This is a genomic window from Streptomyces ziwulingensis (assembly GCF_039542605.1).
GTDB classification, from domain to species: Bacteria; Actinomycetota; Actinomycetes; order Streptomycetales; family Streptomycetaceae; genus Streptomyces; species Streptomyces ziwulingensis.
This window is the reverse complement of sequence record NZ_BAABIG010000022.1, coordinates 113,870-170,331: the sequence shown is the minus strand read 5'-3', so window position 1 is coordinate 170,331 and position 56,462 is coordinate 113,870. Positions and strand designations below refer to the sequence as shown.

52 protein-coding genes and 3 tRNA genes (2 of these 55 running past the window's edge) are annotated in these 56,462 nt (G+C 71.1%); 20 read left to right on the top strand and 35 right to left on the bottom strand.

The features are described 5' to 3' along the window. The 4 genes in view from ABEB00_RS11830 to pdhA are tightly spaced (at most 54 nt apart) and all read right to left on the bottom strand, a layout consistent with a single transcriptional unit that may run on beyond the window. Positions 1-887: the 5' portion of an NTP transferase domain-containing protein gene (locus ABEB00_RS11830; RefSeq protein ID WP_345619328.1), read on the bottom strand. 100 nt of this gene lie to the left of the window's left edge; only the first 887 of its 987 coding nucleotides appear in the window; it begins with the start codon at positions 885-887; its stop codon lies beyond the left edge, outside the window. 54 nt (positions 888-941) lie between these two features. Next, the gene (locus ABEB00_RS11825) at positions 942-2,471 is read right to left on the bottom strand and encodes a dihydrolipoamide acetyltransferase family protein (protein WP_345619326.1); all 1,530 of its coding nucleotides are present in this window, start codon (positions 2,469-2,471) and stop codon (positions 942-944) included. Beyond that, complete coding sequence (locus tag ABEB00_RS11820; RefSeq protein ID WP_345619325.1) at positions 2,471-3,475, bottom strand: alpha-ketoacid dehydrogenase subunit beta; 1,005 nt, start codon at positions 3,473-3,475, stop codon at positions 2,471-2,473. The genes ABEB00_RS11825 and ABEB00_RS11820 overlap by 1 nt, the downstream gene beginning before the upstream one ends. Next, positions 3,472-4,674, bottom strand: coding sequence for a pyruvate dehydrogenase (acetyl-transferring) E1 component subunit alpha (gene pdhA / locus ABEB00_RS11815; protein ID WP_345619324.1), 1,203 nt, complete (start codon positions 4,672-4,674; stop codon positions 3,472-3,474). The genes ABEB00_RS11820 and pdhA overlap by 4 nt, the downstream gene beginning before the upstream one ends. A 174-nt stretch (positions 4,675-4,848) precedes the next feature. Between pdhA and ABEB00_RS11810 the strand changes: the two genes are divergently transcribed. After that, positions 4,849-5,349 carry an Lrp/AsnC family transcriptional regulator gene (locus ABEB00_RS11810; protein WP_345619323.1) on the top strand — a complete coding sequence of 167 codons (501 nt, stop codon included), beginning with the start codon at positions 4,849-4,851 and terminating at the stop codon, positions 5,347-5,349. A gap of 75 nt (positions 5,350-5,424) precedes the next feature. Here the strand turns inward: ABEB00_RS11810 and ABEB00_RS11805 are convergent, their stop codons facing one another. Together ABEB00_RS11805 and ABEB00_RS11800 are read right to left on the bottom strand one after the other, a co-directional pair. Further along, positions 5,425-6,024 carry a TetR/AcrR family transcriptional regulator gene (locus ABEB00_RS11805; RefSeq protein ID WP_345619322.1) on the bottom strand — a complete coding sequence of 200 codons (600 nt, stop codon included), beginning with the start codon at positions 6,022-6,024 and terminating at the stop codon, positions 5,425-5,427. Next, a complete protein-coding gene (locus ABEB00_RS11800; protein WP_345619321.1) occupies positions 6,021-7,565 on the bottom strand; it encodes a 3-hydroxyacyl-CoA dehydrogenase in 1,545 nt (514 codons plus the stop codon). Before ABEB00_RS11800 ends, ABEB00_RS11805 begins: the two co-directional genes overlap by 4 nt. A 169-nt stretch (positions 7,566-7,734) precedes the next feature. Here ABEB00_RS11800 and paaN point away from each other — a divergent pair, with 169 nt between their 5' ends. Further along, positions 7,735-9,447: a phenylacetic acid degradation protein PaaN gene (paaN, locus tag ABEB00_RS11795; RefSeq protein ID WP_345619320.1), complete on the top strand. Its 1,713-nt coding sequence runs from the start codon at positions 7,735-7,737 to the stop codon at positions 9,445-9,447. A gap of 27 nt (positions 9,448-9,474) precedes the next feature. Here the strand turns inward: paaN and ABEB00_RS11790 are convergent, their stop codons facing one another. The 7 genes from ABEB00_RS11790 to ABEB00_RS11760 form a co-directional block, all read right to left on the bottom strand. After that, entirely contained in the window at positions 9,475-10,224 is a 750-nt protein-coding gene (locus ABEB00_RS11790) for a TrmH family RNA methyltransferase (RefSeq protein WP_345619319.1), read from the bottom strand. Further along, positions 10,221-11,444: an HTTM domain-containing protein gene (locus ABEB00_RS11785; protein ID WP_345619318.1), complete on the bottom strand. Its 1,224-nt coding sequence runs from the start codon at positions 11,442-11,444 to the stop codon at positions 10,221-10,223. Before ABEB00_RS11785 ends, ABEB00_RS11790 begins: the two co-directional genes overlap by 4 nt. Next, entirely contained in the window at positions 11,441-12,175 is a 735-nt protein-coding gene (locus ABEB00_RS11780; RefSeq protein WP_425586471.1) for a DUF5819 family protein, read from the bottom strand. Before ABEB00_RS11780 ends, ABEB00_RS11785 begins: the two co-directional genes overlap by 4 nt. A gap of 155 nt (positions 12,176-12,330) precedes the next feature. Beyond that, a complete protein-coding gene (locus ABEB00_RS11775) occupies positions 12,331-12,660 on the bottom strand; it encodes a rhodanese-like domain-containing protein (protein WP_345619670.1) in 330 nt (109 codons plus the stop codon). 14 nt (positions 12,661-12,674) lie between these two features. Then, positions 12,675-13,517, bottom strand: a complete 843-nt coding sequence (locus tag ABEB00_RS11770) for a hypothetical protein (protein WP_345619315.1) — start codon at positions 13,515-13,517, stop codon at positions 12,675-12,677. Between the two features lie 49 nt (positions 13,518-13,566). After that, complete coding sequence (locus tag ABEB00_RS11765) at positions 13,567-15,006, bottom strand: DUF2252 domain-containing protein (RefSeq protein ID WP_345619314.1); 1,440 nt, start codon at positions 15,004-15,006, stop codon at positions 13,567-13,569. A 218-nt stretch (positions 15,007-15,224) separates the two neighbouring features. Then, positions 15,225-15,311: transfer RNA gene (locus ABEB00_RS11760), tRNA-Leu, on the bottom strand. A 456-nt stretch (positions 15,312-15,767) separates the two neighbouring features. Here ABEB00_RS11760 and ABEB00_RS11755 point away from each other — a divergent pair. The 6 genes from ABEB00_RS11755 (at position 15,768) to pknB (ending at position 23,975) form a co-directional block, all read left to right on the top strand. Then, the gene (locus tag ABEB00_RS11755; protein WP_345619312.1) at positions 15,768-16,649 is read left to right on the top strand and encodes an FHA domain-containing protein; all 882 of its coding nucleotides are present in this window, start codon (positions 15,768-15,770) and stop codon (positions 16,647-16,649) included. Between the two features lie 10 nt (positions 16,650-16,659). After that, positions 16,660-17,172 carry an FHA domain-containing protein FhaB/FipA gene (locus ABEB00_RS11750; protein WP_345619311.1) on the top strand — a complete coding sequence of 171 codons (513 nt, stop codon included), beginning with the start codon at positions 16,660-16,662 and terminating at the stop codon, positions 17,170-17,172. Positions 17,173-17,312: 140 nt separating this feature from the next. Beyond that, a complete protein-coding gene (locus ABEB00_RS11745; protein ID WP_345619310.1) occupies positions 17,313-18,845 on the top strand; it encodes a Stp1/IreP family PP2C-type Ser/Thr phosphatase in 1,533 nt (510 codons plus the stop codon). A gap of 27 nt (positions 18,846-18,872) precedes the next feature. Next, positions 18,873-20,312, top strand: coding sequence for an FtsW/RodA/SpoVE family cell cycle protein (locus tag ABEB00_RS11740; RefSeq protein ID WP_345619309.1), 1,440 nt, complete (start codon positions 18,873-18,875; stop codon positions 20,310-20,312). Beyond that, positions 20,309-21,781: a peptidoglycan D,D-transpeptidase FtsI family protein gene (locus tag ABEB00_RS11735; RefSeq protein ID WP_345619308.1), complete on the top strand. Its 1,473-nt coding sequence runs from the start codon at positions 20,309-20,311 to the stop codon at positions 21,779-21,781. The genes ABEB00_RS11740 and ABEB00_RS11735 overlap by 4 nt, the downstream gene beginning before the upstream one ends. A gap of 190 nt (positions 21,782-21,971) precedes the next feature. Next, positions 21,972-23,975, top strand: coding sequence for a Stk1 family PASTA domain-containing Ser/Thr kinase (pknB, locus tag ABEB00_RS11730; RefSeq protein WP_345619307.1), 2,004 nt, complete (start codon positions 21,972-21,974; stop codon positions 23,973-23,975). A gap of 111 nt (positions 23,976-24,086) precedes the next feature. Here pknB and ABEB00_RS11725 read toward each other — a convergent pair whose 3' ends face one another. The 5 genes from ABEB00_RS11725 to ABEB00_RS11705 form a co-directional block, all read right to left on the bottom strand. After that, positions 24,087-24,848, bottom strand: coding sequence for a class E sortase (locus ABEB00_RS11725; protein ID WP_345619306.1), 762 nt, complete (start codon positions 24,846-24,848; stop codon positions 24,087-24,089). Between the two features lie 13 nt (positions 24,849-24,861). Next, on the bottom strand, positions 24,862-25,974 hold the full coding sequence (locus ABEB00_RS11720; protein ID WP_345619305.1) for a class E sortase: 1,113 nt from the start codon (positions 25,972-25,974) through the stop codon (positions 24,862-24,864). Continuing rightward, positions 25,971-26,609, bottom strand: coding sequence for an aminodeoxychorismate/anthranilate synthase component II (locus ABEB00_RS11715; RefSeq protein ID WP_345619304.1), 639 nt, complete (start codon positions 26,607-26,609; stop codon positions 25,971-25,973). Before ABEB00_RS11715 ends, ABEB00_RS11720 begins: the two co-directional genes overlap by 4 nt. Then, entirely contained in the window at positions 26,606-26,767 is a 162-nt protein-coding gene (locus ABEB00_RS11710; protein ID WP_345619302.1) for a hypothetical protein, read from the bottom strand. The genes ABEB00_RS11715 and ABEB00_RS11710 overlap by 4 nt, the downstream gene beginning before the upstream one ends. 160 nt (positions 26,768-26,927) lie before the next feature. Further along, positions 26,928-27,707 (bottom strand): DUF881 domain-containing protein, encoded by a 780-nt coding sequence (locus tag ABEB00_RS11705; protein ID WP_345619300.1) that lies wholly within the window; start codon positions 27,705-27,707, stop codon positions 26,928-26,930. Between the two features lie 140 nt (positions 27,708-27,847). Here ABEB00_RS11705 and crgA point away from each other — a divergent pair, with 140 nt between their 5' ends. After that, a complete protein-coding gene (crgA, locus tag ABEB00_RS11700; protein WP_345619298.1) occupies positions 27,848-28,102 on the top strand; it encodes a cell division protein CrgA in 255 nt (84 codons plus the stop codon). 258 nt (positions 28,103-28,360) lie between these two features. On the opposite strand, the gene ABEB00_RS11695 is transcribed toward crgA, so the two are convergent. After that, positions 28,361-29,257, bottom strand: coding sequence for a rhomboid family intramembrane serine protease (locus tag ABEB00_RS11695; protein ID WP_345619296.1), 897 nt, complete (start codon positions 29,255-29,257; stop codon positions 28,361-28,363). Positions 29,258-29,400: 143 nt separating this feature from the next. Then, positions 29,401-29,934 carry a peptidylprolyl isomerase gene (locus ABEB00_RS11690; RefSeq protein ID WP_345619295.1) on the bottom strand — a complete coding sequence of 178 codons (534 nt, stop codon included), beginning with the start codon at positions 29,932-29,934 and terminating at the stop codon, positions 29,401-29,403. 310 nt (positions 29,935-30,244) lie between these two features. Here ABEB00_RS11690 and ABEB00_RS11685 point away from each other — a divergent pair, with 310 nt between their 5' ends. Beyond that, positions 30,245-30,946, top strand: a complete 702-nt coding sequence (locus ABEB00_RS11685; protein WP_345619293.1) for a DUF5324 family protein — start codon at positions 30,245-30,247, stop codon at positions 30,944-30,946. Positions 30,947-31,079: 133 nt separating this feature from the next. On the opposite strand, the gene ABEB00_RS11680 is transcribed toward ABEB00_RS11685, so the two are convergent. Together ABEB00_RS11680 and ABEB00_RS11675 are read right to left on the bottom strand one after the other, a co-directional pair. Continuing rightward, positions 31,080-31,856 carry an isoprenyl transferase gene (locus ABEB00_RS11680; RefSeq protein ID WP_345619292.1) on the bottom strand — a complete coding sequence of 259 codons (777 nt, stop codon included), beginning with the start codon at positions 31,854-31,856 and terminating at the stop codon, positions 31,080-31,082. A 356-nt stretch (positions 31,857-32,212) separates the two neighbouring features. Then, positions 32,213-32,285, bottom strand: a tRNA-Ala gene (locus ABEB00_RS11675). A gap of 180 nt (positions 32,286-32,465) precedes the next feature. Here ABEB00_RS11675 and ABEB00_RS11670 point away from each other — a divergent pair. Both ABEB00_RS11670 and ABEB00_RS11665 read left to right on the top strand, forming a co-directional pair. Next, on the top strand, positions 32,466-33,014 hold the full coding sequence (locus ABEB00_RS11670) for a helix-turn-helix domain-containing protein (protein ID WP_345619291.1): 549 nt from the start codon (positions 32,466-32,468) through the stop codon (positions 33,012-33,014). Between the two features lie 183 nt (positions 33,015-33,197). Next, on the top strand, positions 33,198-34,664 hold the full coding sequence (locus ABEB00_RS11665) for a serine/threonine-protein kinase (RefSeq protein WP_345619290.1): 1,467 nt from the start codon (positions 33,198-33,200) through the stop codon (positions 34,662-34,664). Positions 34,665-34,754: 90 nt separating this feature from the next. Here ABEB00_RS11665 and ABEB00_RS11660 read toward each other — a convergent pair whose 3' ends face one another. Both ABEB00_RS11660 and ABEB00_RS11655 read right to left on the bottom strand, forming a co-directional pair. Further along, on the bottom strand, positions 34,755-36,125 hold the full coding sequence (locus ABEB00_RS11660; protein ID WP_425586479.1) for a hypothetical protein: 1,371 nt from the start codon (positions 36,123-36,125) through the stop codon (positions 34,755-34,757). Positions 36,126-36,333: 208 nt separating this feature from the next. Next, on the bottom strand, positions 36,334-36,462 hold the full coding sequence (locus tag ABEB00_RS11655; RefSeq protein WP_003999697.1) for a DLW-39 family protein: 129 nt from the start codon (positions 36,460-36,462) through the stop codon (positions 36,334-36,336). 338 nt (positions 36,463-36,800) lie between these two features. Here ABEB00_RS11655 and ABEB00_RS11650 point away from each other — a divergent pair, with 338 nt between their 5' ends. Next, positions 36,801-37,184, top strand: a complete 384-nt coding sequence (locus ABEB00_RS11650; RefSeq protein WP_345619286.1) for a DUF6344 domain-containing protein — start codon at positions 36,801-36,803, stop codon at positions 37,182-37,184. A gap of 96 nt (positions 37,185-37,280) precedes the next feature. Here ABEB00_RS11650 and ABEB00_RS11645 read toward each other — a convergent pair whose 3' ends face one another. The 11 genes from ABEB00_RS11645 to dnaA form a co-directional block, all read right to left on the bottom strand. After that, complete coding sequence (locus ABEB00_RS11645; RefSeq protein ID WP_345619284.1) at positions 37,281-37,634, bottom strand: VOC family protein; 354 nt, start codon at positions 37,632-37,634, stop codon at positions 37,281-37,283. A gap of 47 nt (positions 37,635-37,681) precedes the next feature. Continuing rightward, complete coding sequence (locus ABEB00_RS11640; RefSeq protein ID WP_345619282.1) at positions 37,682-38,092, bottom strand: 2'-5' RNA ligase family protein; 411 nt, start codon at positions 38,090-38,092, stop codon at positions 37,682-37,684. A 756-nt stretch (positions 38,093-38,848) separates the two neighbouring features. After that, a tRNA-Ile gene (locus tag ABEB00_RS11635) sits at positions 38,849-38,925 on the bottom strand. 130 nt (positions 38,926-39,055) lie between these two features. Further along, positions 39,056-39,838 (bottom strand): DUF3566 domain-containing protein, encoded by a 783-nt coding sequence (locus ABEB00_RS11630; protein WP_345619280.1) that lies wholly within the window; start codon positions 39,836-39,838, stop codon positions 39,056-39,058. Between the two features lie 18 nt (positions 39,839-39,856). After that, positions 39,857-42,448 carry a DNA gyrase subunit A gene (gene gyrA / locus ABEB00_RS11625; protein ID WP_345619279.1) on the bottom strand — a complete coding sequence of 864 codons (2,592 nt, stop codon included), beginning with the start codon at positions 42,446-42,448 and terminating at the stop codon, positions 39,857-39,859. A gap of 42 nt (positions 42,449-42,490) precedes the next feature. After that, entirely contained in the window at positions 42,491-44,551 is a 2,061-nt protein-coding gene (gene gyrB, locus ABEB00_RS11620; protein ID WP_345619278.1) for a DNA topoisomerase (ATP-hydrolyzing) subunit B, read from the bottom strand. A 465-nt stretch (positions 44,552-45,016) separates the two neighbouring features. After that, positions 45,017-45,616 carry a DciA family protein gene (locus tag ABEB00_RS11615; RefSeq protein ID WP_345619276.1) on the bottom strand — a complete coding sequence of 200 codons (600 nt, stop codon included), beginning with the start codon at positions 45,614-45,616 and terminating at the stop codon, positions 45,017-45,019. Continuing rightward, a complete protein-coding gene (gene recF / locus ABEB00_RS11610) occupies positions 45,613-46,734 on the bottom strand; it encodes a DNA replication/repair protein RecF (protein WP_345619275.1) in 1,122 nt (373 codons plus the stop codon). Before recF ends, ABEB00_RS11615 begins: the two co-directional genes overlap by 4 nt. Positions 46,735-46,768: 34 nt before the next feature. Next, the gene (gnd, locus tag ABEB00_RS11605; protein WP_345619274.1) at positions 46,769-47,644 is read right to left on the bottom strand and encodes a phosphogluconate dehydrogenase (NAD(+)-dependent, decarboxylating); all 876 of its coding nucleotides are present in this window, start codon (positions 47,642-47,644) and stop codon (positions 46,769-46,771) included. Between the two features lie 211 nt (positions 47,645-47,855). Then, positions 47,856-48,986 (bottom strand): DNA polymerase III subunit beta, encoded by a 1,131-nt coding sequence (dnaN, locus tag ABEB00_RS11600; protein ID WP_345619668.1) that lies wholly within the window; start codon positions 48,984-48,986, stop codon positions 47,856-47,858. Positions 48,987-50,008: 1,022 nt separating this feature from the next. After that, the gene (gene dnaA, locus ABEB00_RS11595) at positions 50,009-51,952 is read right to left on the bottom strand and encodes a chromosomal replication initiator protein DnaA (RefSeq protein WP_345619273.1); all 1,944 of its coding nucleotides are present in this window, start codon (positions 51,950-51,952) and stop codon (positions 50,009-50,011) included. 398 nt (positions 51,953-52,350) lie between these two features. On the opposite strand from dnaA, the gene rpmH reads away from it, so the two are divergent. The 7 genes from rpmH to ABEB00_RS11560 form a co-directional block, all read left to right on the top strand. Then, positions 52,351-52,488, top strand: coding sequence for a 50S ribosomal protein L34 (gene rpmH / locus ABEB00_RS11590; protein ID WP_003975051.1), 138 nt, complete (start codon positions 52,351-52,353; stop codon positions 52,486-52,488). Positions 52,489-52,509: 21 nt separating this feature from the next. Then, on the top strand, positions 52,510-52,881 hold the full coding sequence (gene rnpA, locus ABEB00_RS11585) for a ribonuclease P protein component (protein WP_345619271.1): 372 nt from the start codon (positions 52,510-52,512) through the stop codon (positions 52,879-52,881). After that, positions 52,878-53,252 (top strand): membrane protein insertion efficiency factor YidD, encoded by a 375-nt coding sequence (gene yidD / locus ABEB00_RS11580; protein ID WP_345619270.1) that lies wholly within the window; start codon positions 52,878-52,880, stop codon positions 53,250-53,252. The genes rnpA and yidD overlap by 4 nt, the downstream gene beginning before the upstream one ends. A 3-nt stretch (positions 53,253-53,255) precedes the next feature. Beyond that, entirely contained in the window at positions 53,256-54,560 is a 1,305-nt protein-coding gene (yidC, locus tag ABEB00_RS11575) for a membrane protein insertase YidC (protein WP_345619269.1), read from the top strand. A 15-nt stretch (positions 54,561-54,575) separates the two neighbouring features. Continuing rightward, the gene (locus tag ABEB00_RS11570) at positions 54,576-55,088 is read left to right on the top strand and encodes a Jag family protein (protein WP_345619268.1); all 513 of its coding nucleotides are present in this window, start codon (positions 54,576-54,578) and stop codon (positions 55,086-55,088) included. 127 nt (positions 55,089-55,215) lie between these two features. After that, positions 55,216-55,935 carry a 16S rRNA (guanine(527)-N(7))-methyltransferase RsmG gene (rsmG, locus tag ABEB00_RS11565; protein WP_345619267.1) on the top strand — a complete coding sequence of 240 codons (720 nt, stop codon included), beginning with the start codon at positions 55,216-55,218 and terminating at the stop codon, positions 55,933-55,935. Between the two features lie 315 nt (positions 55,936-56,250). Then, positions 56,251-56,462 carry the beginning of an AAA family ATPase gene (locus ABEB00_RS11560; RefSeq protein WP_345619266.1) on the top strand. The gene runs 862 nt beyond the window's last position, so 212 of the gene's 1,074 nt are visible here — the first part of the coding sequence; the start codon lies at positions 56,251-56,253; its stop codon lies off the right edge, out of view.

Here is a 56,462-nt window from a genome sequence, read left to right as displayed (position 1 = left end):
GCCCAGCGCTCCGCGAGGGCGACCGCCTTGCGGGCGGCCTCGGCGACGGCCTCGGGGCCGCCGCCGGCCCGGGCCGCCGCGTAACCGACGAGGAAGGTGGTCAGTGGGGCAGCGGGCCGGGCCACCCCGTGGGCGGCGTCGCGGGCCAGGTCGAGCAGGACGCCGGTGTCGACGTCGAGTTCGATGCCCAGTTCGTCCTTGGCGGCGGAAATCCATTCATCCAACACGTGCTCATGCTCCCTGATCCGTGCCCTTGCCGTGGCGATGTCGTCCCAGGTGTCGCAGTCGAACGAGGCGACGGGGTCGGGGACGCGAGCGAGAAGGAGACCGGCGGTCAGCCGGCGCAGTGGCAGCCCGGTGAGCCCCGCCGGTTCCCCGGCCCGCGCGGCCAGCTCCCGGCGCACGGCCTCGGCGCGGTACGCGGCGACGAGCGGCTGGTCACGCCCGTCGGCGTCGGTGAGCAGCACGCCTTCGGCCCGGCTCGCGGCCAGGACGCCCAACAGGTGCTCCACGGTGCGCGCGGGCAGGAACGGCAGATCGGCCGAGAGGACGACGACGTGCTCCGCGGTGGTGTGGCGCAGCCCCGCGGCGAGCGCGGCGACCGGTCCGGCACCCGCGGGCTCCTCGCGGGCCCAGCGGACCGGCCGGGCGGTGGGCCGGGGAGCGGCGACGACGACGGTGACCGCGGCGCCGGCGCAGGCGAGGAGCACCCGGTCGAGCAGCGCCCGCCCGCCCACCCGCACCCCGGGCTTGTCCGCGCCGCCGAGCCGCCGGGCGGCGCCCCCGGCGAGCACGACGGCGTCGTACCCGGCGGCGCGCGGGGCGGGTCCGCGCCCCGGCGGGGCGGCGGTGCCGCCGGGGTCGGCGGGTGGCTCGTACGCGGTCACCCCCCGAGTATGCGTGTCCGGGCGGGCGCGAGGAACGTGGGGGAGGCCGCGCGATCAGAGTGTGCGCAGCAGCACCGCGGGCTGTTCGACGCAGTCCGCCACGTACCGCAGGAAACCGCCCGCCGTACCGCCGTCGCAGACCCGGTGGTCGAAGGTGAGCGAGAGCTGGACGACCTGCCGCACCGCCAACTCGCCCTCGTGCACCCAGGGCTTGGCGGCGATCCGGCCGACGCCGAGCATGGCCGCCTCGGGGTGGTTGAGGATCGGAGTGGAGCCGTCGACGCCGAAGACGCCGTAGTTGTTCAGCGTGAAGGTGGAGCCGGTGAGTTCCGCCGGGGTCAGCGTGCCGGTGCGGGCCGCCTCGGTGAGCCGGGCGAACTCCGCCGTGAGGGACTCGGCGTCCCGCGCGTGCGCGTCCCGGACGGCCGGCACCATCAGGCCCCGGTCGGTCTGCGCGGCGAACCCGAGGTGGACGCGGTCGAGCAGGACGACCTCCCTCGCCTCGGTGTCGACCGTGGAGTTCAGCTCGGGGAAACGGGCCAGCGCGGCGGTGCAGACGCGGGCCAGCAGGGCGAGCAGGGAGATCTTCGGTCCGCCGGCCGCGTTCATCGCGGTCCGCGCCCGCATCAGCTCCGTGGCGTCCGCGTCCACCCAGGTCGTCGCGTCCGGTATCTCGCGGCGGGAGCGGGAGAGCTTGTCCGCGACGGCACCGCGGACGCCCTTGAGCGGGACGCGGACAACACCGGACGGGATGTCCGTACCGGGCCGCCGCGGGGCGGGGGCCGCCGGCGCCGTCCGCGGACCGGGCCCCGCCAGCGACCCGGCCGCCGCCGCTGTCGCCGCCGTCGCTGTCGCTGTCGCCGCCGTCGCCGCGCGCGCGTGTGCGGCGGCGGCGCGCAGCGCGTACTCCACGTCCGCGCGCTGGATCAGCCCGTCCGGTCCGGAACCGTTCAGGTCGCGCAGGTCCAGGCCGTTCTCCCGGGCCAGTCTGCGGACCAGGGGCGAGATGACGGGCACGGGGCCGTCCGCCCGCTCGGCCGCGCGCTCCCGGCCGTTCGCCCGCCCCGGCGCCCCGGGACCCGGCACGGGCTGCCCCGGCCGCACCCGGCGTCGCCGCGCGGGCGCCTGTGCGGTCCCGTACCCGACGAGGACATTGCCCGAGCCCTCGCCCCTGTCACCCGGACCCCCGCTCGCCCCGACCTCCCGGGCACCCCCGGCACCCCCGGCGCTCCCGGCGCTCCCGGCGCTCCCAGCACCCTTGTCACTCCCGGCACCGCCCCCGGCGTCCCCGGCGTCCTCGGCATCCTCGGCCTCCACCGCCCGGCTCTCCTCCGCCGGACCGCCCACCGCCACCGTCAGCAGGGGGGCGCCGACCGGCAGTTCCGTGCCCTCGGCGCCGAAGCGGGCGGTGACCACGCCCTCGTAGGGGCAGGGGACCTCGACCATCGCCTTGGCCGTCTCGACCTCGACGACCGGCTGGTCGACGGCGACGACGTCACCGACCTCGACCATCCACCGCACGATCTCCGCCTCGGTCAGCCCCTCACCGAGATCGGGGAGCTTGAACTCCAGGACCTGTGCCATCAGCTCTCGGCCTCCCATTGCAGACGCCCCACCGCGTCCAGGACACGGTCCACACCGGGCAGGTGGTGACGCTCCAGCATCGGCGGAGGATACGGGACGTCGAACCCGGCCACCCGCAGCACCGGCGCCTCCAGGTGGTGGAAGCAGCGCTCCGTGACCCGGGCGGCGATCTCCCCGCCCGGCCCCTGGAAGGACCCCGACTCGTGGACGACCACCGCGCGGCCCGTGCGCCGCACCGAGGCGCACACCGTCTCGTCGTCGAACGGCACCAGCGAGCGCAGATCGACCACCTCCAGGTCCCAGCCCTCGGTCCGGGCCGCCTCGGCCGCCTCCATGCAGACGGCCACGGACGGCCCGTACGTGAGGAGTGTGGCGCTCCGTCCGGGGCGCCGCACCACCGCACGGCCTATCGCTTCAACGGGTGCCGGCTCCTCCGGGTTCCACGAGTCCTTCGACCAGTACAGCCGCTTGGGCTCCAGGAAGACCACCGGGTCGTCGGAGGCGATGGCGGCCCGCAGCAGCCCGTAGGCGTCGGCGACGGTCGCGGGCGCGACGACGTGCAGCCCCGGGGTGGCCATGTAGTACGCCTCGGAGGAGTCACTGTGGTGTTCGACGCCGCCGATGCCGCCGCCGTAGGGGATGCGGATCGTCAGCGGCAGGGGCAGCGCGCCGCGCGTGCGGTTGCGCATCCGGGCGACGTGCGAGACGAGCTGTTCGAACGCCGGGTAGGCGAAGGCGTCGAACTGCATCTCCACCACCGGCCGCAGCCCGTACATCGCCATGCCGACCGCCGCGCCCAGGATGCCGGCCTCGGCGAGCGGGGTGTCCGTGCAGCGGTCCTCGCCGAACGCCGCGGCGAGCCCGTCGGTGACCCGGAAGACCCCGCCGAGGGCGCCCACGTCCTCACCCAGGACGTGGACGCCCGGATCGGCCGCCATCGCGTCGCGCAGCGCGCGGTTGAGCGCCTGCGCCATGGTGGCCGGCCTGGCGGCGACGGTGGTCATCGCGCGCCCCCGTCCCGTGCGGTCCCCGCCCCGGCCCCGGCCCCGGCGACCGCCGCTGCCTCCGCGTCCGCCTCCGCCTCGGCCTCCGCCGCCAGCTCCGCCCGCAACAGCTCCCGCTGCTCGCGCAGTTGCGGGGTCGGTTCGGCGTAGACGTGGGCGAAAAGGTCCATGGGGTCGAGCACCGGGTCCTCGTTCATCCGGGCCCGCAGGTCCGCGGCCATCGCCTCGGCCCGCGCCCGCGCGGCGCGCATCCCCTCCTCGTCCAGCAGACCGCGCCCGGTCAGCTCCCGCTCCAGCAGGACCAGCGGGTCGTGCCCCCGCCAGTTCTCCACCTCGGCGTCACCCCGGTAGCGCGTCGCGTCGTCCGCGTTGGTGTGCGCCTCCAGGCGGTAGGTGATCGCCTCCACCAGCACCGGCCCGCCGCCCTCCCGCGCGTGCCGTACGGCGTCGGAGAGGACCTCGTGGACGGCGACGGCGTCGTTGCCGTCGACCAGGCGGCCGGGCATTCCGTAGCCGACGGCCTTGTGGGCCAGCGACGGGGCCGCGGTCTGCCTGTCGAGCGGGACGGAGATCGCGAAGCCGTTGTTCTGCACGAGGAAGACGACCGGGGCCTTCCAGACGGCGGCGAAGTTGAGCGCCTCGTGGAAGTCGCCCTCGCTGGTGCCGCCGTCGCCGACCATGGCCAGCGCGACCACGTCGTCGCCCTTGAGGCGGGCCGCGTGGGCGAGGCCGACGGCGTGCGGCAACTGGGTGGCGAGCGGCGTGGACAGCGGGGCGACCCGGTGCGCGCGGGGGTCGTAGCCGGTGTGCCAGTCGCCGCGCAGCAGGGTGAGCACCTCGACGGGGTCGACACCGCGCGTGACGACGGCGAGCGTGTCGCGGTAGCTGGGGAAGAGCCAGTCACGGTCCCGGAGCACCATCGCCGCCGCGACCTGGCACGCCTCCTGCCCGGTGCTGGAGGGGTAGACGGCGAGCCGGCCCTGCTTGGTGAGGGCCGTGGCCTGCGTGTTGTAGCGCCGGCCGGCCACGAGCCGGGTGTACAGCGTCCGCAGCAGCTCGGGGTCGGCCCCGGCCGCCGCGTCCGTACCGAGGACCCGGTACGGCCGCGCCTCGGGCAGCAGCGGCGCGGGGTCCGTGCGGGGCTGCCAGGCGGGCGGCGGGGCCGGCCGGTAGGCCCCCCGCTGCTGCGTGACCGTCATGACGGCACCTCCTCGTGGGAGCGGCTTGCGGCACGTCACGGATGTGACGGGCCTCACCTACCGATTGTTCGGTCGTCGGCACATTCTGGCTACAGGCACCCCCAGGCTGTGGACAAACGGTTCTGCACAACCTGTGATGGACGCAGTACGTCCATGGTAGGAAGGCCGGGGGAGATGGCATCTGAACAAATGGCCGACCGCGCGCGGGACACCGGCGGCCGGCCGCCCCCGCGGCCCCTGGACGCCATCGATCAGGACATCCTCGCCATGCTCCAGGCGGACGGCCGCGCCTCGATACGGTCGGTCGCCGAACGGGTGCACATCTCGCGGGCCAACGCCTACGCGCGTATCAACCGTCTCCTGGAGGACGGCGTCATACGGGGTTTCAGCGCCCGGGTGGACCATGAGCGGGCCGGCCAGGGCACCTCGGCGTACATCACCCTGAAGATCGTCCAGAACTCCTGGCGCACGGTGCGCGAACAGCTCGAAGAGCTGCCCGGCGCCTCCCACATCGCCCTGGTGGGCGGCGACTTCGACGTCCTGCTCCTGGTGCACACTCCCGACAACCGCGCCCTGCGCGAACTGGTCCTCACCCGCATCCAGGCGATCCCCCAGGTGCTCAGCACCCGCACGCTGCTGGTCTTCGAGGAACAGGACCTGGAGCCGCGCGACTGAGCGGTCCAGCGGGACCTGGCCGCGCGACCGATCCGTCCAGCGGGACCTGGGGCCGCGCGACCGAGCCGTCCCGGGTCAGCGCTCCTCGGCGCCGCCGCGCAGGCCGCCGGAGACCAGCCGCACCACCGCGTCGGCCACCTCGCGCTCGCCCATGCCCCGGCCGTCGGGCCGGTACCACTCCACGATCGAGTTGATCATTCCGAAGACCAGCCGGGTGGCGAGCCGCACCTCCACGTCGTCGCGCACGTCGCCCTCGGCCGCCGCCGCCTTCAGCAGCCCGGCCACCCGGTGGTCGAACTCGCGCCGCCGCTCCAGCGCCCACCGCTCGGTGCCGGTGTTCCCGCGCACCCGCAGCAGCAGCGTCACGTACGGCAGCTCGGCCATGAGCACCTCGACCATGCGCCGTACCACGTACTCCAGCCGCTCGGCGGCGGTGCCCACCCGCGCGTGCTCCTCCTCCAGGGTGCCGAACAGGCCGTCCAGCGCCCGGCTGACGGCCCGGCGCAGCAGTTCCTCCTTGCCGGAGACGTGGTGGTATATCGACGACTTGGAGATCCCGGCCGCCTTGGAGAGGTGCTCCATGGAGGTGCCGTCGTAGCCGCGCTCGTTGAAGACCCGTACGGCGACCGAGAGCAGCGTCTCGGGGGTGTACGTGTCGCGCTTGGCGGTGGTCATGAGGTGCCCTCCCGCTCGTCAGGGGTGTAGGCGTGGGCGTGGGCGTGGAGCGCCGGGGAGGGGGCGCAGCGGCCCGACGCGTCGCGTTCGTGCAGGGCCGAGAGCAGTCGGTGGGCCCAGTCCCGGCCCAGCGCACGGTCCCACTCGAAGGGGCCCGCCGGATAGTTGACGCCCAGCCGCATCGCGGTGTCGACGTCCTCCTCGGTGGCGACGCCCTTGGCGACCGCGTCGTGGGCGAGGTCGACGATCCGCGCGACCGTGCGCGCGACGATCATGCCGGGGAGGTCGCCGATGACGCTGACCTCCTTGCCGAGCGCCTGGAACAGGCCGGTGGCCTCCTCGACCGTCCGGGGCGCGGTGCCCGGCCCGGCGGACAGGGCGATGCGGGTGGCCCGGCGGTAGTCGAACGCGAGGTCGAAGTGGACGGCGTCGCCCCGCTCGGCGGCGGTCCGGCCGCCGGCCGGGTACAGCGCTCCGCCACCGGGCAGGACGACGCGCGGGTCGCTCGCCTCCTCCCCCTCGCGCACCCCGGTGCCCGCCCCCTCGCGCACCTCGATGCCCGCCTCGCGGGCCATCGGGACCAGCTCACGGGCCGGGCCGAGACCGCCGTGGACGGTGATGTGCGCGGGCCGGCCGGCGGGTGGGGCGGTGTGCGGCCCGGGGCGCTCGGCGCCGTCGCGGTAGTCGTACCAGCCCTGTCCGCTCTTGCGGCCGAGGCGGCCGGACTCGACCAGCCGGCGCTGCGGGAGCGACGGCGTGAAGCGGGCGTCGTGGAAGAAGGACCGCCACACCGAGTGCGTGACGGACTCGTTGACGTCCTGCCCGATGAGGTCGGTCAGTTCGAAGGCGCCCATCCGGAAGCCGCCCGACTCGCGCAGCACGGCGTCGATGGTGGCCGGGTCGGCGGCTCGGGCCTCGTACGCCGCGAAGGGCTCGGCGTAGAAGGGCCGGGCGACGCGGTTGACGAGGAAGCCGGGGGTGTCGGCGCAGGCGACCGGGGTCTTGCCCCAGGCGCGGGCCGTCTCGTGCGCACGCGTGGCGGACGAGGCGTCGGTGGCGAACCCGGAGACCACCTCCACCAGCGGCAGCAGCGGCGCCGGGTTGAAGAAGTGCAGGCCGACGAGGCGACCGGGCAGCCGCAGGGCGCCGCCGACGGCGGTGACGGACAGGGAGGAGGTGTTGGTGGCGAGCAGACAGTCGTCGGCGACGACGTCCTCCAGGGCCCGGAACAGTTCCTGCTTGGTCTCCAGCCGCTCCACCACCGCCTCCACCACCAGCGCGCAGCCGGCCAGGTCGGCCAGGCTCCCGGCGGGCGCGAGGCGGGTCCGGGCGGCGTCCCGGGCGGCCTCGGTCATCCGTTCCTTCGCCACGAGCCGGTCGAGACGGGCGAGGACGGCGTCGGCCGCCTCGCGGGCCCGCCCGGGGACGGCGTCGTACAGCCGCACGGGATGCCCCGCGACCAGTGCCACCTGGGCGATGCCCTGGCCCATGGTGCCGGTGCCGACGACGGCCACGGGGCTGCTGAGGTCGAGTGCTGTCATGGACGCGATCCTCCCGCACGGGGTTTTCCACAGATGCGGCGGACCCCCTTGTCCCGACCGATCGTTCGGTTACTCTAGCTCTGTCCGATCCGTCCCGCCGAAGTTCCCCGAAGATCCGCCCAGGTCATGGGCTCGACGAAGAGTTCCCGAGACGAGGAGTTGGTCCCGCATGGCCGCCGACGTCACCACGCAGGCACTGATCGACAGGCACCGGCCCACCCTCGACCAGGCCCTGGCGACGATCCGCACCCGCGCGTACTGGTCCCCGCACCCCGAGCACCCCAAGGCGTACGGGGAGCACGGCAGCCTGGACGCGGCGGCGGGCGAGGCCGCCTTCGAGGCCCTGCGCTCCACCCGCCTCGACCTCGGCCAGCCCGGCACCGACGACTGGGTGGGCGGCGAGGTCTCCCCCTACGGCATCGAGCTGGACGTGAGCTACCCGCACCCCGACCTCGACGTGCTGCTGCCCGCCATGAGGGCCGGGCAGCCGGCCTGGCGGGACGCGGGCCCGGAGGTGCGCGCGGCGGTCTGCCTGGAGATCCTCAAGCGGATCAGCGACCGGACCATGGAGTTCGCCCACGCGGTGATGCACACCTCCGGCCAGGCGTTCATGATGGCGTTCCAGGCGGGCGGGCCGCACGCCCAGGACCGCGGCCTGGAGGCGGTGGCGTACGCCTACGCGGAGCAGGCCCGCCTCCCCGGGTCCGCGCGGTGGTCCAAGCCGCAGGGCAGGCGCGACCCGCTGGAGCTGACCAAGCACTTCACGCCGGTCCCCCGGGGCATCGCCCTGGTGATCGGCTGCAACACCTTCCCGACGTGGAACGGCTACCCGGGGCTCTTCGCCTCCCTCGCCACCGGCAACGCGGTCCTGGTCAAGCCCCATCCGCGCGCGGTGCTGCCGCTCGCGCTCACCGTCCGCACCGCCCGGGAGGTGCTCACCGAGGCCGATTTCGACCCGAACCTGGTGGCGCTCGCCGCCGAGCGGCCGGGCGAGGGCATCGCGAAGACCCTCGCCACCCGCCCCGAGATCCGGATCATCGACTACACCGGCTCGACGGAGTTCGGCGACTGGCTGGAGACCCACGCCCGCCAGGCCCAGGTCTTCACCGAGAAGGCCGGGGTGAACCCGGTCGTCGTGGAGTCCACCGACGACTACCGCGGCATGCTCGCCAACCTGGCCTTCTCCCTGTCCCTGTACAGCGGCCAGATGTGCACCACCCCGCAGAACCTGCTGATCCCCCGCGACGGCATCCGCACCGACCAGGGCCCGAAGACGTACGACGAGGTGGTCGCCGACCTCGCGCGCGGCGTCGACAGCCTCCTCGGCGACGACACGCGGGCGAGCGCCCTGCTGGGCGCCCTCGTCAACCCCGGTGTGCGGGCCCGCCTTGAGGCCGCCGCCGGACTCGGCGAGGTCGCCCTGCCCTCCCGCGCGGTGACCCACCCCGACTTCCCCGACGCGGTGGTGCGCACCCCGGTGATCGTGAAGCTGGACGGCGCCGAGCCGGACGACGAGGCCGCGTACCTGAGCGAGTGCTTCGGTCCGGTCTCCTTCGCCGTCGCCGTCGACTCGGCGGCGGCCGCCGTCGCGCTGCTGCGCCGCGGCATCCGGGAGAAGGGCGCGATGACGGTGGGCGCGTACACCACCGACGCCGAGGTCGAGCGGGCGGTGGAGGAGGTCTGCCTGGAGGAGGCCGCCCAGCTCTCCCTCAACCTCACCGGCGGGGTCTACGTCAACCAGACGGCCGCGTTCTCCGACTTCCACGGCTCCGGCGGCAACCCGGCGGCCAACGCGGCCCTCACCGACGCCGCCTTCGTCGCGAACCGCTTCCGCGTGATCGAGGTCCGCAGGGACGACAGGGGGAACGGGAAGAACGAGTGAGCGGGTGAGCGGCGAGCGCGGCGAGAACTAAGGCCGAGCGCCGGCGCTCCAGTGGTACAGGGTCATCGCCACGCTCGTGGCGAGGTTGTAGCTGGAGACCTGGGGGCGCATCGGCAGCGCCACCAACCGGTCGGCACGCGCGCGCAGTTCGCGCGAGAGGCCGCTGCGCTCGGAGCCGAAGGCGAGCAGCGCGTCGTCCGGCAGCGTCAGCCCCCGGATGTCCTCGCCCTCGGGGTCCAGGGCGTGGACCGGGCCCGGCGGCAGCTCCGGCACGGTCAGCCGCTCCACCGCGGTCGCGAAGTGCAGGCCCGCCCCGCCCCGCACCACCGCGGGATGCCAGGGGTCGACGGTGCCCGTGGTGACCACCCCGGTCGCCCCGAACCCGGCGGCCAGCCGGATCACCGCCCCCGCGTTGCCCAGGTTGCGCGGATCGTCCAGGACCACCACGGGCGCGGACCGGGGCGTGCGCGCGAGCCGCGCGAGGTGGTCCTGCCGGGCCGGGCGTACGGCGAGCGCGGCCACCTCGGTGGGGTGCGGGCGCGGCACGAGGGAGGTGTACGCGGCCCGGGGCACCTCGGTGAGCAGCGCGTCGAGCCGCCCCCGTACGTCCGGGGCCAGTTCGTCCGCGAGGGCGAGCGCCGCCTCCCGGTCGGCGGTGACGGCCACCGGGACGTCCGCGCCGAAGCGCAGCGCGTGCTTGAGCGCGTGGAAGCCGTCGAGCAGCACATGGGTGCCGGCGAGGCCGCGCCAGGCGCGCAGCGGGTCGGGCTCGGTCATGCGCCGAAGCCTACGTGCGTGGACTCGGCCTCCTGCTCGGTGCGCGGCCCCGGCAGCGGCGCCCCGCCCCGCCGCCGCACCAGCCGCCCGCGCAGCCGCGCCCGCAGCCGCTCCGCGCCCGCGCCCAGCCGGCGCAGGAACGGCGTCGGCAGGAAGACCGCGTCGGCCGCGATCATCGCCAGCGAGAAGAACGGCAGCCCGAGCAGTACGGCGATCGCGGCGTGCTCGGTGATCATGGCGGCCAGCAGGACGTTCTTCACCCGCCGGTTGAGCAGCGTGAACGGGAACGCGACCTGCACCGCGACCGTCCCGTAAGTGATGATCATGACCATCGTGCCGCTGGCGGTCAGCAGGTCGCCGAGGGCGGGCCAGGGCGAGAAGTACTCCAGTCGCAGCGGGTAGTACACGGCGGTGCCGTCCTGCCAGCGCGAACCCTGGATCTTGTACCAGCCGGCGGTGGCGTAGATCAGACACGCCTCGGCCATCACGACCAGCAGCGCGCCGTTGTGCACGACGTTGGCGACGACGTCGAGCAGAATCCGCGGCTCCCCGTCCTTCGCCCGGCGCCCCACGAGCCACCAGAGCCCCTGGGCCAGCCACACCCCCCACAGCAGCGCCGGCACGACCCACTCGCTGTCCAGCCCGCCCAGCAGGGTCATCGGGGCCAGCACGCACCCGAGCACCACCCACAGCACGGGCCCGGTGCGGTCGCCGGCGTACTCGCCCCGCGCCCGGCGCGCCTCGACGCGCCGGGCCCGCCGCGCGTCCAGCGACCAGACCAGGCCGCAGCGCGTGAAGACGAGGTAGACGCTCATCAGGTGCAGGACGTTGTCGCCGCCGTCCCCCACGAAGACGCTGCGGTTCTGCAGCGAGAGCACCCCGACCATGAACAGCACGGACATGGTCCGGGTCCGCCACCCGAGCAGCAGCAGGACCGAGGAGAGCACGGCCAGCGTGTAGCACGTCTCGAACCAGAGCGCGCCGTCGGACCACATCAGCGCGGAGAAGGCGCCGTTGTCCGAGATGAGCCGCGCGGCGAGGTCGAAGCTCCAGGGGCCGTCGGGACCGTACAGCTCCTCGCGGTGGGGGATCTCGCGGAGCAGGAAGAGCAGCCAGGTCGCGCTGAAGCCGATCCGGATCACGGCGGCCTGGTACGGGCCGAGGGCGGTCTCGGTGACCCGGGCGATGGCACGGGAGACCGACAGGGACAGGCCGTTCACGCCACGCCTCCTTCCGTCTCGCGGGCGGTCACCGGCCACCAGGGCAGGTCCCGCGTCTGCGACCGGCCGGAGCCGCGCTCACCGCTCCAGGCGGGCGGTTTCACGGCGGTGGTCCGGGAGCGGAACTGGACCCGGTCGAGGGCACCGCCCGGCCCGGCCGCGTCCGCGCGCTCCAGCCGCAGTACGGCGATGCGACGCAGATACGTCTCGGAGAGCGAGCCGCGCAGCCCCACCGGGCGGTTGTCGGCGTCGTGGGTGGCGACGTAGAAGTCCCAGGCGCGGCGGAGCGCGTTCTGCTGGGTGTGGCTCGGCAGCGGATTGCCGTCGATGGCCCGGCCGTCCTCGGCGGACAGGTCGTACCACCCGGTGGTGCGCACCCCGCCGTCCGCCGTGCGCACGTCGGCGCGGACCTGGACGGCGGTGTTCTGCTGCAGCGGATTGGGCGCGAACAGCTTCCAGTTCTGCTCGAACTCCGGGTAGATCCACTCGCCGACCGCGTCACCGTGCCGCTTGGTGACCGTGTTCGACGGGGCGACGTGCAGGAACGTCATGGTGAGGTGGACGCAGACCACGATGGCGACGACGGCGAGCGCCAGCGCCGCGCCGACCTGGTAGGGCGGGGAGAGCGCGGCGACACCGGTACGGGCCTCCGCGCCGCCCGCGGGGGTCTCGGCGTCCCCGGGCGGGTCGTCCGGCGGGGCGGCGACAGGCCCCGTGTCGTGCGCGTCCATTCCGCCCCGTTCCCCGTCGTGTGGCATCCGTCGTCACAGGAGCGCGCACCGCTCGGCGCGGGCCCGCACGCGAACGGTACTGGCGAGGACGCGCACCCACAGCCCTCCGCGGCGACAAGGCACGGTGATCGTCGCCACGTTCCGCGGCGCGGCTGCTACAGCACGTACCCGGCCGCGCCCGCGTCCGTCACGACGGGCCGGCCGGCCGCCGCCCACACCTGCATGCCGCCGTCGACGTTCACCGCGTCGACGCCCTGCTGGACGAGGTACATGGCGACCTGGGCCGACCGCCCGCCGGAGCGGCAGATCACGTGGACCCGGCCGTCGGCCGGCGCGGCCTCGGTCAGCTCGCCGTACCGGGCGACGAACTCGCTGATGGGGATGTGCAACGCCCCCTGTGCGTGACCCGCCTGCCACTCGTCGTCCTCGCGGACGTCCAGCAGGAAGTCGTCGTCCTTGAGGTCCGCGACCTCGACCGTGGGCACACCCTGTCCGAAGCTCATGCCCCGACGCTACCGGAACCCGGCTCCGCGGCCGGCGCCGCCAGCAGTCCGGCCAACTCCGCCTCGCGCTCGGCCACCTGCGCCGCCAGATGTTCGGCGATCTCCTCCAGGAGCCGGTCGGGGTCGTCCGGGGCGAGCCGGAGCATGCCGCCGATGGCGCTCTCCTCCAGCTCGGTGGCGACCCGCTGGAGCAGGTCCTTGCGCCGCGCCAGCCACTCCAGGCGGGCGTACAGCTCCTCGGCGAGGCTCTCCCCGCGCTCCTCCCGCGGACCGGCGTCCCACTGCGCGGACAGCTCCCGCAGCTCCTTCTCGTCGCCGCGGGCGTAGGCGGCGTTGACCCGGGTGAGGAACTCCTCGCGCCGGACCCGGTCGTCCTCCTCCTGCGCCAGGTCGGGGTGGGCCTTGCGGACCAGGTCGCGGTAGAGCTTGCGGGCCTCCTCGCCGGGCCGCACCCGCTGCGGGGGCCGCACCTCCTGGCCGTTGAGCATGGCGGTGGCCTCCGGGAACAGCCCGCCCCCGTCCATCCAGCCGTGGGTCAGCTCCTCGACCCCGGGCAGCGGCAGCAGCCGGGCCCGTGCCTCGTCCGCCAGGCGCCGGTCCTCCGCCGCACCGCTGCGGGCGGCCCTGGCCTCCAGGACGAGCGCCTCCAGTTCCTCCAGCCGCGCGTAGACCGGGCCGAGCCGCTGGTGGTGCAGCCGGGAGAAGTTCTCGACCTCCACCCGGAAGGTCTCCACCGCGATCTCGTACTCGATGAGCGCCTGTTCGGCGGCCCGCACGGCCTGCTCCAGCCGTGCCTCGGGCCGCGAGGCACCGCCTTGGTCAGCTTCCGGGGTCGTCACACACCCACCCTAGGCCCTGCGTGCCGCGCCCTCGCCGCCGCCGAAGCCGTCACACGCCCTGCTCGGCCGCCACCCGGCCCGCGCGCACCGCCGCCACCAGGTCCGCGTGGTCCGCCTCGGTGCGGTCGGCGTAGGCGACGGCGAAGGCCGCGACCGCCTCGTCCAGTTCGTCGTTCTTGCCGCAGTACCCGGCGAGGAGCCGCGGGTCGGCGCTGTGCGCGTGGGCGCGGGCCAGCAGGGCGCCTGTCATCCGGGCGTAGTCGTCGACCTGGTCGGGGGCGAGGGCGGCGGCGTCGACGCTGCCCTTGCGGTTGCGGAACTGCCGCACCTGGTAGGGCCGGCCGTCGACCGTCGTCCACCCCAGCAAGGAGTCGCTGACGACCTGCATCCGCTTCTGCCCCGCGACCACCCGCCGGCCCTCGTGCCCCGCCTCGGGCACCTCGAAGCCGGCCGTCACCAGATGCGGCACCAGCGCCGAGGCGCGGGCCTCCTTCACCTGGAGGACCAGCGGCTCGCCCCGGTGGTCCAGGAGCAGCACCACGTACGAGCGGGTGCCGACGCTGCCGGTGCCGACGACCCGGAACGCCACGTCCCGCACCGCGTACCGGGACAGCAGCGGCAGCCGGTCCTCGGAGAGCGTGCCCAGGTACTCCTCCAGGGAGGCCGCCACCAGCGCCGCCTCGGCGTCCGGCACCCGCCGCAGCACCGGCGGGGCGTCCACGAACCGGCGCCCGCCGTCCCCGTCGGCCTCGGTCGACCTGGCGGCGAAGCGCCCGCTGGTGTTGGCCCGCGCCTTCTCGGCGACCCGCTCCAGCGTGCCCAGCAGGTCGTGGGCGTCGGTGTGGGAGACCAGTTCCTCGTCGGCGATGGCGTTCCAGGCGTCCAGCGCGGGGAGCTTGGCCAGCAGCCGGGTCGTGCGGCGGTAGGAGCCGGCGGCGTAGTACGCGGCCTTGCGGCAGGTGTCCTCGTCGGCACCGGTCTCCCGGCCCGCGAGGACCAGCGAGACGGCGAGCCGCTTGAGGTCCCACTCCCAGGGCCCGTGGACCGTCTCGTCGAAGTCGTTCAGGTCGATGACCAGACCGCCGCGGGCGTCGCCGTAGAGGCCGAAGTTGGCCGCGTGGGCGTCCCCGCAGATCTGGGCGCCGATCCCGGTCGTCGGCGTCCGCGCCAGGTCGTGGCCCATCAGACCGGCCGCGCCGCGCAGGAAGGCGAAAGGATTCGCCGTCATGCGTCCGACCCGTATCGGGGTGAGCGCGGATATGCGGCCGCGGTTGGACTCCTCGACCGCGGCCACCGCGCCGGGGCGGCCGGCGTCCGCCTCGAACACGGCGTGCGCGGCGCGCGGGACCCGCTCGCGCAGCGCCTTGCCCGCCGCCTTCGACGACCCCTCGGCGGGCCACCGAGCGAACCCGGCAACGACGGGCAGCCGCCGCGCCCCCGCCGCGCCCCCGTCTCCGTCCGCCTCCGCGCCCGTCACCTGCTGGGTCATCCCGCCGACCTCCTCATGCCCGTACGCCTTTCCCCGCGCCGGCCCGTCGAGCGGACGCCACCGGCCCGTTGACCCGACGCCGACGCGCCAAGACGGTACCGCCGGCGCCCGCGCACCGCTGAGACCTTCCTCACAGCACGGGAGGGACGGCACCGGCGGGACGGCCGGGGCCGACAACGCGAAAGCCCCCCAGGTCCGAGACCTGGGGGGCTTTCGACTGGTGCGCGAGGGGGGAGTTGAACCCCCACGCCCTTTCGGGCACTGGAACCTGAATCCAGCGCGTCTGCCTATTCCGCCACCCGCGCATTGGGTGTGTCCTCCGGTGCCTTCCCTTTCGGTGCGGCCCCTTCCGACACGCAGAACATTAGCACGCTGGTCGGGGTGGATTCACCTCGCTTCCGGCGCCCCCGGAGGGCTCCGACGGGCAGGTCTCGACGGGCGGCCGTTCACGTATCAACCTCGTACCGGTCCGGCCGTCCCCCCGGTGGCAGGGCCGGGCGCACAGTCCGGTGCGGGACACTGGTCCACGAGCGCCTCTACGATCCTGGGCAGGAGTACGAGCGGGAGTGGCCCCCGGCGTTCGAAGGGGGGCTTCAGCGGGAACTCCGAGAGGCGTCGACACCCGTCGACCGGTCCGACAGGGGGAACCAGCCGATCGACCGGCGCGTGGATACGATCAGTAAGCAGTACCAGGCGGGCAGTGCGCGGGTCGGCGGTACGCAGGGCAGTGAGCAGGACGGCAGCGACGGAGGAGGTGCCCCATGGGAGTCCTGAAGAAGTTCGAGCAGCGTCTCGAAGGTCTGGTCAACGGCACCTTCGCGAAGGTGTTCAAGTCCGAGGTGCAGCCCGTGGAGATCGCGGGCGCGCTGCAGCGCGAGTGCGACAACAACGCGACCATCTGGAACCGCGACCGCACGGTCGTGCCCAATGACTTCATCGTGGAGCTGAGCACTCCGGACTTCGAGCGCCTCAGCCCCTACTCCGGGCAGCTCGGCGACGAGCTGGCCGGCATGGTGCGCGACTACGCCAAGCAGCAGCGCTACACCTTCATGGGACCGATCAAGGTCCATCTGGAGAAGGCGGACGACCTGGACACCGGTCTGTACCGGGTGCGCAGCCGTACGCTCGCCTCCTCCTCCAGCGCGCCGGCGCCGGCCGCGCCGCCCGCCTCCCCGCCGCCCGCGGGACGGGGCGGCGGCTACGGCCGACCGCCGGCCGCTGCCTCCCCCGGCGCCCCCCCGATGCCGTCCGCGCCGCCTCCCGGCGCGCGCGCCGGCGCGGGATCGGGCTACGGATACCCCCCGGCCGAGGGCGCGCAGCGGCCGCCGGCCGGGCCCGCGCCGGCCGCCGCGGCCGGTGGCCGCACCCGCCACTGGGTCGAGATCAACGGCACCCGCCACCAGATCTCCCGCGCGACGCTCGTACTGGGCCGCAGCACCGAGGCCGACGTGCGGATCGACGATCCCGGCGTCTCCCGCCGGCACTGCGAGATCCGGACCGGAACGCCCCCGACGATCCAGGATCTCGGGTCCACCAACGGCATCGTGGTGGACGGACAGCACACCACCCGCGCTACGCTCCGCGACGGCTCGCGGATCCTCGTGGGCAGCACCACCGTTATCTATAGGCAAGCCGAAGGGTGATCCGGGGGCAATGTCAGAGCTGACCCTCACGGTCATGCGGCTGGGTTTTCTGGCCGTACTGTGGCTGTTCGTGATCGTGGCCGTCCAGGTCATCCGCAGCGACCTGTTCGGTACGCGCGTCACCCAGCGCGGGTCGCGCCGGGACGCCGGCCGGGCACCGCAGCAGGCCGCGCGCCAGGCGCCACCACCGCAGCGTCAACAGCCGAGCGGCGGCCGTGGCCGCCGCAACGCTCCCACCAAACTGGTCGTCACCGAGGGCACCCTCACGGGCACGACCGTCGCCCTCCAGGGCCAGACCATCACGCTCGGCCGGGCACACGACTCCACGATCGTGCTGGACGACGACTACGCCTCCAGCCGCCATGCCAGGATCTATCCGGACCGCGACGGCCAGTGGATCGTCGAGGACCTGAACTCGACCAACGGCACGTACCTGGACCGGTCCCGGCTGACGACCGCCACACCGATCGCGCTGGGCGCACCGATCCGCATCGGCAAGACCGTCATCGAGCTGCGGAAGTAGTGCTACGTCATGAATGAGCGCGAGCGGAGCGAGCACGCGGCGGCGGCCGGCACCCAGGGCCCCGGCGCGCTCCCGACCGGAGGGTGGGCAGTGTGGCTCGACACGACCGGCTGTACCCCGAGCCGACGGGCGAGGTGCGCATGAGTCTGTCACTGCGCTTCGCCGCCGGATCGCACAAGGGCATGATCCGGGAGGGCAACGAGGACTCCGGTTACGCCGGTCCGCGCCTGCTCGCCATCGCCGACGGCATGGGCGGACAGGCCGCCGGTGAGGTCGCCTCCTCCGAGGTGATCTCCACCATCGTCGCCCTCGACGACGACGTGCCCGGCTCCGACATCCTCACCTCGCTCGGCACCGCCGTGCAGCGCGCCAACGACCAACTGCGGCAGATGGTCGAGGAGGACCCCAGCCTGGAGGGCATGGGGACCACCCTGACCGCGCTGCTCTGGACGGGCCAGCGGCTCGGCATGGTGCACGTCGGCGACTCCCGCGCCTATCTGCTGCGGGACGGGGTGCTGACCCAGATCACGCAGGACCACACCTGGGTGCAGCGCCTGGTCGACGAGGGCCGCATCACCGAGGAGGAGGCGGGCACCCACCCGCAGCGCTCCCTGCTGATGCGCGCGCTCGGCAGCGGCGACCACGTCGAGCCCGACCTCTCCATCCGCGAGGTCCGGGCCGGCGACCGCTACCTGATCTGCTCCGACGGACTCTCCGGCGTCGTCTCCCACCAGACGATGGAGGACACCCTCGCCAGCTACCAGGGCCCGCAGGAGACCGTGCAGGAGCTGATCCAGCTCGCGCTGCGCGGCGGCGGCCCGGACAACATCACCTGCATTGTCGCCGACGTCCTCGACCTCGACACCGGGGACACCCTGGCCGGCCAGCTCTCCGACACCCCGGTCGTGGTCGGCGCCGTCGCCGAGAACCAGCTCCAGGTGGGCGACAACGGCATCATGCAGACCCCCGCCGGCCGCGCCTCCGGCCTCGGCCGACAGGGCGGCGGGGGCGGCGAGTTCGGCTCGCCGGGCGACGCCGACACCACCGGTTACATCTCCACCGACGGCTTCGACTACGGCGACGACGACTTCGTCAAACCCCGCAAGGGCCGCCGGTGGGTGAAGAGATCCTTCTACTCCGTGCTGGCCCTCGCCGTCATCGGCGGCGGCCTGTACGGCGGCTGGCGCTGGACCCAGACCCAGTACTACGTCGGCACCAAGGACGAGCACGTCGCCCTGTACCGCGGGATCAGCCAGGACCTGGCCTGGGTGTCGCTGTCGAAGGTGGAGAAGGACCACCCCGAGATCGAACTCAAGTACCTACCGCCGTACCAGCAGAAGCTGGTGGAGGCGACGATCGCCGAGGGCGACCTGAGCGACGCCCGGACGAAGATCGACGAACTGTCGGTCCAGGCGTCCGCCTGCGAGAAGCAGGCCGAGCGCAGCACCACGCGGAGCGAGAGCAACGCCAAGACGGGCGAGGGCGAGAGCGCGGGCACGGGAACCACACCCGCCTCCTATTCGTCCAAGGTGACACCGACGCCCAACCCGTCGGGCTCACCGAAGGCGCCCTCCTCGACCCCGTCCCCGTCCACGACCGCACCCACTCCCGGCCCCGGCCCCACCCTCTCGGATGAAGAGCAGAAGGTCGTCTCGCGGTGCGGTGAGCAGTAGGCAAGCCGTGAGAGGCCCTGTCACACGATGAGCAGTACACCCAACTCGCCGACGCACCACACGTCCACGATCGGCGCCATCGGTGCGCCGAGCCGGCGCAACACCGAGCTGGCGCTGCTGGTCTTCGCCGTCGTCATCCCGGTCTTCGCCTACGCCAACGTCGGCCTGGCCATGAACGACTCGGTGCCGCCCGGCCTGCTCGGCTACGGCCTCGGGCTCGGCCTGATCGCGGGCGTGGGCCACCTCGTCGTACGGAAGTTCGCGCCGTACGCCGATCCGCTGATGCTGCCGCTGGCCACCCTCCTCAACGGCATCGGCCTGGTCGTCATCTGGCGGCTGGACCAGTCGGAGCGCCTCCAGGCGCGCAGTACGTTCGTCGAGGCCGCCCCCCGCCAGTTGATGTACTCCGCGCTGGGCGTCGCGCTCTTCGTCGCCGTGCTGGTCTTCCTCAAGGACCACCGCGTGCTGCAGCGGTACACCTACATCTCCATGGCCGGCGCGCTGATCCTGCTGGTCCTGCCGCTGGTCCCGGGGCTCGGCCAGAACGTCTTCGGCGCCCGGATCTGGATCAAGATCCCCGGCCTGGGCACCATCCAGCCCGGTGAGTTCGCCAAGATCGTCCTGGCGATCTTCTTCGCCGGCTACCTGATGGTGAAACGGGACGCGCTGGCCCTGGCCAGCCGCCGCTTCATGGGCATCTACCTGCCCCGCGGCCGCGACCTCGGCCCGATCATCGTCGTCTGGGTCATCTCCATCCTGATCCTGGTCTTCGAGACCGACCTCGGCACCTCGCTGCTCTTCTTCGGCATGTTCGTGATCATGCTGTACGTCGCCACCGAGCGGACGAGCTGGATCGTGTTCGGTCTGCTGATGTCCGCGCTCGGCGCGGTCGGCGTCGCCTCCTTCGAGACGCACGTGCAGCAGCGCGTCCAGGCGTGGCTCGACCCGGCCAACGAGTTCAAGCTCAGCCGCCAGGGCGTCGTGGGCCACACCGAGCAGTCCATGCAGGCCCTGTGGGCGTTCGGCTCCGGCGGCACCCTCGGCACCGGCCTCGGCCAGGGCAACTCCGACCTCATCGGCTTCGCCGCCAACTCCGACTTCATCCTCGCCACCTTCGGCGAGGAACTGGGCCTGGCCGGTGTGATGGCGATCCTGCTGCTGTACGGGCTGATCGTGGAGCGCGGCGTGCGCACCGCCCTCGCCGCCCGCGACCCGTTCGGCAAGCTGCTCGCCATCGGCCTCTCCGGTGCCTTCGCGCTCCAGGTCTTCGTCGTCTCCGGCGGCGTGATGGGCCTGATCCCGCTGACCGGTATGACGATGCCGTTCCTGGCGTACGGAGGTTCCTCCGTCATCGCCAACTGGGCCCTGATCGCGATCCTGTTGCGGATCAGCGACACCGCGCGCCGGCCGGCGCCCGCCCCCGCAGCCAACCCCGACGCCGAGATGACCCAGGTGGTCCGACCGTGAACAAGCCCCTGCGCCGCATCGCGATCTTCTGCGGTCTGCTGGTCCTCACCCTGCTCATCCGGGACAACTGGCTGCAGTACGTCCAGGCCGACACCCTGAAGGACGACGAGAACAACCGCCGTGTCGCCATCGAGCGGTACGCCTCCCCGCGCGGCGACATCATCGTCGACGGCAAGGCCATCACCGGCCACGCCACCACCGACGGCGACTTCAAGTACAAGCGGACCTACAAGGACGGCGCCATGTGGGCGCCGGTGACCGGCTACGTCTCGCAGGCGTTCGGCGCCACCCAACTGGAGTCCATCGACGACGGCATCCTCACCGGCAACGACGACCGGCTCTTCTTCCGCAACACGCTCGACATGGTCACGGGCAAGAAGAAGGAGGGCGGCAACGTCGTCACCACCCTCAACGCCGCCGCGCAGAAGGCCGCCTACGACGGTCTGAAGGCACAGGGCGGCAAGGGCGCGGTCGCCGCCATCGAGCCGTCCACCGGCAAGATCCTGGCACTGGCCTCCTACCCGTCGTACGACCCCTCGTCGATCGCCGGCAGCGGCGACTCCGACGCCAAGGCGTGGAAGGGCCTGCTGAAGGAGAACAACAAGAACGACCCGACGCTGAACCGGGCGCTGCGCGAGGTCTACCCGCCCGGCTCGACCTTCAAGGTGGTCACCGCGGCGGCGGCGCTGGAGCACGGCCTGTACAAGGACGCGGACGAGAAGACCGACTCGCCGCTGCCGTGGACCATGCCCGGCACGCAGACGGAACTGCCGAACGAGGGGAACATCCCCTGCAAGAACGCCACCCTGCGGGAGGCGCTGCGGGTCTCCTGCAACACCGTCTTCGGCAAGGTCGGCGCCGATCTCGGCAACGACGAGATGCTGGAGACGGCGAAGAAGTTCGGCTTCACCGAGGAGCAGTTCGTCCCGGTCCGCTCCAGCGCCTCCGTCTTCTCGGACGACATGAACGACTCGCAGGTGGCGCTCTCCTCCATCGGCCAGTTCAACACCGCCGCGACCCCGCTGCAGATGGCCATGGTCTCCTCCTCGATCGCCAACAACGGCACCCTGATGAAGCCGTACATGGTCGACGAGCTGCAGGCCCCGAGCCTGGACACCATCGAGAAGACGGACCCCGAGGAGATGAGCAAGCCGCTCTCCGCGGACAACGCCCAGATACTGCAGTCGATGATGGAGACGGTCGTCAAGGACGGCACCGGAACCAACGCCCAGATCGACGGCGTCACCGTCGGCGGCAAGACCGGTACCGCCCAGCACGGCGTCGAGAACAGCGAGAACCCCTACGCCTGGTTCATCTCCTACGCCAAGGCCGAGAACGGCGACTCGCCGGTCGCGGTCGCCGTGGTCGTCGAGGACGACAACGCGGTGCGTGACGACATCTCCGGCGGCGGCCTGGCGGCGCCGATCGCGAAGAACGTGATGAAGGCCGTCATCGACAGCAAGAAGTGACCACCGGCTGAACAGGACGTGACTCCGGTCACGTCCGCTACACATCGGTGCACGTTGCGATACCGGTCCGGTCTCGGGTATCAGGCTTGGCCAGGTCACACAGGGCGAGCCGGGTACCGTAGGCCGGACGGCAGCCTCCGACCGTACAAGCATGCCGGTCGGGACCGACGGAGAGGGCTGGTAGGTAGCTATGGAAGAGCCGCGTCGCCTCGGCGGCCGGTACGAGCTGGGCCCGGTGCTCGGCCGTGGTGGCATGGCGGAGGTTTACCACGCGCATGACACCCGGCTCGGACGCCAGGTGGCGGTGAAGACGCTCCGCGCGGACATGGCGCGCGACCCGTCCTTCCAGGCCCGGTTCCGCCGGGAGGCCCAGTCGGCCGCCTCGCTCAACCATCCCGCGATCGTGGCGGTCTACGACACGGGCGAGGACTACATCGACGGGGTCTCGATCCCGTACATCGTCATGGAGTACGTCGACGGCTCCACCCTCCGCGAACTGCTGCACAGCGGGCGCAAGCTGCTGCCGGAGCGGACGCTGGAGATGACCATCGGCATCCTCCAGGCCCTGGAGTACTCGCACCGCGCCGGCATCGTGCACCGCGACATCAAGCCGGCCAACGTCATGCTGACGCGCAACGGCCAGGTCAAGGTCATGGACTTCGGCATCGCCCGCGCCATGGGCGACTCCGGCATGACGATGACCCAGACCTCGGCCGTCATCGGCACCGCCCAGTACCTCTCCCCCGAGCAGGCCAAGGGCGAGCAGGTCGACGCCCGCTCCGACCTGTACTCCACCGGCTGTCTCCTCTACGAGCTGCTGACCGTCCGGCCGCCCTTCGTGGGCGACTCCCCGGTCGCGGTCGCCTACCAGCACGTACGGGAGGAGCCGCAGGCGCCGAGCGTCTTCGACCACGAGATCACGCCCGAGATGGACGCGATCGTGCTGAAGGCGCTGGAGAAGGACCGGGACTACCGCTACCAGTCGGCCGACGAGATGCGCGCCGACATCGAGGCGTGCCTGGACGGCCGGCCGGTCGCCGCCACCGCCGCGATGGGCGCGGCCGGCTACGGCGGCTACCCGGACGAGCAGGCGACGACGGCCCTGCGCGCGGACTCCGGCGCGGGCGCCACGACGATGCTGCCCCCGACCCGCCCGGACGACGGCGGATACGGCCCCGACGAGCGCCCCGACCGGCGCCGCCAGCAGCCGCGCAACAAGAACACCTCCACGATCCTGCTGGTCCTCGCGGGCATCCTGGTCCTGGTCGGCGCCATCCTCATCGGCCGGTACGTCTTCGCCGGCGACGGCGACGCGGGCAACGGCACCGTCTCCGCGCCCAACCTGGTCGGCCAGACCCGGGAGAGCGCCGAGAAACGGGCGGCCAACTCCGATCTGACGATCGGCACGGTCAAGGAGGAGCCCTGCGAGGACCAGCCCAAGGGCAAGGTCTGCGAACAGGACCCGGCCCAGGGCACCGAGGTCGACAAGCAGACCCCGATCGACCTGGTGGTCTCCACCGGCGCGCCCAAGGTCGACGTCCCCGACGTGGGGGGCCTCACCTACGAGGAGGCCGAGAAGGCGCTGAAGGACAAGGGCTTCGACGTCGAGAAGAAGACCCAGGAGTCCACCGAGACACCGGACACGGTCCTCTCCCAGAGCCCGGAGGCGGGCTCCTCCCAGGAGAAGGGCTCCCCCGTCGTCCTCACCGTCGCCCGGCAGACGGCCCAGGTGACCGTGCCGGACGTGCGGGGCCAGACCCCGGACGCGGCCAAGCAACTGCTGGAGGCGAAGGGCCTGGTCCTCGGCTCCCAGACGACCGAGGAGTCCACCGCCCAGGAGGAGGGCAAGGTCTTCGAGCAGAGCTTCGCCCCGGGCACGGACATCGACCGCGGCTCCACGGTGGACATCAAGATCGCCAAGAAGCCCGCGGAGGAGCAGAAGTTCGCGATGCCGAAGGTGACCGACATGACGGTGGCCGAGGCGAAGAACGTCCTCTCCCAGGCCGGGCTGGCCCTGGAGCGGATCCAGGGCGCGCAGGACGACAACGCCAAGGTGGTCGCGAGCAGCCCGACCGAGGGCGCGGAGGTCAAGAAGGGCGACAAGGTCACCCTGGTCGCCCTCGCGCAGGGCGGCGACAACGGCGGTGACAACGGCGGCTTCCTCGGCGGCCTCACCGGCCGCGACGAGGACTGACGCCCCCGCCGCCACGCACCCCCGGCGCCCCTGGTGGCACGCAGAAGAGCCCCGGACCCTCAGCGGAGGGTCCGGGGCTCTTCTGCGCGTTCCGCGGGGCCGTACGGCCGCTCAGCGCAGTTCCTTCGGCAGGGTGCGCTCGCTGTCCACCTTCTGCGTGCGGACCAGTTCGCCCCAGACGACGTACCGGTAGCGGCTGGTGTACACCGGTGTGCAGGTCGTCAGCGTGATGTAGTGGCCGGCCTTCTTCCTGCCGGACTCCCTCGGGATGTCGCCGAGGACCTTGACGTTGTACTTCGAGGTCTCGGGCAGAGTGCCGTAGACCTGGTAGACGTACCAGGTGTCCTTCGTCTCGAAGACGATCGGGTCGCCCTCGGCGATCTTCTGGATGTCGTGGAACTTGGCGCCGTGGCCGTCGCGGTGGGCCGCGAGCGAGAAGTTGCCCTTCTCGTCCGACATCGGCAGCGTCGCCTTGACGGGGTCGGTGTAGTAGCCGGCCACCCCGTCGTTGAGGATCTTCATCGAGGTGCCCTTCTCGACCAGGATCTCGTCCTCGCTCATCGTGGGCACGTGCAGGAAGCCGATGCCGGCCCTGGTGTTCAGCGCCCCCGGCCCGCCCGGCCCCGCCGCCTCCCGGGCCCAGGTGTCGCGGACCTTGTCGCCCCGCTTGTCCGCCGCGCGGTCGGCGACCACGTTCGTCCACCACAGGGAGTAGACGACGAAGAGGCCGAGGACCAGGCCCCCGGTGATGAGGAGTTCACCGAAGACGCTGACGGCCAGGGCGATCCGGCCGCGGCCGCGGGGCCGGGAGGCCGGCGGGGGGCCGGGCGCGTCGGTCTGCTCTTCGTGATCGGTGTCGGTGGTCGCTGCCACTGGTCATCCGCCCTTAATTGACGAGCGCATCCGGCTTGCCCTTGCTGCGCGGCCGTTCCTCGACCATCCTGCCCCAGACGATCATCCGGTACTTGCTGGTGAACTCCGGGGTGCAGGTGGTCAGCGTGATGTAGCGGCCGGGCCCGGTGAAGCCCGACTGTTCCGGGACGGGGTCGAGGACGCTCGTGTTGCTCGGCGACGTCACCGGCAGGATCGACGCCATCTTGTAGACGAAGTACTCGTCCTGCGTCTCCACGACGATCGGATCGCCCGGCTGCAGCTTGTTGATGTACCGGAAGGGTTCGCCGTGCGTGTTGCGGTGGCCGGCGAGCCCGAAGTTGCCGGTCTTCGCGTCCGGCATCGCCGTCTTCAGCGCGCCCTCGGCGTAGTGCCCGACCATGCCGCGGTCCAGCACCTTCTCGTTGCTGATGCCCTCGGCGATCGGCACCACCACGTCCAGCTTCGGGATGTGCAGCAGGGCGAAGCCCTGGCCCGGCTCGAAGGCGCCCGGCTGCCGTTTGCCGCTGGCCCAGTCGTCCTGGAGGCTGCTGGTCGCCTTGTCCGCCTGGGCGTGCGCCCGCACGTTGGTCCACCAGAGCTGGTAGCTGACGAAGAGCAGCATCAGCACGCCGGCCGTGATGAAGACCTCGCCGATCGCGCGGCTGGCGATCACGGCGGCACCCGGCTTGCGGGCCCGCGCCTGCCGCCGGGCCTCCACCCGCGAGAGCGGCACCGACGGGCTCTCTCCGGCCTCCGGGGCCTCGGCGGTCCCCGAACCCCGACGGGAGGGCGCGCGGCCCCCGTGGCGCCCCTTGGCGGCCTTCCTGCGGGCCGCCCGGCCCCCGGGCGCGGGACCGTCGGCCGCGGGGCTTGTCGCCCGCGCCAGCCGCTCCGGCGGCTCGGGGATGCGCAGGGCGACCGTCTCGTCGTCCGCGACGGGTGGCAGCCGGGTTCCCGGGGCCGTGCCGGGCAGGTACGTCTCCCCGGCCGCGGGGGGAGTGCGGGTGCCGTTCGCCGCGTGGGGCGTCCCGTGCGCTGCCGGACGGGACGCCCCGTGGGCGTCCGGGCGGGACGACCCCCCGTGGACGTCCGCGCCGGACTCGCGCTCGGGGCGCAGTGCGGTCACGCCGTGGCCCTGCCCACCACCGGGGCGAGCCCCGCCGACCTCGCCACCGCGCCCCCGTCGCCGCACTCCGCCAGCCAGTTGGCCAGCATCCGGTGGCCGTGCTCGGTCAGCACCGACTCCGGATGGAACTGCACGCCCTCGACGGGCAGGTCACGGTGGCGCAGCCCCATCACGATCCCGTCGTGGGTACGGGCCGTGACCTCCAGTTCGGGCGGCACGGTGGAGGGTTCGGCGGCCAGCGAGTGGTAGCGGGTCGCCGTGAAGGGCGAGGGGAGGCCGGCGAAGACACCCTTGCCGCCGTGCTCGACCGGCGAGGTCTTGCCGTGCAGCAGCTCCGGCGCGCGGTTCACCACGCCGCCGTACGCCACCTGCATCGACTGCATGCCGAGGCAGACGCCGAAGACGGGGACGCCGGTGGCCGCGCAGTGCCGGACCATCTCGACACAGACACCGGCCTGTTCGGGCGTGCCCGGACCCGGTGACAGCAGCACGCCGGCGAAGCCGTCCTGGGCGTGGGCCGTCGAGACCTCGTCGTTGCGCAGCACCTCGCACTCGGCGCCGAGCTGGTACAGGTACTGGACCAGGTTGAAGACGAAGCTGTCGTAGTTGTCGACGACGAGAATGCGCGCGCTCACTGGTTGTCCACCGTCACATCGTTGAAGGGCAGCAGCGGCTCGGCCCACGGGAAGACGTACTGGAAGAGGACGTAGACCACGGCCACGGCGAGGGCGAGTGAGAGCAGCGCCTTCACCCACAGGTTCCCCGGCAGATGCCGCCAGATCCAGCCGTACATGCCGTCCCTTCCGTCGAACCACGGCACCGGAAATCACGCCGCACGCGAACAGACTAACGGCGCGGAGCCTCCGGTTTCCCGGTGTCCGCGGCCCGGGTGGAGTCCGGGTGACGCCCGGACGAACAGCCCGGGACGCCGGTGGCCCGAGGCGCGGGGGGCGCTACTCGACGGGTTCGGCGTAGTGCAGGTCCACTGTGCCCGAGTAGCCGGGCAGCGTCACCGTCCCGTCCTCCTCGACCTTCCAGCCGAGCCCGTAGACGTTGACATAGACCATGTAGTTCTGGATCGCCGGGGCCGCTGCCAGCACTTTCTTCAGCTTCTCCGGATCACCGACCGCCGTGATCCTGTACGGCGGCGAGTAGACCCGGCCCTGGAGGATCAGGGTGTTGCCCACGCAGCGCACGGCGCTGGTGGAGATCAGCCGCTGGTCCATGACCTTGATGCCCTCGGCGCCGCCCTCCCAGAGGGCGTTCACCACGGCCTGCAGGTCCTGCTGGTGGATCACCAGGTAGTCGGGCTGCGGCTCGGGGTAGCCGGGGAGCTTGGCGGTGGCGTCCGGCGGGGCGTCGTCCAGGGTGACCGAGACCGCCTCGCCCGTCAGCTTCTGCGTCCCCGCGCGCTCCTCCAGCGCGGCGAGTCTGTCGTCCTCCGCCGCCGTGCTGCCGTCGTCGCGCTCGGCGAGGGACTCGATGTCGCGCCGCAGGGCCGCGTTGGTCTCGTCCAGCCCGCCGTTGCCGCGGCTGCGCGCCTGGATCAGGTCGGAGAGCTTCAGCAGCGAGGCGTCCGTACGGATGTTGGTGCCCTTGGCCGTGTCGAAGCTGGTGAAGAAGATCAGCCCCGCCAGGGCGAACACGGCTGCCGTGAGGACCCGCACGGGCCGGAGACGGCGGCTGCGGGCGGGCCTGGATCCCGTTCCGGGAGAGTCGGCGGAATTGCTCAACGTACCCTTATCTCCTTCAGCGCCACGGAAGCACTACGCTAACGGACGCCCGGGGGAGCGCTCAGCGTCCCGCGAACGTCGCCCCGAGCCCGCCCCCGTTCCCTGCGCGGCCACGCAGCGCATCGACAGGAGAGACCCTCGTGCCGAAGTCACGTATCCGCAAGAAGGCCGATTTCACGCCGCCCGCGGTCAAGCAGTCCACGAGCATCAAGCTGAGCAACCGTGCCTGGGTCGCCCCCGTCATGCTGGCGATGTTCCTCATCGGTCTCGCCTGGATCGTCGTGTTCTACGTCACCGACGGCTCACTGCCGCTCGACGCGCTGGGCAACTGGAACATCGTGGTGGGCTTCGGCTTCATCGCGGCCGGCTTCGGCGTCTCCACGCAGTGGAAGTAGCGTCGACCACCCGGTGAACGCAGCTCTCCCCAGGGCTATCCACTGAGTTATCCACAGTGACTTTCCACAGCGTGGGGAAAAGAACGACGATCTGTGGATAACTCACCGGAGGTTGACGCCGGTGTGACAGAAACACCGGTAACCGAAAACCTGTTCGCCCCCTGCCTGACCTGCGGAAACATGGGTCAGCTACAGGGGGCACAGTTGTTCCCGCACACTATGCACAAGATCGGGCACTGACTGTGGACAACTGGGCGCTCAGGTGAGCTGGCCCGTCCTCAGGAGGGTCAACCCGACGCAGATCACCAGGACCAGCGCGCAGGTGCCGTACTGGACGAGCGCGCGGCGCTCGCGCGGGGCGTGCACCATCCCGTAGCCGATCACGACGCCGGCCACCAGGCCGCCTATGTGGGCCTGCCAGGCGATGTTGAACCCGGGGCTGAAGGTGAAGATCAGGTTGATCACCAGCAGGGCGATCACCGGCCGCATGTCCTGGTTCAGCCGCCGCAGCAGGACCGCGGTCGCGCCGAAGAGCCCGAAGATCGCGCCGGAAGCGCCGAGCGAGGGCTGGTTGGGAGCGGCGATGAGGTAGGTGAGCGCGCTGCCGGCCAGTCCGGACAGGACGTAGAGGGCGAGATAGCGGGCCCGCCCCAGGGCCGCTTCCAGGGGGCCGCCGATCCACCACAGACTGAACATGTTGAACAGGATGTGGAGGTAGCTGCCGTGCAGGAACATCGCGGTCAGCAGCCGGTGGTACTGGCCCTCCGCGATCCCCTCCACCCCGCCGAGCAGCGGCACATAGGCCCGGCCGATCAGCTCGAAGCGGTTGGTGAAGCTGTCCCCCACGGACAACTGGACCAGGAACACGGCCAGGTTGAGCCCGACGAGGATCTTGGTGACCAGGCGCGGGTCCGCCGTGACACCGCCACCGGCGAGGGTCCGGGGCCGCGCGGCGTCCGGGGCGTGCCCGGTGCCGCTCCCGCCGCGCACACAGGCGGGGCACTGGAAGCCCACCGAGGCGTCGACCATGCACTCCGGGCAGATCGGACGTTCGCAGCGGGTGCAGCGGATGCCCGTCTCACGGTCCGGGTGGCGATAGCAGACCGGCAGGCTCCCGGCGTCCCGCGGACCGCCTCCTGCTGCCGCCTGGTCCATCGCGCCCCCTCGGTCGTCCGTGCACAGCACCCGCCCCGCCCATCCTTACGGACGAGCGGGGCGATTGGTTCCCGCCAGATCGGCCCTCGCGGGCCTTCGAACAGCCCTCGCGGGCCTTCGAACAGCCGTCGCCGGCCTTTCGATCAGCCCTCGCGGGTCTCCACGACGACCGACTCGATCACCACGTCGTTGACCGGACGGTCGGTGCGCGGGTTGGTCTGCGCCGCCGCGATGGCGTCGATGACCTTCTGGCTGGCCGCGTCGGTGACCTCGCCGAAGATCGTGTGCTTGCGGTTCAGCCACGTCGTCGGGGCGACGGTGACGAAGAACTGCGAGCCGTTGGTGCCCGGACCGGCGTTGGCCATGGCCAGCAGGTACGGCTTGTCGAAGCCGAGGTCCGGGTGGAACTCGTCCTCGAACTGGTAGCCCGGACCACCGGTGCCGTTGCCCAGCGGGTCGCCGCCCTGGATCATGAAACCGCTGATCACCCGGTGGAAGACCGTACCGTCATAGAGCTTGTCCGTGGACTTCTGCCCCGTGGCCGGGTTGGTCCACTCCCGCTCGCCCTTGGCTAGCTCGACGAAGTTCTTGACCGTCTTGGGGGCATGGTTCGGCAGGAGCCGGACGTCGATGTCGCCATGATTGGTCTTCAAGGTGGCGTAAAGCTGCTCAGCCACGATCTGCCTTCCGTTGTCTTCCTGTGACTCCCCGATCCTCGCACGGTCCGCGCCACACGTCGCCCAACGGTCGATCACCAGCCCGCCTGCGCGCGTGTCACAGGGGAAAAACCGGCCGAGTACGTCCAGGACGCGGGCGCTGCGCGACGATCCGTGGCATTGTCGACGACAAGCTCCCGATGCCCTGTATTCACCCGCTATTGCGATGACCCGGATGCGCGCCCGCACATGCCTGGTGATGCCTTCACAGGCATGATCCGTAAAAGGGTGGAAAGTCGAATTACCGTACGCCACCGAGGAGGAGGAACCCGTGACCCGCATCGACAGCGTGCGCGCCGCGACCGGTTCGGCGAAGGACAGCGTGCTGCACGCCGCGGAAGTGGTGGCGCCCTACGCCGACACCGCCAAGGACAGGGCCGCTCACTACGCGAACGAGGCACGCGTACGGCTGGCACCCAAGGTGTCCCTGGCCGCCGATCAGGCTCGCCTCCAGTACGGCGCCCATCTGGCGCCGCGTCTGGAACAGGCTCTCTCGCACGTGCCACCGAAGGTCGACCAGGCCGCCCAGGAGGCCGCCGCGCGCACCCGCCTGGCCGCCCGGCAGGCGGCCGACTACTCCCGGCCCCGGCTTGAGCAGGCGGTCGCCGCCGCCGGGCCGGTCCGGGACGAGGCGACGCTGCGTGGTGCCGCCGCGCTGGCCGCGCTGCGCGGCCAGGTCTCGGCCAAGGACATCCAGAAGCTGGCCCGTAAGCACCAGCGGCGGGCGAAGGCCGGCCGTGCCGTCAAGGTGCTGACGGTGGTGGGTCTCGTCGCCGGTGGCGCCTTCGCCGCCTGGAAGTGGTGGGACAAGCAGGCCAACCCGGACTGGCTGGTCGAACCGCCGGCGGCGACCGAGGTGCCCGAGACCGGTCGGCTCACCTCGGTGGACGGCAGCGGGGCGACGGCTCTCGACCCCGAGGTCCAGGCCAAGCAGGCCGAGGACGAGGCCACCGACCGCGACGACCGGCGCTGAGACGGCCGGGCGACGCGTCGGACGGACGTGAGACGCCGAGGGGCGGGAGAGATCGACTCTCCCGCCCCTCGGCGCTGCCGGGCCGGCGTCGGCCCGGCCGATGTTTCACGTGGAACACCGCGACACCGGTCGGTCACCGGCCGTAGCGCCGCTCCCGCACCGAGTAGGAGCGCAGCGCACGCAGGAAGTCGATCTCCCGGAAGTCCGGCCAGTACGTCTCGCAGAAGTACACCTCCGCGTACGCCGACTGCCAGAGCAGGAAGCCGGACAGGCGCTGCTCCCCGGAGGTGCGGATGATGAGGTCGGACTCGGAGCGCGCCTTGGAATACAGGTGCTTGGAGATGTGCTCCATGTCGAAGGTCTCGATGAACTCGTCGATGTCCCCGCCCTGGGCGCTGTGCTCCGTCAGCGCCGACCGCACGGCGTCGACGATCTCCCGCCGCCCGCCGTAGCCGACGGCCACGTCGACCTTCGTACCGCCCTGGCGGCCCTCGGTCGAGGCGGTGGCGGACTTCAGCCGGGCCGCCGATTCGGCCGGCAGCAGGTCCAGGGAGCCGACCACCTCGACGCGCCACGGGTTCCCCGGCGCCGCCAGCCGCTCGACCACCTCCGCGATGATGTCGATCAGCGGTTCCAGTTGGTCCTCGGGCCGGTGGAGGTTGTCGTCGGACAGCATGAACAGGGTGACGTGCTCGACCTGGGCGGAGTCGCACCAGCGCAGGAAGTCGAGGACCTTCGCCCCGCCGGCCCGGTAGCCCTCGCGTGGGTCGTCTATCCCGGACATCTTCGCCCAGCGCCGATTGCCGTCCAGCATGATGCCGATGTGCTGGGGGCGTGGGCGTCCTTCCAACTCCCTGACGAGCCGTTTCATGTACAGCGCGTCGAGAGCGGCCCGTACCTTGGCCCGCATGGTTACCCCTTCCACCTCGTCGGCAGCGACCGAACGGCCCCGACGGCGATGAGCCACTTGGCACCGCCCCGCAGGGGTGGGGTGCCGGTGCCCTGTGGAGTGACGATATCAAGAGCGGACATCGCGTCCTCCGCATCGAACCGGGCCCCTTCGGACACCGCCCCGAGCACCGTCGAAACCCGCTGGTGACGCGCGAGTTGGCCCCAGAACGCCGCCCGCGAGCGGGTTGCCGCGCCGACGGCGGACAGTGACTCTGCGTGCCGACCGGACGGCCGGGGAGCGGAGGACAAAAAAGCCTCCTGACCTGTTTCAGTACAGGTCAGGAGGCTTTTCTTAAACGTCTTGAGTGGATCGAGTGGAGCCTAGGGGAGTCGAACCCCTGACATCTGCCATGCAAAGACAGCGCTCTACCAACTGAGCTAAGGCCCCGGAAGGGAAGCGTCCTCCGGAGACGAACATCCCGGGTGGCGCCGCAGACAAGAGTACCGGGTCGTCCCCCGTATCTCCCAACAAGATTGGGGGTCCCGGGGAACGACCACGCTCCGTAAGATGCTCCGCGTGGTTCGCTGGAGCGAACTGCGGTTTTTGGGGAAGCGATGGGGAGACGCAATGGACGCCGCACAGCAGGAAGCCACCGCAAGAGCGCGGGAACTGCAGCGGAACTGGTACGGGGAGCCGCTGGGGGCGCTCTTCCGTAGGCTCATAGACGACCTCGGTCTCAACCAGGCTCGTCTGGCGGGGGTACTGGGACTGTCCGCACCGATGCTGTCACAGCTCATGAGCGGCCAGCGGGCGAAGATCGGCAATCCCGCGGTGGTCCAGCGGGTGCAGTTGCTGCAGGACCTGGCGGGGCAGGTCGCCGACGGCAGCGCGAGCGCGGCCGAGGCCACCGAGCGGATGGACGAGATCAAGAAGTCCCAGGGGGGCTCGGTGCTCAGCAACACCACGCAGACGACGAGCAGTTCCGGAGCGCCGACGGTCAAGCGGGTGGTCCGTGAGATCCAGTCGCTGCTGCGTTCCGTGGCGGCGGCCGGCGACATCATCGAGGCGGCGAACACTCTCGCCCCGACCCACCCGGAGCTGGCAGAGTTCCTCCGGGTGTACGGCGCCGGCCGCACCTCGGACGCGGTCACGCACTACCAGGCCCACCAGAACTGACCCACCGGGCCCGACCGCCGGCGGGGGTACGGCAGCCGGGCCCGGCAGTGGCGTCGGAAGCAGCACCGCGAAAGCACGAAAGCGCGAAAAATGCGGAACGTGCGGAGCACAGGGTACGGAGAGTAAGGACAGTAAGGACAGGCACGGCAGGGGCAGGGCAGGGGGAGGGGCGACGCGCAAGCCATGGGTGAGGTCTTCGCCGGCCGGTACGAGCTGGTCGATCCGATCGGGCGCGGAGGGGTCGGCGCCGTATGGCGCGCCTGGGACCACCGCCGCAGGCGCTACGTGGCCGCCAAGGTGCTCCAGCAGCGTGACGCGCACTCGCTGCTGCGCTTCGTCCGTGAGCAGGCGCTGCGCATCGATCATCCCCATGTCCTCGCGCCGGCCAGTTGGGCCGCCGACGACGACAAGGTCCTCTTCACGATGGACCTGGTCACCGGGGGTTCGCTCGTCCACCTCGTCGGCGACTACGGTCCGCTGCCGCCCTCGTTCGTCTGCACGCTGCTCGACCAGCTCCTGGCCGGGCTGGCCGCGGTCCACGCCGAGGAGGTCGTGCACCGTGACATCAAGCCGGCCAACGTCCTCCTCGAAGCCACCGGCACCGGCCGGCCCCGGCTGCGGCTGGGCGACTTCGGCATCGCGATGCGGCTGGGCGAGGCCCGGCTGACGGAGACCAACCTCGTGGTGGGAACACCCGGTTACCTCGCGCCCGAACAGATGCTGGGGGCGGAACCGGACTTCCCCGCGGACCTGTTCGCCGTAGGGCTGGTCGCGCTCTACCTGCTGGAGGGCGCCAAGCCGGACACCAAGGCGCTGGTGCAGTACTTCGCCGAGCACGGGACGCCGGGGGCACCCCAGGGCATCCCCGAGCCGCTGTGGCAGGTCGTGTCCTCCCTGGTGCAACCCGACCCGCTGGCCCGGTTCCGTACGGCGACGGGGGCGCGCAAGGCGCTGGCCGCGGCCGTGGAGCTGCTGGGGGCCCCGGGCCCCGACGACGAGCTGATCGAGATCTTCGACCAAGTGGGGCCGCTGCCCTCGGGGTTCGGCTCCGGGGGACCGCTCAGGCCCCCGTCGGCACCGGTCCGCCGGCCGCCGCGACCGCCGTTCCCCGACACCGACGCCGACGCCGACGCCGTCTCCGGTACGCGCCCGCCGCCACCCGGAACACCGCCCGCCCCGCCTTCTCCTCCCTCACCGTCCTCTCCCCCCTCTCTCCCCTCTCTCCCCTCTCCGTCTTCTGCGTCTTCTGCGCTTCTTCCACCCCCGCCGTCCTCCGCGTCACCCGACTCCCAGCCCTCGGTGTCGCCGCCGCAGGCCACCACCTTCGCCTTCGCTCCGCGTCAGTCGCGAGCGCGGCTCGACCACTGGCCACCCCAGTCCGGGCCCGCGCACCCAGAGCCGCCCCGGCTCTCCCCCCACACCCCGCCCCCGCCGCCGTTCCCCACCCCTCCGGCGCACCCGCGCGGAGACGCTTCGACCGCTTCGTACACCGCTCAGGCCGCCGAGGTCCCGCCTCCCGCCCCGGCGGTTCCCCAGCACCGCGCTCCCAAGCGCCGCCGCCCCGGTCCCCCGGCGAAGGTGGCGGTTCCGCTCCTGCTGCTCGCGCTGGCCTGCTACGCGGTGGGCTTCTGGGCCCTGACCCGCCTCTGACCCCGGCCCCGCGTATCCCCGTATCCCGTACGCCCGTACGCCCGTACGCCCGTACGCCCGTACGCCCGTACGCCCCCACCGTAAGAACCGCTACGCGCCCCTGCGCCGAGCCATGACCGTCCACACCCCGAGCCCGGCCAGGAGTACGCTCCCGGCGCCGATCCCGCCCACCGCGACCGCCTTCATGGCGGGGTGGCTCTCCCCGGCCTCCGTCCCGCCGGCGAGGGAGCCGCCCATTCCACCGACTCCGCCCACCGCTCGCGTGGCCTCGAAGACGTCCCGGGGCACCGGTTCCCCCGCGTATCCGGGGCCGGCCCCGGCCGTGCCCATCAGCCGGAGGCGCAGGGTCAGACCGAACGGTCCGGTGCCGAAGCGGTCGGCGACCTGCTCCGCGAGATGCACGACGAGGTAGTAGGAGCCCGCGAACCGCATCCCGCTCACCTGCCCGGCGACGGTGTGCCGGTTGCCGTACGCCACCGGCGGGACGGGGCCCAGGTCGACCGTGGTGCGGCGGCCCGTGTAACCGGTGCCGGCGTCGTCGACCCGGCCGCGTACCGGGTTGTACAGCGCCAGCCCCAGCGCGGCGGTCGCATAGCCGCCGCGGCCGTCGGCGGCGTCGAGTTCGGCGGTCGCGTACAGGTTCTGCCCCCAGTCGAGCGGCACTTCGTAGAAGAGCGTCTGGCCGGACCGGATGTCGTCCCGCCAGACTCCCTGCCCGACGGGTGTGGCCCCGGCGAAGCCGCCGCCGCCGTGCAGCCGCCGGGGTTGTGCCGTGAGTGGCTCGGGCGAGGAGGAGTCCCAGGCGTTCGGCGGGCCCGTGCCGTCGGCCGGTCCGGTCCGCCGCAGGCCCGGTTCGGAGACGGTGGTCAGCTCCAGGCCCCAGTCGTCCGGCGGGGAGTCCTTCGGCCGGGCCCGCTCCACCACCACGTAGTAGGTGCCGGCCCCCTGGCACCGGCTCCCGCCGGGGGACACCTCCCTGACGCCCGTCGCCGTGACCGGGCGAGGGCTGCGGGCGGCGCCGAAGGTCGCGCTCCGCCTGGAGCAGGAGCCGCCCTCGGCGTCCTGGACCGAGACCCGGACCCCGTCCACGGCCGTGACCTCACTGCCGGGGCGGGGAACGGCGGTGACGGACACGTACGCGTTCGAGACCGCGTCGAGCCGCATGCGGTAGTAGAGCTTTCCGTCCCGCGGCAGGGAGCCGCGGTAGGTGGCTCCGGCCTCCAGAAGCGCGGCTCCCGCGGTCCCGGCCGCCCCTTCGACCTGCCGGGCGCCCTCGGTGTAGACGTAACCGCCGGACTCGCCGGACTCGCCGGCCGCTCGGGCCGTGCCGCCGCCGACCGGCAGAACCGCCGTCACGCAGAGCGCGGCACCCGCGGCGGCGACCGACCGCGCGCCCGTCACGAGAGCGGCCGCGGCGCGTCCGCGCCGGAGCCCCGACCTCGCCGTACCCCGCCGCGTCATCGCCCGCCACCCCTCGCCGTCGACCGGGCCGGACCGCACCGGACCGGACCATGGCCCATCCTGCCCCGCCCGCGCGCACGCCACCCGCCCGATCCGTACGAGCGTCCGAAACAGCCATGCCGTCCGGGCCGTCCACGGCGTCCGGGCAACACAAAACCCCGACCGTGATCACGGCCGGGGTCTGTTCAGGACCGAATGTCGGTCGGACTCACGAACCCGTGGGCACGGAGTCGGTGGCCTCCGTCCACAGATCCTGCTCGGCGCGATCCGCCTGGATCTGGCGGTACACGAGGAGCCCGCCGATGGCGGCCAGTGCGACCAGGAGAAGCTTCTTCACCGCGCGACCTCGTCCTTCATTGACGTAGGGGACCTCTGGCGCCCGACTATACACACCGGCCGATATCGATCGGTGACCTGCGTCCGGCGTCAACTCGTCGCCATCGGGACCCAGTAGGAGAGGAAGGGAACCGTTCCGATCGGAGGGTGATCACACCTCGACGGACGGTTACTTTGGGCACCCTTCTCCCGCATCCGTACCTTTTCCAGGGCTCTGCACCCATCCGTGTGATGTTCACCTGAAGATCGACGCGCCACGGGCGTCGGTCCACCACTTCGCGGCGCTCCTACACATCATGAGGAAAGTACGCAAATCGCCCAACCTGAATGTGAGGGGCCATGGCCCGGAACAAGGTCACCCATCTGTGGACCGCCTTCGTCACCGCGTTCCTGGCGCTGTGCACGGCGCTCGGACTCATCACGACGACCGCCGCGGCGGCAGCGGTACCGCAGACCGAAACCGGACGCAACACCGAGAGCGCCCCGCGGCTGACGACGCCGGCCACGGCGACCCTCACGCCATGGTCCCGGACCAGGTCGCTGCCGCCCACGATGAAGCAGCGCATCCGCGCCGAGGCGCACGGGAAGTCACCGAGCTGCCGTAAGCACCCGTCGCTGGACACGACCGCCGCCGACCGGGCCGCCGCAGCCTTGTGCGACACCCCGGAGGCCCCCTCGGCCCCGGAACTCCACGCTCCCCCGGCGCCACCGCTGCAACGCTGAGCCCGCGAGGCACGCCCCCACCCCGGGACAGCCCGACAGGAAGACCCCCGACCGCGACCGGTCGGGGGTCTTCCTGTCAGTTCCTACCGTCGCGTCCTACTGCTGCCGTCGGCCGAGGACACAGAACTCGTTGCCCTCGGGGTCCGCCATGACGACCCACGACTGCTCACCCTGGCCGATGTCGACACGTTTCGCGCCGTGCGCCTCCAGACGGGCCACCTCGGCGTCCTGGTCATCGGGCCTGAAGTCGAGGTGCAGCCGGCTCTTGGCCTGCTTGCCCTCCTCGATCCGGACGAAGTCCAGACCCGGCAGACGGTCCGGCGCCGGCCGGATCTCGAACTCCTCGTCCGAGTCATGCACCACGACCCAGCCGAGAGCCGAGGCCCACCACTTCCCCAGGGCCACCGGATCCACCGAGTGAACGACTACCTGTTCCCATTCCAAGGCCATCCGCGGAGTCTAGGCCCACCGAAACCGCCTAGTGGGGTCGTGCAGGTCTACCCGAGCGGCACCGTGGCGTAGGACTCCCACTCGTACATCAGGCGGTCGCGGCCCAGCACGATCAATTCAGCACTGGTGATGCGCGCGCGTGCCGGCGTGAACTCGGCGCCAGCGAGAGCCTTCGCGACCGGTGCGGCCGGGCCGTCGCTTGCGCTGTAGGCGACGGACACGTGCGGCCGGAACCCGGCTGCCTGTTCCGGGACGTCGGGCAGGGTGTCGCCGATCGCCTCACGGATCGCGTTGCGTACGGCGTGGACCGGCTCGGCAGGCTGGGCGGGGAGCAGGAGCGCCTCCGGGTCGACCACGGTGTCGGGACCGAGCTGGATGTCGAAAGCGGGGATGCTGGATAGGTGTTGACCGGCAGCGGCCACAACGGCGTCGACCGTCTCGCTGGGGATCTCGTCCACGAAGTCGATGCCAACGGGGCCGGCTCGGAGCCCTGCACGGACGTTTTCCTCCGCTGGGGCGACGAGTCGGGCCCTCAATGGCTTGAGGACGTCGAGGTCTGCCTCAAGGTGGAGAACCCGATGGCCTCGGGATGCACGATCCTCCGTGGCCACCCTGGCAGGTGCGACTGGGAGTACATCGACCCGTCCGGCCTGTGGGCGGGCCCCCGGCCCTGACCCTGCTGGGGCGGGCCGCTGTGAGGCTGACATGATCACAGGCAGCCTTCGCCTGGCAGGGTGCCGTGAGGTCCACCCAGATCAATGGCTCGCGGTGCCATGGGCGCACTTCGCCTATGACGAGGTCAACGGTCACTCCGACTGGCGGTAGCTGCTGGACGAGTCGCTGCACCCCAGGCTCGCTGCGGCGACGAATGACATCCAGTGAGGCACCCACGGGTTCGTATCCGTGGAGTTCTGCCAGGAGTCCCCAAGGATGGTGACTGATGATCGTTGCTTGTACTGCTTCACCTTGACGAAGCTCGCTGAGGGGGCGCCTGATCCCATCGACCACGGCGGCATTCTCCTCCTCGGCCCAGCATGACGACGATGGACGTGTGCACGCACGTCGTGGGCGACAGCGAGAGGGGGGCGGTCGGCATGCTCGCCGAGTTGCTCGAAGACCCGCTCATCGGCTGATCGCCGCTGTTGGTGTCAAGAACTGGTGTCAGGAACTGGTGTCAAAAGGCCCCCGGACCGATGGTCCGGGGGCCTTTTGGCTGGTGGGGCTAACAGGATTTGAACCTGTGGCCTCATCCTTATCAGGGATGCGCTCTAACCAACTGAGCTATAGCCCCGCCGCGCTCTGCGGTGTATGTCCCGCGCGCTGACTCCTGAAGATTAGCGCACGAGGTGGGCAGTCCCAAAATCGGTTGGGGGCGAGCCCCTCGACACCGCGTCGGCACCGCCGCCGTACCGCTCAGACGCTCACTCGTCCTCCGCGAGCGTCAGCTCCACGCCGCCGACGAAGCCGGCGGAGAGGTTGTAGATGAAGGCGCCGAGGGTCGCCAGCGCCGTCGCGAGGACGACGTCGATGACCGCGATGATCGTCGTGAACAGCAGGACGTTCGGCAGCGACAGGAAGGACTGGAGGTCGAACCCGTTCGACTCGTTCGAGCCGGTCGCCTCGGAGATCGTTCCGCCGACCGTCGAGAAGACGCCCATGGCGTCCATGACCATCCACAGCACCGCCGCGGCGACGATCGTGCAGATGCCCAGCGCGATGGAGAGCAGGAAGCTCACCTTCATCACCGACCACGGGTCGGCCTTCGCCACCCGCAGGCGCGCCTTGCGCACGCGCGGCGTGGTGCGCGCTCCGGTGCGCGGGCGGCGCACCGCCCCGGAGGAAGTGCCCGCCGAGGACGGGTACGCCTGTGGCGGGTGGTAGGGCCCGCCGGGCTGCTGCTGCCGTTCGCCCGGCAGCGGGGAGGCCGGCTCCTGGGCGGCGGCCTGCTGGTAGGGCGCGGGCTGGGCCTGGTTGCCGGAAGCGGCCGGGCCCGCGCCAGCCGCGTACTGCTGGGTCTGCGGACCTCGGGTGTCCGTCACAGTTCCCCCCTGGGATCCATGAGTCTCGTACGAGGATGAGGACGCGGCTGCGCGCGAGTCCGTTCCACTTTCACCGGATCCTCGCACGGCGGAGCCACGGCCGCCGCCGTCCGTTTGTGTACCTGGGGAGGTACCGGCCGATCCGGCGCCCGTGGCTCCGCTCACGATGACTCTCTCCTCGTGCTACTCGGCCGAGGGTGCCTCACCCTCGTCCGTGCCGGCGGTCGCGGCATCCTCGGCGGTCTCGTCGACGACCACGTCGCCGTCGACTTCCTCCGCCTCGCGCCCGGCCTCGGCGTTGCGTGCGATACCGACCACGGCATCGCGCTTGCCAAGATTGATCAGTTGGACGCCCATGGTGTCACGGCCGGTCTCCCTGATCTCGTTGACTCGCGTGCGGATCACACCGCCGGAGAGGGTGATGGCGAGGATCTCGTCCGTCTCCTCGACCACCAGCGCTCCGACGAGCTCTCCGCGGTCCTCGACGATCTTGGCGGCCTTGATGCCGAGGCCGCCGCGACCCTGGACGCGGTACTCGTCGACGTTGGTCCGCTTCGCGTAACCACCGTCGGTAGCAGTGAACACGAACGTACCGGGACGGACAACATTCATCGAGAGCAGTTCGTCCTCGCCGCGGAAGCTCATGCCCTTGACGCCCGAGGTGGCACGGCCCATCGGACGCAGCGTGTCGTCCGATGCGGTGAACCTGATCGATTGCGCCTTCTTGCTGATCAGCAGCAGATCGTCATCGGCGGAGACCAGCTCCACTCCGATCAGTTCGTCATCGGTGCCGTCCTCCCGCTCGCGCAGGTTGATGGCGATGACACCGCCCGAGCGCGGGGAGTCGTAGTCCTTCAGCGAGGTCTTCTTGACCAGGCCGCCCTTGGTGGCGAGGACCAGGTAGGGCGCCGCCTCGTAGTCGCGGATCGCGAAGATCTCGGCGATCGACTCGTCCGGCTGGAAGGCCAGCAGGTTGGCGACGTGCTGGCCGCGCGCTTCCCGGCCGGCGTCGGGCAGCTCGTAGCCCTTGACGCGGTAGACCCGGCCCTTGTTGGTGAAGAACAGCAGCCAGTGGTGGGTGGTGGAGACGAAGAAGTGGTCGACGATGTCGTCTTCCTTGAGCTTCGTCCCGCGTACGCCCTTGCCGCCGCGCTTCTGCGCCCGGTAGTCGTCGGTCTTGGTCCGCTTGATGTAGCCGCCGCGCGTGACCGTGACGACGATGTCCTCCTCGGCGATCAGGTCCTCGATGGACATGTCGCCCTCATAGGGGATCAGCTTCGTCTTGCGGTCGTCGCCGAACTTGTCGACGATCGCGGTCAGCTCCTCGCTCACGATCTCGCGCTGGCGGACCGGGGAGGAGAGGATCGCCTTGTACTCGCGGATCTTCGCCTGGAGTTCGTCGTGCTCCTGGACGATCTTCTGGCGCTCCAGCGCCGCCAGCCGGCGGAGCTGCATCTCCAGGATCGCGTTGGCCTGGATCTCGTCGATCTCCAGGAGGGTCATCAGGCCGCCGCGCGCGATCTCGACGGTGTCGCTGCGCCGGATCAGCGCGATGACCTCGTCGATGGCGTCCAGGGCCTTGAGCAGGCCGCGCAGGATGTGCGCCCGCTCCTCGGCCTTGCGCAGCCGGAACTTCGTCCGCCGGACGATGACCTCGATCTGGTGGTTCACCCAGTGCCGGATGAACGCGTCCAGGGAGAGGGTGCGCGGCACGCCGTCGACCAGGGCCAGCATGTTGGCGCCGAAGTTGTTCTGCAGGTCGGTGTGCTTGTAGAGGTTGTTCAGCACGACCTTGGCGACCGCGTCCCGCTTGAGGACGATCACCAGGCGCTGGCCGGTGCGCGAGGAGGTCTCGTCGCGGACGTCCGCGATGCCGCCGATCTTGCCGTCCTTCACCAGGTCGGCGATCTTCTGCGCGAGGTTGTCCGGGTTGGTCTGGTACGGCAGCTCCGTGACCACCAGGCACTGGCGGTTCTGGATCTCCTCGACCGCGACGACCGCCCGCATGGTGATCGAGCCGCGGCCGGTGCGGTACGCCTCCTCGATGCCGGTGCGGCCGACGACGAGGGCGCCGGTCGGGAAGTCGGGGCCCTTGATCCGCTCGATGAGGGCGTCGAGCAGCTCCTCGTTCGAGGCCTCGTAGTTCTCCAGGTACCACTGGGCGCCGGCCGCGACCTCGCGCAGGTTGTGCGGCGGGATGTTGGTCGCCATGCCGACCGCGATCCCGGCCGAGCCGTTGATCAGCAGGTTCGGGAAACGCGCGGGCAGGACGGTCGGCTCCTTGGAGCGGCCGTCGTAGTTGTCCGTGAAGTCGACGGTCTCCTCGTCGATGTCGCGGACCATCTCCATCGACAGCGGCGCCATCTTGCACTCGGTGTACCGCATGGCCGCCGCCGGGTCGTTGCCCGGGGAGCCGAAGTTGCCGTTGGAGTCGACCAGCGGCATCCGCATCGACCAGGGCTGCGCGAGGCGGACCAGGGCGTCGTAGATGGAGGAGTCGCCGTGCGGGTGGTAGTTGCCCATGACGTCGCCGACCACGCGGGCGCACTTGTAGAAGCCGCGCTCGGGGCGGTAGCCGCCGTCGTACATGGCGTACAGCACGCGGCGGTGGACGGGCTTGAGGCCGTCGCGGACGTCCGGCAGCGCGCGCGAGACGATGACGGACATCGCGTAGTCGAGGTAGGAACGCTGCATCTCCGTCTCGAGCCCGACCGGCTCGACGCGCAGCGCCAAGCCGTCCTCTTCGGGCTGGACGGGAGTGTTCTCGTCGGTCATTGCTGGTGAAGATCCTTCCCTGTGCGGTCAGCGGAGACCGACTCAGATGTCGAGGAAGCGGACGTCCTTGGCGTTGCGCTGGATGAACTGGCGGCGCGCCTCCACGTCCTCGCCCATGAGGACCGAGAACAGGTCGTCGGCCTGGGCGGCGTCGTCGAGCGTGACCTGGCCGAGGACGCGGTGCTCCTGGTCCATGGTCGTGATGCGCAGTTCCTCGGCGTTCATCTCGCCGAGACCCTTGAAGCGCTGCACCGAGTCTTCCCTGATGCGCTTGCCGGCCTGCCGGCCCATGCCGATCAGCGCGTCGCGCTCACGGTCGGAGTAGGCGTACTCGAAGTCGTCCCGGCCCCACTTGATCTTGTAGAGCGGGGGGCGGGAGAGGTACACGTGCCCGGCCTCGACCAGCGGCCGCATGAAGCGGAACAGGAAGGTCAGCAGCAGGGTGTTGATGTGCTGGCCGTCGACGTCGGCGTCCGCCATCAGGATGATCTTGTGATAGCGGAGCTTCTCGATGTCGAAGTCCTCGTGCACGCCGGTGCCGAACGCGGAGATCATCGCCTGGATCTCCTGGTTCTGCAGAATCCGGTCGATGCGTGCCTTCTCGACGTTGAGGATCTTGCCGCGGATCGGGAGGATCGCCTGGTACTGCGGGTTCCGGCCGGACTTGGCGGAACCGCCGGCGGAGTCGCCCTCGACGATGAAGATCTCGCACTTGACGGGGTCGTTCGACTGGCAGTCGGAGAGCTTGCCCGGCAGCGACGCCGACTCCAGCAGACCCTTGCGGCGGGTCAGGTCGCGGGCCTTGCGGGCCGCCACCCGCGCGGTGGCCGCCTGGATGCCCTTGCGGATGATGTCCGCGGCCTCGTTGGGGTTGCGGTCCAGCCAGTCGGCCAGGTGCTCGTAGACCACCTTCTGGACGAAGGTCTTCACCTCGGTGTTGCCCAGCTTGGTCTTGGTCTGGCCCTCGAACTGGGGCTCGCCCAGCTTGACCGAGATGATCGCGGTCAGACCCTCGCGGATGTCGTCACCCGTGAGGTTGTCGTCCTTCTCCCGCAACAGCCGCTTGTCCCGCGCGTACTTGTTGATCAGTGAGGTCAGGGCCGCGCGGAAGCCCTCCTCGTGGGTGCCGCCCTCGTGCGTGTGGATGATGTTGGCGAACGAGTACACGCCCTCGGTGTAGCCGCCGTTCCACTGCATGGCGACCTCCAGGGAGAGGTGCCGGTCGCGGTCCTCGGCCTCCAGGTCGATCGCGGTCGGGTGCACCACTTCGCCCTTGCGGGAGTTGAGGTACTTCACGAAGTCGACGATGCCGCCCTCGTAGTGGTACGAGACGAACTTGACCTCGTGCTTCTCGTCCTCGCCCGCCTCGTCCGCACCGGCGGTGGCCTTCGCCGACTCCCGCTCGTCGGTGAGGTTGATCCGCAGGCCCTTGTTGAGGAACGCCATCTCCTGGAAGCGCCGGGAGAGCGTCTCGAAGGAGTAGTCGGTGGTCTCGAAGATGTCGCCGTCGGCCCAGAAGGTGACCGTCGTGCCGGTCTCGTCGGTGGTCTCGTGCTGGGCGAGCGGCGCGGTGGGGACGCCCAGCCGGTACTCCTGCGTCCAGCGGTGGCCGTCGGTCCTGATCTCGACGGCGACCTTCTTGGACAGGGCGTTGACGACGGAGACGCCCACGCCGTGCAGACCGCCGGAGACCGCGTAGCCGCCGCCGCCGAACTTGCCGCCCGCGTGCAGCACGGTCAGCACGACCTCGACGGCGGGCTTGCCCTCGGAGGGGACGATGCCCACCGGGATGCCGCGGCCGTTGTCGACGACGCGTACGCCGCCGTCGGCCAGGATCGTGACGTCGATGGTGTCCGCGTGGCCGGCCAGCGCCTCGTCGACGGAGTTGTCGACGACCTCCTGCACGAGGTGGTGCAGTCCACGCTCACCGGTCGAACCGATGTACATGCCGGGTCGCTTGCGGACCGCGTCCAGACCCTCGAGCACAGTGATGGCACTGGCGTCGTACGAGGAGGCTGGCTCGCCGTTCGAGGTGCTCACCGCGGAGTGCACGCCGGTGTCGGTGGACGGGATGTTCTCGTTGGGGTTGCCGGAATCGGCCACGAAGCGCCCTTTCTGGCACAGCACGAGCCAAGCTCGTCGGCGGGTTGCCGGAGCGGCTGCGGCATGTTGCGTTGGTAAGCCTTGATCAGCGTTGCTCAGCGTTTCCCGGGCGGTCCCCACGAGTGGGGCGGGATTGCTCTCCAGTCTACCGGTAGCACTGACACTGATGGGGGTTTGCCGGTACCTGAGTCCGCATGTGCCGCCCTGAACCATCCGCTCCCGACTCCCGATATACGGAAGGGGGCCCCAAGAGGCTCACGGAGGCACTCAGCGCTTCCAGTCGTCAACCCTTGGCTACTTAGGAGTCAGCACGCGATTCGCCATTGTGTGCGGTGGTACGACGAGCAGGGCGCCGACGGTCCGGAATGGCCGTCGACGCCCTGAGTTGTGATGTCAGTCACTCTTGATGCGGAGGGTGCCAGAGGAGTGCTCCCGGGCCCATCCGGCAGTCCCCGCGGGGGTGTCTCAGCCGTACGTGTCACCGGGGCCGGTGCTGCCGTGGGCGCGCAACGGGCCGTAGCGGCGGGGGGCTCCACCGGGTCCCTGCACCTTGAGCAGGCGCACCGAGCCGTGGCCGAGATCCTCGTTGATACGGGCGACGAGGGTCGGGGCGAGCAGGCGCAGATTGGTCGCCCAGGCCGTGGAGTCACAGCGCACGGAGAGCACCCGCTCGTCCTCGTCGTACCGCTCCGGCACACAGTGCTTGGCGATGTCCTCGCCCACGATCTGCGGCCAGCGCCCCATCACCCCGCCCACCGCGGCCGGCGTCTCCCAGCCCCGCTCGGTGATCAGCCGGTTGATGGCCGGACCGAGCGCCATCGGGTCGCGCCCGTCGGCGTGCGCGCCGGAGCGCAGTCCGCCACGCCGCGCCTGCTTCTTCTGCTGCGCCTGTTCCCCACGCGCGCGTGCCGCTTCCTTCGCCGCCCGCAGCGCCACGCGTGCGAGGTCGACACCGGAGGGCCCGGGGGCCGGTCGGGGTGCGGCGGCCGGCTCGGCCGCGGGGGCGGTGGCCGGCTTCGGGGCGGGGGCCGCAGCCGGCTCCGGGGCGGACTCGTCGGCGCTCATACCCGCCGCACCGACCCGTCGGCCACCGTGAACCGCGCACCCGCCAGCACCCGCGGTACGTCGTCCTCCACGGCGGCGGTCACCAGCACCTGCTCGCCGGGCGCGACCAGTTCGGCGAGCCGCTCCCGGCGGCGCGCGTCCAGCTCGGCGAAGACGTCGTCCAGGACCAGCACCGGCTCATTGCCCTCGGCGCGCAGCAGGTCGTACGAGGCCAGGCGCAGCGCCAGCGCGTAGGACCAGGACTCCCCGTGCGAGGCGTATCCCTTGGCGGGCAGTTCGCCGAGTTTGAGCAGCAGGTCGTCGCGGTGCGGGCCGACCAGGGTGACGCCCCGCTCGATCTCCTGCTTGCGGGCCTCGGTGAGCGCGGCCGTCACCTGCTCGTAGAGGTCCTCCCGGGTGTGCGCCTCGCCGGGCGCCGAGGGCCGGTACTCCAGGGCGAGGGGGCCGCCGCCGGGGGCGAGCTGGTCGTACGCCTTGTCGGCCAGCGGCTGGAGCGTGGCGATCAGGTCCAGGCGCTGGGCGAGCAGTTCGGCGCCCGCCCGGGCGAGGTGCTGGTCCCAGACGTCGAGGGTGGACAGGTCCAGGGTGCGTCCGCCGTGCCGGCGGGCCAGCGCGGCCGACTTCAGCAGGGTGTTGCGCTGCTTGAGGACGCGGTCGTAGTCGGCGCGCACGCCGGCCATGCGCGGGGAGCGCGCGGTGATCAGCTCGTCGAGGAAGCGGCGCCGCTCCCCGGGGTCGCCCTTGACCAGGGCGAGGTCCTCGGGCGCGAAGAGGACGGTGCGCACTATGCCGACCACGTCCCTCGGCCTGACCTGAGAGGAACGGTTGATGCGGGCGCGGTTGGCCCGGCCGGGGTTCAGCTCCAGCTCGATGAGCTGCTGCCGCTCACCCTGCTTGACCTGCGCGCGGATCACCGCGCGGTCGGCGCCCATCCGGACCAAGGGGGCGTCGGAGGAGACACGGTGGCTGCCGAGGGTGGCGAGGTAGCCGACGGCCTCGACGAGGTTGGTCTTGCCCTGTCCGTTGGGGCCGACGAAGGCGGTGACGCCCGGGTCCAGCGGAACCTCGACCCGGGCGTACGAGCGGAAGTCGGCCAGCGACAGATGCGTGACGTGCATGATCGTTCGCCGACCTCCTGTCCTCGGGTGCTGCTTACTTCTTCTCCACCGCGTGGCCGCCGAACTGGTTGCGCAGCGCGGCGATCATCTTCATCTGCGGCGAGTCCTCCTGGCGGGAGGCGAACCGCGCGAACAGCGACGCGGTGATCGCCGGCAGCGGCACCGCGTTGTCGATCGCGGCCTCCACCGTCCAGCGTCCCTCACCGGAGTCCTGCGCGAAGCCGCGGAGCTTGTCCAGGTGCTCGTCCTCGTCGAGGGCGTTGACGGCCAGGTCGAGCAGCCAGGAGCGGATGACCGTGCCCTCCTGCCAGGAGCGGAAGACGTCCCGGACGTCGGTCACGGAGTCGACCTTCTCCAGCAGCTCCCAGCCCTCGGCGTAGGCCTGCATCATGGCGTACTCGATGCCGTTGTGGACCATCTTCGCGAAGTGGCCCGCGCCGACCTTGCCGGCGTGCACCGAGCCGAAGTCACCCGCCGGCTTGAGCGCGTCGAAGACCGGCTGCACCTTGGCGACGTGCTCGGCGTCGCCGCCGTACATCAGCGCGTAGCCGTTCTCCAGGCCCCAGACGCCGCCGGAGACGCCGCAGTCGACGAAGCCTATGCCCTTGGCCGCCAGCTCACCGGCGTGCTTCTCGTCGTCCGTCCAGCGGCTGTTGCCGCCGTCCACGACGACGTCGCCCGGCTCCAGGAGCCCGGCCAGCTCGTCGACGGTCGACTGGGTGGCCGCGCCGGCCGGGACCATCACCCAGACCACGCGCGGACCCTCGAGCTTGCCCACCAGCTCTTCGAGGCTGTGGACGTCGGCGAGGTCCGGGTTGCGGTCGAATCCGACGACGGTGTGGCCCGCGCGGCGGATCCGCTCGCGCATGTTGCCGCCCATTTTGCCGAGGCCGACGAGACCGAGCTGCATCAGTTGCGTTCCTTAGGTAGCTGTGGCGTGTGAGGCGCTTGCGCGCCGACGCCCGAGCCTAAACCCGGACGGTCACGCACAACTGTGGGCACCGGCGCTCATCTGCCGTCCCCACCTGCGGCTCCGCCTGTGGACGGGGGCCGGTGGCCCCCGCTCCGCCTCGACCCGGCCGCGCGGTCTCAAGCATCCAGGCGTTCAGCCGCTCAGTCGCTCAGCCGCTCAGGCGGACCGGCATGATCAGGTACTTGTACGCCTCGTCCGCCTCGGCGTCCACCGCCGGCCTGCCGCTGAGCAGCGCGGGCTTGGTGGAGGTCGTGAAGGAGAGCTGGGCCACCGGGGAGTCGATGGCGCTCAGGCCGTCCAGCAGGAAGGTCGGGTTGAAGGCGATCGAGATGTCGTCGCCGTCGAGCTGGGCGTCGACCCGCTCCACAGCCTGTGCGTCGTCGCTGGAGCCGGCCTCCAGGATGAGCACACCCTGCTCGAAGCTGAGCCGCACCGGGGTGTTGCGCTCGGCGACCAGGGCCACGCGCTTGACGGCCTCCACGAAGGGGGCGGTCTCGATCACGGCGACGCTGTTGAACTCGGTCGGGAAGAGCGTCTTGTACTTCGGGAGGTCGCCCTCCAGGAGCCGGGTGGTGGTCCGGCGTCCGGCGCCCTCGAAACCGATCAGGCCCTCGCCCGCGCCGGAGCCCGACAGCGCCAGGATCACCTGGTCGCCGCTGGTCAGCGCCTTGGCGGTGTCCAGGAGCGTCTTGGCGGGCACCAGGGCGACCGCGGACGCCTCCGGGTCCTCCGGCTTCCACAGGAACTCACGGACCGCGAAGCGGTAGCGGTCGGTGGAGGCGAGGGTGACGCGGTCGCCCTCGATCTCGATGCGCACACCGGTGAGGACGGGCAGCGTGTCGTCGCGGCCGGCGGCGATGGCGACCTGGGAGGCGGCGGAGGCGAAGACCTCACCGGGCACCGTGCCGGTCGCGGTCGGCATCTGCGGCAGGGCCGGGTACTCCTCCACCGGCAGGGTGTGGAGGGTGAACCGCGAGGAGCCGCAGACCACGGTCGCCCGTACACCGTCTGTGGAAATCTCCACCGGCCGGTTGGGGAGGGCCCGGCAGATGTCGGCGAGCAGCCGGCCGGAGACGAGCACCGTGCCGTCCTCCTCCGTCTCCGCGTCGACCGACACGCGTGCCGAGACCTCGTAGTCGAAGCTGGACAGGCTCAACTGCCCTTCCTCGGCCTTCAGCAGCAGGCCCGCGAGGACCGGTGCCGGCGGACGGGCCGGGAGGCTGCGTGCCGCCCAGGCCACGGCCTCCGCGAGTACGTCGCGTTCCACCCGGATCTTCACTGTTGCCGCCTCCTGCTGTTGCCGGCGCTTCTCGCCCTGCTTCGCCTTCGTCGTCTGACCCGGTGTCGCCGAACCCTGTGAGGGGCAGGACACCGGGGACCAGTCTGACGCACCGCACTGACAGTAGGTGCCCATCGGGCGCAAGTCGTGCCGAGGGGCGGTCGGGCTCGAGAGGGCGAGTTGTGCACAGGTCCCGCTTCGAAACGGATTCCGCACTCTCTCTAGTCGCTAGTAGTAGTAGGGCCTGTGGATACGGTGGATAACCCTGTTTCCGCAGGTCAGACCGGAAATTTTGTCCACGGGGCCTGTGGGTGGAGCCGGTGGAAAACCGGCCCTGACTGTGGAGAACAGAAAGTTCTGCACACCCCGTGCACAGGGAGAGGCGACTTCTCCCCAGCGCCGTCCCCAGGTTTACCCGTCTTTCCCACAGGCCAACCCGGCACCTTGGTGTGACGCCTTTCACTCGACGCGGTGACGAGGCGCGTCAGGTTGCCGAACAGTGGACAGCCATGTGGAGAAGCCCTCGATCGCTGGGGACAACCGGGGCTGACCTGTGGGTTGCCCGTGGACAACTTCGTGCACAGGCTGTGGACCGAGAGTTTGTCCACAGCCTGTGGAGATCTTTTGTCCACCAATCCACAGGCAGGTGACCTGCCCTGATGGTTCCTCACCGGCCCGCCCTGTGGACAAGATCGGGACAACTTCCCTGTCCCCATGGTGTGGACGGAAAAAAGTCACCGAATCTGTGGAGGGAGACCGTAACCCGGCACTTATTCGAACAGCGGACGGCCTCCCGCGGGAGCCGGCCCGACGCGGGACGGGCGGGAGAGCGGGCCGGAGGACGGGCCGGAGGACGGGCCGGAGGACGGTGCGGGAAGGCCCGGGAAGGTCCGGGAACGACGAGAAGCGCCCTCCGGATCTCCTCCGGAGGGCGCTCGGCACGTCGTACGTCGGCCTGCGGGACCGGCTCTCAGCCGTCCTCAGTAGCCGTCCTCAGCGGTCCTCAGCGTTCCCAGGCGCTCTCAGCCGTTCTTGATGCGGTTCGTCAGCTCGGTGACCTGGTTGTAGATGGAGCGGCGCTCGGCCATCAGATTGCGGATCTTGCGGTCGGCGTGCATCACCGTGGTGTGGTCCCGGCCGCCGAACAGCGCGCCGATCTTCGGCAGCGAGAGGTCCGTCAGCTCACGGCAGAGGTACATGGCGATCTGGCGGGCCGTCACCAGCGCCCGTCCGCGCGAGGTGCCGCACAGGTCCTCGACGGTCAGGCCGAAGTAGTCGGCGGTCGCGCTCATGATGGCCGTGGAGGTGATCTCGGGGGCGGAGTCCTCGCCGCCCGGGATCAGGTCCTTCAGGACGACCTCCGTCAGCCCCAGGTCGACCGGCTGCCGGTTGAGCGACGCGAACGCCGTCACCCGGATCAGCGCGCCCTCCAGCTCGCGGATGTTGCGCGAGATCCGGGACGCGATGAACTCCAGGACCTCGGGCGGCGCGTTCAACTGCTCCTGCACGGCCTTCTTGCGCAGGATCGCGATCCGCGTCTCCAGCTCGGGCGGCTGGACGTCGGTGATCAGCCCCCACTCGAAGCGGTTGCGCAGCCGGTCCTCCAGCGTGACCAACTGCTTGGGCGGCCGGTCGCTGGAGAGCACGATCTGCTTGTTGGCGTTGTGCAGGGTGTTGAAGGTGTGGAAGAACTCCTCCTGCGTCGACTCCTTGTCCGCCAGGAACTGGATGTCGTCGACCAGCAGGATGTCCATCTCCCGGTACCGCTTGCGGAAGCTGTCGCCCTTGCCGTCGCGGATGGAGTTGATGAACTCGTTGGTGAACTCCTCCGAGCTGACGTACCGCACCCGCGTGCCGGGGTACAGGCTGCGCGCGTAGTGCCCGATCGCGTGCAGCAGGTGCGTCTTGCCGAGTCCCGACTCCCCGTAGATGAACAGCGGGTTGTACGCCTTCGCCGGCGCCTCGGCGACCGCGACCGCCGCGGCGTGCGCGAAGCGGTTGGAGGCGCCGATGACGAAGGTGTCGAAGAGGTACTTCGGGTTCAGGCGGGCGGTCGGCTCGCCCGGTTTGGAGGCCGGCGCGGGCTGCGCGGCCAGCGGGCCGGGCGCGCCGGTGGCGGGACCCGGACCGACCGGACCGCCGCGGTGGACGTGCCCGGAGCCGGACGGCGGCTCCGGCAGCTCCCGCCGGCCGCCGCGCTGGTCGTAGTCGCCGCGCGCCTGCTCGTAGTCGGGGCGCTGGCCGTCGTAGGGCTTGCGCTCGGGGTCGTAGGGCTTGCGCTCGGACTCGTACGCGGAGCGCTCGGGCGGCTTCGGACGGTAGTCCTGCTGGTAGCCGTCCTGCTTGTACGGGTCCTGCGGGTAGGGACTCTGCTGGTAGCCGTCCTGGCCGTAGCCGTCCTGGCCGGGCGGGCCGTACGGGTCCTGCGACGGCGAGGCGTACGGGTCCCGCTCGGGAAAGCCGAGGCGCTGCTGCTGCCAGCCGTAGTCGTCCTGCTGCGGGCGCGGCCAGGAGCCGGGCTCGGGGCGCTGGTACTCCGACGGATAGGCGGGGCGGGCCGTGGGCATCTGGTCGCCGCGGTGGCGGCCGTAGCCCTCGTAGTCGTCGCGGCCGCCCTGCTGGCCCCCGGGCGGCGGCTCGGACTCCTCGTAGCGCGACTGGGGCCGGACCGGCGGGGCCGGCGGTTCGTTCGCCGAGTCGTCCACGGTGATCGCGATGCGGATCGGGCGCCCGCACTCCCGGCTCAGCGTCTCGCTGACGACCGGCGCGAGACGGCCCTCCAGTACGCCCTTCGCGAATTCGTTCGGTACGGCGAGCAGGGCGGTGTCGGCGACGAGGGCCAGCGGCTGGCAGCGCCGGATCCAGTGCTCGTCCTTCGACTCGACCCCCTGGCCGCGGCCCTCCCCGAGGAGCTGTTCCAGTACGCGTGGCCACACTGCGGCAAGATCGGCAGGTACGTCAGCCACAGGGCACGCTCTCTCATGTGTCCCCCGAAGGTGTGATCCGGGGACTGGTCGGGGTGAAACTCGGGTGGGGCGGGGGCGGCGGAACGGACCGGCCGGGGCCAAGGGAACGAATCGGAGTCCCGCCAAGGTAGTCAGCGTGAGCGGTAGGGTTCAAGTCGTTGTCCCCAGCCTGTGGACAAGTGTCTCCCGGCGGTCGTTGGTTTGACCGAATGGCGCAGCCGCGCGTACCGTAACCAGGTCGAGTTGTCGATGGCTGCTGCCGCCTGCCTCCGATGGGCACAGATCGCGTCAGGTGATCGGACAGCGGTGCACACGGGCGTAACGCGAGCTACTCGTGGGCGCACGGTGACAGCCGAGACGGCACCCCGCCACCACCGATTTCTTTCTGGAGCCCCCGAGTGAGCAAGCGCACCTTCCAGCCGAACAACCGTCGTCGCGCGAAGACCCACGGCTTCCGGCTGCGTATGCGGACCCGCGCCGGTCGCGCGATTCTCGCGACCCGCCGTAGCAAGGGTCGCGCCCGTCTGTCCGCCTGATCCCGGTCAGGTCATGACATCGTGCTGCCCACCGAAAAGCGGCTGAGGCGGCGCGAGGACTTCGCGACCGCGGTACGACGGGGGCGCCGGGCAGGACGCCCGTCCCTCGTCGTCCATTTTCACAGCGGTGCCATGGACCCGCACGCGCCTGGGGAGAGCGCTCCCCCGACGCGTGCGGGTTTCGTCGTCAGCAAAGCCGTGGGCGGTGCGGTCGTGCGGAACAAGGTGAAGCGCAGGCTTCGCCATCTGATGCGCGACCGGGTCGACCGGTTTCCCCCCGGTAGCCTGGTAGTCGTACGAGCGCTGCCCGACGCGGGTGACGCCGACCATGCACGACTGGCCCAAGACCTGGACGCCGCCCTGCAGCGGCTACTGGGAGGGGGCGCGCGATGAAGTACCCGCTACTGGCTTTCATCAAGCTGTACCAGTGGACGATCAGTCCGCTGCTCGGGCCGGTCTGCAAGTACTACCCGTCGTGTTCCCACTACGGCTTCACGGCCATCGACCGGCACGGTGCCCTCAAAGGCACGGTACTCACCGCCTGGCGCATCCTGCGGTGCAATCCGTGGTCGCCGGGCGGGGTGGACCACGTTCCGCCGCGCAAGCGTCCACGGTGGCACGAGCTGCTGCGGGGCGTCGGGCGGGCACGCAAGGGCGGGCCCTCCGCCGCCGAACCGGCCACCGGGGTACGGACCGCTCCCACGGATCGGTCCAGCCCCCCGGGCCCGGCCGCAGAGACCCAGTCCCATGCCCAAGGAGCATGATTAGTGGACACGATTGCCAGCCTCTTCAGCTTCATCACGACACCTGTCTCCTGGGTCATCGTCCAGTTCCACAGCGTGTACGGAGCCCTCTTCGGCCCGGACACGGGATGGGCCTGGGGCCTGTCCATCGTGTCCCTGGTGGTACTGATCCGCATCTGCCTGATCCCGCTCTTCGTGAAGCAGATCAAGGCGACCCGCGCGATGCAGACGCTCCAGCCGGAGATGAAGAAGATCCAGGAGCGCTACAAGAACGACAAGCAGCGCCAGTCCGAAGAGATGATGAAGCTGTACAAGGAGACGGGTACCAACCCGCTCTCCTCGTGCCTTCCCATCCTGGCGCAGTCTCCGTTCTTCTTCGCCCTCTACCACGTGCTCGACGGCATCGCCTCCGGCAAGACCATCGGCGTGATCAACGAGCGTCTGCTGGAGAGCGCGCAGAACGCGCACATCATCGGTGCGCCGCTCGCGGCGAAGTTCACCGACGGGGCCTCGAAGGTGGAGGCGCTCGGAGCCTCCCTCACCGACGTCCGGGTCGTCACCGCCATCATGATCGTGATGATGTCGGCGTCGCAGTTCTTCACCCAGCGCCAGCTCATGACGAAGAACGTCGACACCACGGTGAAGACGCCGTTCATGCAGCAGCAGAAGATGCTGATGTACGTCTTCCCGGTCATGTTCGCCGTCTTCGGCATCAACTTCCCGGTCGGTGTCCTCGTCTACTGGCTGACCACCAACGTGTGGACCATGGGCCAGCAGATGTTCGTCATCCGCAACAACCCGACCCCGGGTTCCAAGGCCCAGTCGGCCTACCTGGAGCGCCTGCACAAGCACGTCGCGACCTCCGGCAGGCCCCCGCGCCGCGGTGAGCGGGCCATCATCAAGGCCATCGTCGCCAAGGGCCGGGACCGCAACGAGTCCGAGCGCAAGTTCATCAACGGCCTGAGCAAGGCCGGCCTGACGGCTCAGGCGGACGGCAGCGTGGTGAAGGGCGAGTCCGCGGTCGCCACCGAGACCGAGGACGGCACGCCCACGGTCACCACCCCCAAGCGGCAGCAGCCCAGGCGGCAGTCCAAGTCGCAGCGCCAGGGCGGCGCCAAGGCCGCCGGTGACACCGGGACCGACTCCGAGCCCGAGGCCGAGGTGCCGGCGAGGCCGTCGACGTCGCTGAGCAAGTCCGACGAGCCCCAGGACGCCAAGCCCGGCGTCGCCAAGAAGCCCGCGCAGAAGCCCGGCTCCGGTGGCCGCAGCAAGGCCCAGTCCGGTCAGCGCAAGGGCCCGCAGCGGCCCAAGTCCCCGTCGAAGAAGTAAGAAGGAGTCCATCCCGTGACGGAAGGCACCATCTCCGCCGCTGCCGAGGGCGCGGACACCCTGACCCGCCTGGAGCAGGAGGGCGAGATCGCGGCGGATTACCTGGAGGGTCTGCTCGACATCGCCGACCTCGACGGCGACATCGACATGGACGTCGAGGCCGACCGCGCCGCTGTCTCCATCATCGGCGACACGGACGGCCGCGACCTGCAGAAGCTGGTGGGCCGTGACGGCGAGGTCCTGGAGGCACTCCAGGAGCTGACCCGCCTGGCCGTGCACCGCGAGACCGGTGATCGCAGCCGCCTGATGCTCGACATCGACGGCTACCGCGCCCGCAAGCGCACCGAGCTCTCCGAGCTGGGGGCCAAGGCCGCCGCCGAGGCCAAGAGCAGTGGCGCGCCTGTGCGCCTGGACCCGATGACGCCGTTCGAGCGCAAGGTCGTGCACGACGCCGTCAAGACCGCCGGCCTGCGCAGCGAGTCGGAGGGCGAGGAGCCGCAGCGCTTCGTCGTCGTGCTGCCCGCCTGATCGGTCCCCGCGTCTCACCCGGCCCCGTCTGTTGCGCAGACGGGGCCGAATTTTGTCAGCCTGATAGTTCTGGTGGTTCCTGATGTCGGCGCCCGAGGTGCCGACGCGGTACGGAAGGACGGTCCCCGTGACGGAGGCAGCGGAGCTTCCCCCTGCGCCCGATCAAGCCCGCGAAGTGTTCGGAGATCGCTACGCGGACGCGGTCCGCTATGCGGAACTGCTGGCCGAGGCGGGTGTTCAGCGCGGTCTGATCGGGCCGCGCGAGGTGCCCCGCCTGTGGGAACGGCACCTGCTGAACTGTGCGGTGCTCTCCGAGGTCGTGCCGGCGGGTGTGACGGTCTGCGATGTCGGCTCGGGTGCCGGCCTGCCCGGTATCCCGCTGGCGCTCGTCCGCGAGGACCTGAAGATCACCCTGCTGGAGCCGCTCCTGCGGCGCACCAACTTCCTGACCGAGGTCGTGGAGCTGCTGGGCCTGGACCATGTGACCGTCGTGCGCGGCCGGGCCGAGGAGGTCATGGGCAAGCTCCCTCCGGTGCACGTGGTGACGGCCCGGGCCGTGGCGCCCCTGGACCGGCTGGCCACCTGGGGAGTCCCCCTGCTGCGTCCCTACGGGGAGATGCTCGCCCTCAAGGGCGACACGGCGGAGGAGGAGCTGAAGAGCGCGGCGACGGCGCTGAGCAAGCTGGGCGCCGTGCAGACGTCCATCCTGCACGTCGGCGAGGGCGTGGTGGACTCTCCCTCGACGGTCGTACGGGTCGAGGTCGGGGAGAGTCCCGGCGGGGTGCGCTTCGCGGCCAAGCGGGCGAAGGCGGCCCGCACCGGACGGACTCGCCGGCGTCGCGGATAGCCGGAGAGGGCTCATCCGTCCTGACGACGCGACGTACTCCACACATGCCTCCCCGCCTCTGCGTGCCGGAGTGTCGTGGCGGTTCGGCCTCAGGCGGTGTGCATCGTGTTTCACGTGAAACATCGCTCACTGCTGCACGGCATCATCAGTCGCGGTCGCGTCGCGGCCGAACCGCGCGACCGCAAGCCTCTCGGCTCTCTGGGCGGGAAAGCTTCCGCTGAGGAGACCCGGGCCCCCGCACGGGGTGCGGAGTTGTCCACAGAGGTGGATTTCTCCACAGAAGACCCGGCCTCACTGGTTCGCGACCCCGGAGGCATGGGAGGCTCTGTTCATAGCGAGCCTGAAGTCGAGGAGAGTGAATCCTTGCGGTCCGACGCCAACATCGCGGGACCGATGACCGATCCGGTCCCCGGTCCCCGTGCCGAGTCGTTCGGGGAGGATGTTTCACGTGAAACACCGCCTCCGATGGACGACACCCCGATCGGTCGTGCGGCCCAACTAGCGGTGGAGGCTCTGGGCCGGGCCGG

Excerpts from the sequence above, each read along its gene's own strand:
- ABEB00_RS11825 (WP_345619326.1), bottom strand. The coding sequence starts at position 2,471 with ATGGCACAGGTCCTGGAGTTCAAGCTCCCCGATCTCGGTGAGGGGCTG.
- ABEB00_RS11820 (WP_345619325.1), bottom strand. The coding sequence starts at position 3,475 with ATGACCACCGTCGCCGCCAGGCCGGCCACCATGGCGCAGGCGCTCAAC.
- pdhA (WP_345619324.1), bottom strand. The coding sequence starts at position 4,674 with ATGACGGTCACGCAGCAGCGGGGGGCCTACCGGCCGGCCCCGCCGCCC.
- ABEB00_RS11810 (WP_345619323.1), top strand. The coding sequence starts at position 4,849 with ATGGCATCTGAACAAATGGCCGACCGCGCGCGGGACACCGGCGGCCGG.
- ABEB00_RS11805 (WP_345619322.1), bottom strand. The coding sequence starts at position 6,024 with ATGACCACCGCCAAGCGCGACACGTACACCCCCGAGACGCTGCTCTCG.
- ABEB00_RS11800 (WP_345619321.1), bottom strand. The coding sequence starts at position 7,565 with ATGACAGCACTCGACCTCAGCAGCCCCGTGGCCGTCGTCGGCACCGGC.
- paaN (WP_345619320.1), top strand. The coding sequence starts at position 7,735 with ATGGCCGCCGACGTCACCACGCAGGCACTGATCGACAGGCACCGGCCC.
- ABEB00_RS11790 (WP_345619319.1), bottom strand. The coding sequence starts at position 10,224 with ATGACCGAGCCCGACCCGCTGCGCGCCTGGCGCGGCCTCGCCGGCACC.
- ABEB00_RS11780 (WP_425586471.1), bottom strand. The coding sequence starts at position 12,175 with ATGGACGCGCACGACACGGGGCCTGTCGCCGCCCCGCCGGACGACCCG.
- ABEB00_RS11765 (WP_345619314.1), bottom strand. The coding sequence starts at position 15,006 with ATGACCCAGCAGGTGACGGGCGCGGAGGCGGACGGAGACGGGGGCGCG.
- ABEB00_RS11755 (WP_345619312.1), top strand. The coding sequence starts at position 15,768 with ATGGGAGTCCTGAAGAAGTTCGAGCAGCGTCTCGAAGGTCTGGTCAAC.
- ABEB00_RS11750 (WP_345619311.1), top strand. The coding sequence starts at position 16,660 with ATGTCAGAGCTGACCCTCACGGTCATGCGGCTGGGTTTTCTGGCCGTA.
- ABEB00_RS11745 (WP_345619310.1), top strand. The coding sequence starts at position 17,313 with ATGAGTCTGTCACTGCGCTTCGCCGCCGGATCGCACAAGGGCATGATC.
- ABEB00_RS11740 (WP_345619309.1), top strand. The coding sequence starts at position 18,873 with ATGAGCAGTACACCCAACTCGCCGACGCACCACACGTCCACGATCGGC.
- pknB (WP_345619307.1), top strand. The coding sequence starts at position 21,972 with ATGGAAGAGCCGCGTCGCCTCGGCGGCCGGTACGAGCTGGGCCCGGTG.
- ABEB00_RS11710 (WP_345619302.1), bottom strand. The coding sequence starts at position 26,767 with ATGTACGGCTGGATCTGGCGGCATCTGCCGGGGAACCTGTGGGTGAAG.
- ABEB00_RS11695 (WP_345619296.1), bottom strand. The coding sequence starts at position 29,257 with ATGGACCAGGCGGCAGCAGGAGGCGGTCCGCGGGACGCCGGGAGCCTG.
- ABEB00_RS11680 (WP_345619292.1), bottom strand. The coding sequence starts at position 31,856 with ATGCGGGCCAAGGTACGGGCCGCTCTCGACGCGCTGTACATGAAACGG.
- ABEB00_RS11670 (WP_345619291.1), top strand. The coding sequence starts at position 32,466 with ATGGACGCCGCACAGCAGGAAGCCACCGCAAGAGCGCGGGAACTGCAG.
- ABEB00_RS11665 (WP_345619290.1), top strand. The coding sequence starts at position 33,198 with ATGGGTGAGGTCTTCGCCGGCCGGTACGAGCTGGTCGATCCGATCGGG.
- ABEB00_RS11660 (WP_425586479.1), bottom strand. The coding sequence starts at position 36,125 with ATGACGCGGCGGGGTACGGCGAGGTCGGGGCTCCGGCGCGGACGCGCC.
- ABEB00_RS11650 (WP_345619286.1), top strand. The coding sequence starts at position 36,801 with ATGGCCCGGAACAAGGTCACCCATCTGTGGACCGCCTTCGTCACCGCG.
- ABEB00_RS11645 (WP_345619284.1), bottom strand. The coding sequence starts at position 37,634 with ATGGCCTTGGAATGGGAACAGGTAGTCGTTCACTCGGTGGATCCGGTG.
- gyrA (WP_345619279.1), bottom strand. The coding sequence starts at position 42,448 with ATGACCGACGAGAACACTCCCGTCCAGCCCGAAGAGGACGGCTTGGCG.
- ABEB00_RS11615 (WP_345619276.1), bottom strand. The coding sequence starts at position 45,616 with ATGAGCGCCGACGAGTCCGCCCCGGAGCCGGCTGCGGCCCCCGCCCCG.
- recF (WP_345619275.1), bottom strand. The coding sequence starts at position 46,734 with ATGCACGTCACGCATCTGTCGCTGGCCGACTTCCGCTCGTACGCCCGG.
- gnd (WP_345619274.1), bottom strand. The coding sequence starts at position 47,644 with ATGCAGCTCGGTCTCGTCGGCCTCGGCAAAATGGGCGGCAACATGCGC.
- yidD (WP_345619270.1), top strand. The coding sequence starts at position 52,878 with ATGAAGTACCCGCTACTGGCTTTCATCAAGCTGTACCAGTGGACGATC.